The following is a 57,671-nucleotide window of genomic DNA, read 5'->3' as shown; positions in this document are numbered from 1 at the left end:
ATAGCTCAAGGCAGAGAGGTGGAAAAATTGAAAGCGGAGAGAATGGATGCCTGCACAGGCGCAGGCATCAGGAAAATGCGTCAGATCTTACAGCGACAAAAGCTGATCCAGAGAAGGCGCGAAGAAGTAGCTGCCGCTGACGGCACGCGTAAAGCGCAGCATGTCGTCACGTTTACCGTCACGATCGCCGAACATGCTTAGCAATTGCTGCTCAATGTTATGCAGACGTGCGCAGTAAGCGACAAAGTAGAGGCCGTTTTTCCCGCTCGCAGTGCCATAAGGCAGGCTCTGGCGCAGGATTTTCAGCCCTTTGCCGTCTTCCTTTAAATCCACACGACTCAGGTGTGAGGTCTCTGGGCGTTCATCGGAAGACAGCTCTTCGTTGTCCTGCTTGGTACGCCCAATCATCTGCTCCTGCTGTTCCACGCTAAAACGCTGCAACTGCTTCAGATTGTGTTCCCAACGCTGGGTAAATACATAGCTGCCGCCCGCATCCGGCTGGCCTTCAGGGATAATCGCCACGGCGTGACGGGCATCGCCCTGCGGGTTTTCCGTGCCGTCGACAAAGCCGCTTAAATCGCGATCTTCCACCCAGCGGAAACCGTGCGTTTCTTCTTCGATACGAATCGCGCTACCAAACGCCGCCAGCGCCGCCTGTGCCAGCGTAAAATTAACATCATGGCGCAGCGATTGAATGTGGATCAACACATCGCGCTGCGTAGCAGGAGCAAGCCCTTTACCCAGCGGCGTGAACGGCTTCAGCTCCGCCGCACCATGGTTACAGTCCAGATCGCGCCAGACATCGCTGCCAAACGCCAGCACCGCGCCTAATCCCGCATCGGGATACTGCTGCTGTAACTCTTGTAACGTCTGACAGAATTTTTTGCATCCCTGCCGGATAGCATCAAACTCTCCCTGAATCATCGCTTCCATAAAAATGGCAAAACGGCGGTGTTCCAATAAAATACCGCTTTGAATTGGTGTCATTTCTGCTTCCTCAAGCGTCAGTTTTTTCTTTGTTGTTATGGCTTTTACTACTGTAGTTATGGCTTATTACTGCGGTCATAGGAGATTGCGGCTGCCACCGCACATGCCAGACAGCGCCGCTATCATACCGGAAGCCGCCTGACTTTTACTTTGCGTAAAGACAAATTAGTCCTTTACGAGACACTCCTTTATAAAGCGGATGTGTTACGCCCCTGCGCGTGCCACACAATTTTGCTCACTTTCCAGGTTTTTAGGATATCGTCGGGCGGCATCAAGCCTTCCGGGCCGCTCCACTCGCCGGAATAGACGTAGCTGATATGCGTACTCTGCGGTGCGGCACATTCCACGCTCTGCGCATCATCACCTTGCCCCAACTGGCAGGATTCAAACGCTTTGCTGTAGGTATTGCTAAAAACATCACCCATTTTCACGCCACCAGCGCTGCCAATCGCCGGATCCATGACCTCAACTTTGCGCACGCTGCCCTTCGGCTGGCCGCTGATGATCATCTTCACGTCTTTGCCATCCAGCGCCTGATAAAACGCGACCAGCTGACCGTTGGACGTGCCCATTCCGCTACGCAGTTGATAACTGCCATCCAGCGCGCTCTGTAGCGCCCCTTCGGACAGCGGCGTACCGGCATTGATGCCACCGACCCCGCATCGGTCACCTCCAGCGAGCCGCCGAACCAGTTAAACGGCGACAGGCTGGACCAGGAGAAATTGGACAACGTGCTGCATCCGGTCAGCAACAGCGGTAAACCCAGCACCAGCGATAAACCCAGCGGGCGAAAATTCATGGCATGTACTCCTCAAGATTGAACGGCTTTCGTCATCAGCCACCCTAGTAAGATGGGGATTGGAGTCTGCGAGCGACGAAAAGTGCCGTAAAGACGGGATAATCCTGCTGAAGATTATAGGGGGCATATGGGAAGAAACCTACCAGAACGACAGACAAAGGCCACAGAGTGCGGGGGTAACGGATAGATCGTAAAGTCGCTGTAAACACGTCCATGTGCGCTCGGCTTGCGCCATCCATGGCGCAAACGCTTTACTCTTCTATTCCGTTACTCCCGTTTTCATTCGTCGAATAGGTTTATCAACAGTCTGAGACCTCCCGAGAGCCGGAAGGCCTGCGAACAACATCAACTGCGCTGTGAGGCAAAATCCGTTAAGTCATAACGGTGCGTGAACAGATCGTCCAGCTCCGTCTGGTGCGTAATCGCCACCACGGTACACGCCGGCAATGCCAGCTTGACCAGAGCCAGAAGCTGTCTGGCAGCGTCGTGATCTAGGTTGCTCGTTGCTTCATCCAGATAGAGCGTATCGGGTTTAGCAATCAGCGCGCGGGCAAAGGCAACACGCTGCCGCTCCCCGCCGGAGAACACGCGATCCCAGTTTAGCTGCGCATCCAGACGATCGCGCCATGCGCCCAGCCCGACGCTATCGAGCGTCTGACGCAGCATGTCGCTGTCAGCCAGCGGCGGATATGGATAGCAGAGGATCTCTGCCAGCGTACCCTGCCCCAAGTAGCTTTGCTGCGGTAGTAGCAGGCTACGGCCTTCAAGCGACTGCCAGCGGCCATCGTAATACGGCCATAAACCATTTAGCGTACGCAGCAGCGTGGATTTCCCCAGCCCGCTGCGGCCAGAAAACTTACTCCAGCTACCCGCTTCACAGCTCAGATCCACCTTTTGCAACAGCGGGGCGCCCTGCGGCGTAGTAAAGGAAAGTTGCTCAATGCGTAAATCCAGCCCTACTGCCGCATCAGACTGTTCAGACTGATGACGTTTGATTTCTTCCTTAAACTGGCTCAAACGCGCCATACTGGCGGACAGAATCACAAACTCCTTGTACTTATGGATAAACCAGCTCAGCGCACCGTGCACTTGCGCAAACGCCCCACGAATCTGCATCAATCCGCCCAGCGTTACCGTCTTGCTCAGGAAGGCAGGCAAAGCAGCAAAGACCGGCACAATCTGGCTCACACGCATATAGCCCGTGGTGAAAAAGCCCAGATTACGCTCAGCATTCATAAAACGTCCCCAGTTCGACACGATGGCAGAGAAATGACGCTGAAGGTGGTTTTTCTCCTGCGCTTCGCCGCCATATAGCGCAATTTGCTCGGCGTTATCATGCTTACGCAGCAACGCAGCACGGAAATCGGCCTCCGCCTTTTGCTTTTCATAATTAATATTATGTAGGCGCTTCCCGACCACATGCGTGATCAGGCTGCCGATCAGCGTATACAGAACAGCAATCCAGACCAGATAGCCTTTGATTACCCACTCTTCACCGAATAGGGTAAAACGTTGAACGCCCGACAATCCCCACAGGATAACGACGAAAGAAAACAAGCGTGCCGTGACGATCAAAAACTCCACCACCAAGCTAACGGCTTTGTCGACGAACAGGTTGATATCTTCGGCAATACGCTGATCGGGGTTATCAACCTTGCCCGCCACTGACATGCGATAAAATGCCCGCTTCGCCAGCCAGCTATCCACCATCTCTGCGGTTAACGCACTGCGCCAGCGGATAATTAGCAGTTTGGTAAACCATTCCTGATACACGATCGACCCAATATAGAGCAGGATGTAAATACCGTATTCTTTCATCAGAGAAAGCAACAAATTGCTGTCGAATGCACCTAACGCATCATAAAACGTCTTACTCCACTCGTTTAATAACACGTTGAGATAGACAATCATCCCGCCCATCCCGATGGCGATAAACAAAAGTAACCAAGCCTGCCAGCTCCGCTTACCGCCCCAAAAGGGACGGCAGAGATCGACAAACTGTGCCGCCATTTTTTTCACTCTTTCACCTCTTGCGGCAAGGTGATGTAAAGCACGCGGTTATCCGGGTTATACAGCTTCGCCGACATCGCCCGTACCTCTTCCAGCGTGATGCTGTCAGCCAGTTTGGATACGCTGCTCAGATAACGTGGATCGTTATAGTGGCGGTAGCTCAGAAGCAGACGGCGCTCTATCGTCATCAGATCGCCCTGACGCCCTTTTTCTGCACGGATGAACTGGGCTTTCTGCTCATCCACATCCTGCTGAGTGATCTTCGTCGGCAGTTCAACAAAGGCTTTCTCAGCCAGCGTCCACAACTCCTGCGCACGTTCAGGCGCGCTGGAGAAGCTCACTTCCGTTTCAATACGCTGTCTTTTATCTTCCAGTTCGCTATCGAGACGCATGCGGTAAATACCTAACGCATCATCACGCAGGCTGGTTTTGAGATACTTATTCGCCAGATTACGGGCAACGCTCACCTGTACGGCGGCCTGTGGCGTCCATGCATGCTGCGTAAAGCTCCAGGTGCGGATATCGGCACGCGGTTCGATGCTGATGGCCGATGTCGCTTCACGTTTACCTGGCAGAGCCAGATGTGATTTGACTTCACCAGCAGACTGACGCTGGATCGTCGCTAAATAGCGTTCAACCTGCGGCAAAATCTGTGCGGCTGGCATATCTGCCACCAGATAGTAGGTGACCGGAGCAAACACCGCTTTATGCCACTGTGAAAGCAGCGCTGGCGCTGAAATTTGTTTCAGCTCTGCAATTTCAGGCTGCTGCCAGGCTGGCTCACCAAAACGCAGTTTGGCGATGTCACTGGCCCGTGTTCCTGAAACCGATTGATCGTCATTGGCTTTTTGACGCGCCAGACCCATCATGCTCTCTTTCATCACTTCAGGATCGATACCAGGAGCCACATTCAGCTCACGGTATAACGCTAACAGGTTTGCTAACTCACCCGTTGGCGCACTCCCGCTTACCGTCAATTGATCCGCTTCCTGCTTGATGCCCAGCGACAGCGTTTTTTCCTTTTTCCAGTTACTAAGCGCTTCACCGCTCCATGTTGCCGGTCCGCTTTGGTTGACTAATTGGCTTGCCAGCTGTACCTGCCACGGATTGGTCGACGTCGACAAATATCCCGCGTCGCTCACTGCCGTGAGGTAGACTTTTTTACCCGCTTCTGGCGCACGCAGCCAGACCACGCGGTCACCATTGCTCAACTGCCACTGTTCTACCTTCTGCGCGGCAAAGGTCTTCACCGCCGTGCGTTTCCCCGTTTGCGTTACCGCAGGCAATTTAGGGATAACTTTCTCTTTTTCTACCTGTAGCGGTGCCAGCGTCGCGGCTGCCCACTGTGCCTGTAACTTACGAATCGCATCCGACGTCGGCAACGTGAAAGGCGTCGCACCCGGCACGCTAAACTGTGCCAACGTATCCGGTGAGGCTAACCAGCGTTGCCATTGGCGGTTCACGTCTTCTGCCGTGATCGTGTTCACGATGTCCAGTGCGTCTTTACCGCGCTGCTGGCTACCAACATAAGGGCGATCCTGCTGCCATGAGATGGTCAACAGTTGAACCCAGTCTGAAAACTCACGTTTTTCAGGCGCATCGCTCATACGCTGTGCCGCTTCACGAATGTTGGATTTGATCTCCGTGATGTCCTGCTCGTTTAACGGATAGCGTTTAAACCGCTCAATTTCTTTCAGCACGGCGGACATCGCAGCGTCATGACCACCCGGCATCACATTCGCGAAGAAGCCCAGCGCGGCGGTCGTTTTACCGATATCCGATTTACGCACCACCAGACTACTGGCGTCTTGCGGCAGCTCCGCTTGCTGACGGCGAACCTGACGCCCTACCGCAGACATCGTGATTTGCGTCAGCACACGGTGATAGTAATCTGACTGACCGAATGTGTCCTTGTCATTGAAACGGTAGACAAATGACACTTGGCTGCTGCCACTTTGGCTATCCTGCAAACGCGCAACGTTGAGTCTCGGTTTCAGTAACGGCTCGTAGTAATCACGGGCTGGCACAGCGACATTTTGCAGTGGTGCAAAATAGCGTTGAATTTCGCGTTCTGCATCCGCTGGCGTGATATCACCAATGATCATCAAACGCATATTCGACGGGTGATACCAACGTTGATAGAAATCTTGCAGTACGCTGGCTGGCGTTTCGTTAATCGACGCTTCCGTGCCAATCGTCGGGCGGGAAGGATAACGAGAGTCATGGCGAATCGCCTGTACGCGCTGCTGGTTCATGCGTTCCGCTACGCCCAGCTTGCCACGCCACTCTTCCAGAATAATTTTGCGCTCATCATCGAGATCGCTTTGCAGCAGTTTGGCATGGCTCGTCATCTGGCTCAGCGCCTGCAACGTCGTGCCCAGATCGCGATTCCCTTTCGGCGGGCTCATCATGTACATGGTGCGCTCGTAGTTGGTCACGGCGTTATAGCTCTGACCGCGTACCCACCCTTGCTTGTGCAATTCGGTACTTACGCCTTGAGGAAACGCCTCGCTGGCGCGGAACACCATATGTTCCACGATATGCGCCACACCGGATTCGTTGTCCTTCTCATCAATCGAACCGACATCAACAATCAGGCGAACATCTATCCGCGACTTTTGCCCTTCCAGCGGCACGAGGGTGTAACGAAGTCCATTCGCCAACGACCCTTCTTTAATGACCGGCAATGGGCTTTTCACTTCTTCAGCCTGACTCACAACACTTCCAGCTAACAGGCAAATAGCACCCGCCAGCCAGTACATGATTTTATTTTTCATCACTGACCTTTATTATTTTTCTCACTTACCATGAATACGTCACATCCAGCCAAAACTGACGACCTAATCCATAGTTAGATTCGTTCTTATTGGCTTTATTCAGGACATTGAGTACATCTACGCCCACTTTTAGATTCTGCTTACCTAATGGCTGGGTATAAGTCACACGCCAATCCAATAGCATATTGTTGCCATACTGCTCTTCTTCATAAACATCGGTAGCACCAACATATCCGGAACAACGGTCATCATCTGGACAGTTAATAGTTTCAGTTCGCGTCATCGCCTTATAGCCCCCCACATAGCTTAAGCGTTGCGTCCAATCTAAACGCCAGTTAGGAACTTCAGTATTCAATTCAATAAATGCTGTCCAAGGACGGTTGAAATTATCTGCCGGTTTATCAATCGCGCGGATCATTTTCCCGTTGTAGAGAATATAGCCATCGGTATCCGCTTCGGTGTCATAGTCTTTATTTGAGGAAGTACTTTTCTGTATATTTCCTCCCGCCGTCCAGCTAAACACCGCGGAATTCCATTCAATTGGAGAAACCGGTTTTACCACTAGACTAAACGTGTCGGATTCAGACTTACCATTATTAGTGAGCTCATAAGTTTTTGTGGTTTTATTTTGCTCAGCAGAAAATTGATCTTTTGCTTCACGATGAACCCACTTCAGTGCCCAAACGGTGTCATAAATACGCTGCTGCACACCGAGATTCAATTCATCACTGTAGGGTGTGTTTAATGAGGTGTATTTATAATTAACTGGCCGAAGGTTTGTCATAAATTGCCAGTCTTCTGTTGTATTACCCGAACTCCTTGACGTTGATGGGCATGAAGTGCCAACAATGTGATCAGTTCGGCATTCGTTATAACCCAATTTACGGGCTTCTCTCAGCTTATAAGCCAAGACATTGCCTGCATAGTAACGATTAATTCCACCGAAGACTTCAGTGGAACGATCTCCCCATATATCATAGCTTGAGCTAAAGCGCGGTGAGACATTCATGTTTTTCATATAGTCATCATAATCAACACGAATTCCGGGAACCATGGTTAAGCGGGAATAGGTCAATGTATCTTGTAAATAAACAGCATAAGTGCTTGCTGCGACTTTTACATCCGAAGCTTCATATACTGTTCGTTGACGGAAATACTGTTCACCGTCAATACATGCAGAATCACCATTACATACCACATTATTTTTTCTGACCGCATTAGCATAAGAATAGGAATTATTTTTACGCTGATACCTAGCTTCGGAAAAGTCGGTATCAAAACCAAAATCAAACTGGTGCTGTACACCCCATGCAGAAAAAGGATTTAGCTGCCAATCCTGTTTAAAGTTAATGCCAGATTGCTCGGTTCTTACCGTGCCATACCCACCCTGCTGGGCAGCAGTTCCTGAAAAACTCGACACCCAGTCAATACTGTTTGTTTTAGCCCAAGAATAAAAATTGTCTCCCTTATTCTTTATGGTATTCTCATTCTGCTTCCATATTAACTGTGTGGCAACTTTGCCCCACTTATTCTGGTTATCCCACTTAAGGTTGGCATTATACCCCCCTCCTTCGGCAGTAAAATCCCCATCTTTTATATTGGAACGTACATAGCTTGCACTATGAGGTGAATGCATGAATGATAAGCTAAATTGATTTCGCTCATTGGCATCCCACGCCCCCCGTAACATATAGGTTTCAGATTCGCGCGACTGATCTTCCCATCTTTGAAAAATCGTATGCCAGAACGGAATGTCAGATTCCTTACGGCTATACACAAACATCAGCGCAGCATTATCACTTAGTGGCTGACTCACATTCAGGTTATAAAAATTTTTGGTAAACTTAGGCTGCCTCTTAGCCGTAGTAGCGGCACTGAACGAGGCTTCATCTTTTTTCTCCAGATGATATTTCGTCCATGACGAACGCGTTGTACGGTAAGAGACAGAACCAGACGGCTCGGTAAACGAGGGTTTCTTAAGTTTGGCATCAATGACACCGCCAGTGAATTGGCCATACTTAGCCGACACGTTACTGTCATAAACCGACAGGCTTTCAATCAGGCTACTGTCTATCCAGAAGGATTCAGGATGACCAGAGGGGAAATCATTAGCGGCATTCCCATTGGCTGTAGAACCCACCTCACCGACATTCACACCGGGGTTCAGGCGATCGTTGTTCGACATCCCGTCGATCATGAAGTTGTTGTTATAGAACTTCTCACCGTGAAATGAGACAACATCCGGGGCCAGTTCTCCTGGAGTCTCACTATTGCGTGAGGTTTCAGAGAATTGCACATTTGGGTTAGTGCGCAGCAATTCAGTAATATTTCCATTAGCTGTCGGCTTTTTTGCGATTTCCTCAGCCACCAATTGTTGGCTACCGATCTCCATCGGCCCCGGCGTAATCTGCGCTTTTACCATGATCACATCGCCGCGCCCTTCATTTCCTGCGCGGCTATTCTCTGCACCCGTAGGTATGCTCTGTACATCATCCGCCGCAGGCACGCTAGCCATTGGGCGAATGATAAAAGCTTTACCGGTTTCTGTAGGCTCTGCATAAAGGTTATTACGGTTCAATAACCTGTCCAAAGCCTGTTCCACCGTGTAGTTTCCTTCCAACGCAGGAGCTTGCTTCCCTGCCACCAGTTGGCTATCAACACCAAAGTTGACGCCCGTCTGCCGTGCCAACTGTGTTAATGATTTTTCCAATGACTGTGCAGGAAGGTGTATTGATTGCGCTGGTGCCGTTGCGCCAAACGCCGAGCCGCCTCCGCTTAACGCCAGCGTTAGCATCGCAGTCGGCCAAATTGTGTTACGCATCCCCAAAAAATTACGCATGAATTTACCCTGAATTATTTTATGTTTTCAGGAGAGAAGACGTTGTTCAGCAAAAATCGGGCAGAAGAAAATAAAAATAATTATCATTTATATTTAAATCAATTCTTTACCATTGATTATTAAAGTTTTTTATTTTCACTAATCCAGACAATGTAGCCGAGAGACTGTCGGACGGAGATGGGAAGGGAATGTTTCAGTAGCTCGAGCGCCTGCTGACTGTCATTCAATGGCAGAACGCCGGTAAAGTGCAGACTATCTAATTCCTGGCGCTGACGCGGATCCAGATAAATGAGCCCTGGGTAATGACGGGAAAGTTCATCAACAACCTGAATGAACGGGGCATTTTCAAAAATCAATTGGTTGTGAATCCAACCCGCTTCCGTTGATGCCCCCACTGGCCGGGTAATATGGAGCCGATCGAGTCCAACCTGCTGACCAGCACCAATGTCGAGGCGGATATCCGAGTTCTCATTTGCAGTAACACGTACACGAGATTCGTCAACGCTCACCAGCGTATCCTCTCCTGTATCACGTACGCTATAGCGAGTACCCAGTGCCTGAGCCGCTGCCTGTGCACTGTCAATCACAAACGGTCTGCTACGCGGATCTTTGGCAACATGCGCGTAAACTTCACCACGTAGCAACGTGATTGTTCGTTTTTGTGATGTGAAGGAAATATTCACCGCCGAATTGCTGTTCAGCATCAATTCGCTGCCGTCATCCAGAACAATGCGCCGAACTTCACCAGCAACAGTGCGCTGATCGGCCAACCAATAAGCATAAGGCAGTTGGCTTAGTAACCAACCACCTGCGATGAAAATCGCCAGAGCAGCATAACGGGATGAGCGTGATTTTCGGGATGTCGCCGCTGGCGTGATGGCTGCACTTGCCCATAATTGCTGCATCTGATGATAAACCACAGAATGGCGAGCATCGATCTGGCACCACTGCTGCCACTCTTTGTGCAGTAATATCGCGTCGTCGCTATCCTGCTCGACCTCCGAGAAGCGTAGTACCCATTCAGCGGCTTGCTGCTGAATCGGCTCAAAGTCAGCGTTATGCTTCATCATGTTCCTGGAAAAAGATCCGGCTATGGAAATGCACCATCGCTTTCGCCAGATATTGCTTTACGCTACTTTCGCTAACGTGCAGCGCCTCAGCAATCGTCCGATAATCGTGTCCTTCCACACGCGCCATAATAAACGCACGTTGTACCTTTTCATCTAACTCATGGGTCAGAATATGTAGCGCTGTCGCCACAAGTTGACTTATCGCAACACGATATTCCGCAGAATGCTCTTCTTCCCCATCAACTAGTACTGCTAATGCAGATAACGCATCTTGTTCCAGCTTACGCTTACGGAACTGATCGATCATGACGTGATTCGCCGTCACCATCAGATATGCCTTAGGCTGTCGGATAGCGGCAGGGTCGGCAAGCGTCAGGAGTTTTAGGAAGGTGTCATGGGTAAGATCATCTGCCTGATGAATGCAGCCTATTTTTTTACAAAGCCATCCCCGCAGCCATCCTTGGTGGGTCTGGTAAAAATCACTCCAGAAAGAAATTAGCTGCGTCATAATGGTTTCAACAGGCAAAAAGTAGATAATATTAGTTTAATTGATACTCATTATCATCTAAGCCAGTGACACGATGCAACACTTTTTAGACAATTCGACTACAAGCACTTTATGGTATCTCTTCGTTCATCATCTACCTTCTTCCATAGCTGAAGTGGACATACCCAAAGTCAGCCGATGTACAATTTAAATTACGGTATCTAAACATTCGATTGATTCAATAAATATCAATTCTCTAATAAAAAACCGGAGCTGATTATCAAGCCAGCTCCATTTTCATACAGATATTAATACACTAAGGGATTATTTATCCTCACCAATAAACCAAGTCACACTGAAATTTTATTTCATAAAAACTCACCGTGGAAGAATAATAGTGTAAGGTTGACCATCAGCGAAAGCAAACAAAGAATTAATATGCTGATAATCAGCATAAGCCAAAGCTTCAATATCTAGGTAAATAAGTTCCGCCTCTCTTTTCCTTCTTGTTTTATGCCCATCACCAAAATCATTAAGCTCCTTGAAAAATAAATCCCATTCATTACGGGTAATATATCCCCAGGATTTTGGCGTTTCTGTTTTTAGATTATTATATTGAAATGCTAAATCTGCTATCGCCGTCCTTGTATTTGCCGGTAACTCATTAAATTTCAAACCAACTGATTCAGCATCAAAGGCCTTTTCTACCTTTCTTAGTGCTTTTTGTGTGTAAATAGAGGTTAAGAAATCAGCCTGATCTGCAGTCAAACTTAATGGTGATTGCCTTAATTTTTCAACAGCAACATGTTCTTTAATTACGGTATAAGGTGACAATATATCCACAAGATATTGCGGTACGCCATCACGTAGCAATTCATCTTTATCTCTTTGTCCTAAATCCACCCCCCCACCGATAGTAACACCTGAATTCTTATATACCTCCCCCTTTTCATTTCTAGGAACATACCCGTTTGTTTTAAACCCTTCAGATTCTAATAAAAAATCAATATTAATTCTCAACTTATCTGAAAGAATTTGCCGGCGTAATTTTACTCTTTCATGAAGCAGCCCTTCAGCACCGCTTCTAATAACACAGTTTTTAACAGGATAAGCTGAGCAAGTTAATAAAAAAATATCCTGATCTTCTGCTTCTAAGAAATTTCCATCACTCTGATCAACGTCTCCAGTAATTAATAATGCTACACAACTCGAACATGAGCCTGCACGGCATGAGTATGGTAAATTCCCCCCAACTTCCTCTAAGGCATCTAATATATACACATCATCAGGGCAATCAATTGTAATCTTAGTAGTTAAATCACTTACCTTGTATATCGCCATTTTCACTCTCCTTTTCCAAGATATATTTCATCGTGCACAAAAATACTTTTCCCGTTTACATCCAGGCCGCCGCTTTTTTATCTCTTCAGGTTTTATTTTTTCTTCAGTTTCGTTTCCATCATGAAAATTAACTTCCAATTTATTTTCACTTTTAACACTTTCATCTTTTTTCATTCACTGGCCTCATTTATAAAATAAATAGCTTCACCTGCCATCATGGCTATATAAATTCACGATTCACACCGTAAATTAGAGGGTATAATGCAAGATCCTAATCATTTTTTATTTTAAAGGAGTTTAATAACCAGAATTGTCCTATGAAATAAATAGAACCATTGAAATAATTACGATCAGTAACTCTACCATTGCAATAGGGTTCGTAAATTCCTCACCAAATGGCGAATTAAATAATTTAATCAGAATAAACCAGACACTAAACGGCACCTACACTGGCAAACACAGTCACGACAATGGGTTAGTGCATAAATAAGAAAAGGTGCACCATTAACGGCGCACCTTTTCTCAGCATTGTAAATATTCTAGAGAAGAAAAAATATTAACGGGTATCGCTTGAAGATCGGAATAAATCAATATTCCCGATCTTCAATCAGGCGTTTTCCCAGCGTGATGCAGTCAACGATCTCATAGTCGAGTTTTTCATACATGCCGATGACAGCATCGTTGTCTTCGCGCACCATCAGGTGAATCTTCGGACAGCCTCGAGCAATGAGCTTTTTCTCCAGACGGCTAATCAACGCATTCGCAATGCCGCGCCCGCGAAAATCAGGATGCACGCCCAGATAGTATGCCGATCCGCGGTGACCGTCGTAACCGCCCATCACCGATCCCACGAGTTCGCCGTTCACCTCTGCGACCAGAAACAGATCGGGATCGTGATTGAGCTTACGTTCGATGTCCATTTCAGGATCGTTCCACGGGCGCAGCAAATCACAGCGTTCCCAGAGGGTGATCACGGCTTCAAAGTCATCCTGCCTGAATATGCGGATTTCCATCACAGTCGCCATTTTGCAATAAGGTAAATCGTGATTATCGCGTGATTTCTATCAGACGCAATCTCAAATTGCGCGCCGCTATCAGGAATCACACAACAGGTGACCGGGGATTGATTTTATTGATGGTATACTGCCCGCCTTTATTATTGTGCCACCATCGCCAAAGAAACGAGATGCCCACTATGTCTGACGTCAATGCGGTAAAACATTTTTTGCTTAGCTTACAGGAAGATATCTGCCAGCAGCTTGCAGCGATCGATGGCGGAGCCGATTTCGCCAAAGATGAATGGCTACGTGCCGAGGGCGGCGGCGGGTGCAGTCGCGTGCTGTCCGGCGGACGCATCTTTGAACGCGCTGGCGTAAACTTTTCTCATATCATCGGTAAGTCGTTGCCGCCTTCAGCCAGTACACACCGTTCGGATCTGGCAGGCCGCAGCTTTCAGGCAATGGGCGTTTCGCTGGTGATTCATCCACTCAGCCCTTACCTCCCCACCAGCCATGCCAATGTGCGCTTGTTCATCGCCGAGAAACCGGGAGAAGAGCCGGTTTGGTGGTTTGGCGGCGGGTTCGATCTCACGCCTTATTATGGTTTCAAAGAGGACGCCGTGCACTGGCATCAGACCGCTCACGACCTGTGCCAGCCGTTCGGTGACGATGTGTACCCGCGTTATAAAAAGTGGTGCGACGATTATTTCTTCCTGAAGCACCGTAACGAAGCGCGCGGTATCGGCGGACTCTTCTTCGACGATCTCAACGAGCCAGATTTTGCTACCAGCTTTGCCTTCATTCGCGCCGTCGGTAATGGCTTCCTCGATGGCTATCTGCCCATCGTTGAACGGCGTAAAGATCTGCCGTGGGGAGAACGCGAGCGTGAATTCCAGCTCTATCGTCGTGGCCGCTATGTGGAATTTAACCTGATTTGGGATCGCGGTACGCTGTTTGGTCTGCAAAGCGGTGGACGCACCGAGTCAATTTTGATGTCTATGCCACCGCTGGCACGCTGGGAATACCAGCATCAGACTGAACCGGGTAGCCCGGAAGCCCTGCTATATCAAGATTTTTTACCGGCCAAAGACTGGCTGGCAGAAAGTCACACGCAAAACAAGGAAGCATAAGTCATGCAGATTTGGGTCGACGCCGACGCCTGTCCTAACGTCATCAAAGAAGTGCTATTTCGCGCGGCGGATCGCACACAAACGCAGGTCACGCTGGTTGCCAACCAGACCATAAAAGTACCGCCGTCGCGCTTTATTCGCACGCTGCGTGTCTCAGCGGGTTTTGACGTCGCCGACAATGAGATTGTGCAACGCGTTGAAGTCGGCGATCTGGTGATCACTGCGGATATTCCGCTGGCATCGGAAGTGATAGAAAAAGGCGGCATCGCGTTAAATCCACGCGGAGAGCGCTATACGCCAGATACCATTCGGGAACGGCTAAACATGCGGGACTTCATGGATACCATGCGCGCCAGCGGGATACAAACCGGTGGCCCCAGCGCATTAAATCAGCGGGACCGCCAGCAGTTCGCTAACGAGCTGGACAAGTGGTTGCAGCAGTTAAAAAAGCCATAATGACCTGAAAGACTCGCCATCCCACGTTTACTGCTGTTAACAGGCAAAGCAGGATGGCGATACTGACTTAGCGATACTTCCTTAGCGATAAACCGGCAGCAGATCGAGGCTGGCAAGGATGTGTATCAGCGCGGTGCTGATACCAAATAGCAGCACCAGCGCAATCATCGCATTGCCGCCCCGCACGCGGAACAGCGGGCTACCGAAGCGGCGACGCGATGCGTAAGCCAGCAATGCAGGCGTAATTACCGCCCATACGGCAGCGGCAAGCCCGGCAAAACCAATCGCATAAATAAAGCCATTCGGATACAACAGACCACCGATAACCGGCGGCAGAAACGTCACCAGCGCCGTTTTGGATCTTCCCATTCGGCTATCGTCAAACTTCAGTAAATCAGCCAGATAATCAAACAGCCCCAGCGTCACGCCGAGAAACGAACAGGCCACGGCAAAGTTGGAAAAGACGGTGAGCAACACATCCAGATAAGGGCTATTCAACACCCCACCCAACGCCTGCACCAACACATCGATATTCCCGCCCCGCTCCGCAATCCCGATAAAGTCAGGGCGAGCAATGTTTCCCATCGTGCCAATCAACCAGATGGAATACATTACCAGCGCCAGCAAACTGCCAATAAACAGACAGCGCTTGATGATCTGTGGTTCACGGCCGTAATGCTTCACCAGGCTGGGGACGTTGCCATGAAAACCAAAAGACGCCAGACAAAATGGCAATGTCATCAGCACATACGGAAGATAGCTGGGTGCCGATTCCGCCACATTCAACAATACCGTTGGCTTCACATTCCACAGCAGGCTGCCGAACGTCATGAAAAAGGTCAGTACTTTTGCCGCCAGAAAAAAAGCGGTCATGCGGCTCACTGCCGCAGTGCTCCACCACACGGTCAACGCGACAAACAGCGCAAACAGGCAACCGCCGATGCGTGCAGAGAAATCGATCGACATCTCAGCAAGCGTGTGATGGATGATTGAGCCACTCGCCGAAATGTAGGCGTAAGTCAGGATATAGAGGACAAAGGCAATCGATATTCCGTTAACGACATTCCAGCGCTTACCCAGCAGATCTTTGGTCAGCGTATCGAAGCTGGAGCCGGCCGGATAATTAAGGTTCGCCTCCAGTATCATTAGCCCCGAGTGATACATGCAAAACCAGGTAAACACCAGCACGGCAAATGACCAGAAAAACCAGGCCCCTGACATCACCACCGGCAGGGAAAACATCCCAGCGCCAATAATCGTCCCTGCAATAATCATCGACCCGCCAAACAGCGAAGGAAGACGCTTTCCTGCACCGCTTTTTTCTACTGTATTTTCGTTCACTGCGCGTGTTGCCATAACCGATATTCGCTCGTTGGATTTTTTTATCAAGTCCGGGGAATCTCCCCCTAAAGACGAGGCGGGATCATGGCATAAAACCAAAATTATTCCATTGATTCATCTTAGTCAGGCGACTATTTGGTCGATAAATTGCGATAAATAAAAAACCCAGCCGATTTCTGGCTGGGTTTGTCTGTATAACAGTAAATGACTTACAGCGGCTGGGTTTGTGCTTCTACCACCGCCAGCGCCACCATGTTCACGATCCGGCGTACCGAGGCAATCGGCGTCAGGATGTGTGCTGGTTTCGAGATACCCATCAGCACCGGGCCGACCGTCACGCCTTCTGAGGACGACACACGCAGCAGGTTATAGCTGATACGCGCAGACTCCATGTTCGGCATGATCAAGATGTTAGCCGAGCCTTTCAGCGGGCTGTCCGGCATTTGCTCGCGGCGGATCGCTTCCACCAGCGCGGCGTCGCCGTGCATCTCACCGTCGATCTCCAGCTCCGGTGCCAGCTTGTTGACCAGCGCCAGCGTTGCACGCATCTTCTGCGCCGTCGGAGAATCCGAGGTGCCGAAGCTGGAGTGCGACAGCAGCGCGACTTTCGGCTCGATACCGAAACGGCGTACGCTTTCTGCCGCCATCAGGGTGATTTCTGCCAGCTGTTCCGGCGTCGGATCGGCGTTAACATAGGTGTCGGCGATAAAGGTGTTGCCGCTTGGCAGCATCAGCGCGTTCATCGCGCCCGCAGCCTGCACACCTTCACGGTAGCCGAACACTTTCTCAACTACATCGAAATGCTCTTCATACGTGCCAATCGTGCCGCAAATCAGCGCATCTGCTTCGCCACGGTGAACCATGATGGCACCGATCAGCGTCGGGTTACCGATCACTGCACGCTGCGCTTTTTCCTGCGACACACCGCGACGCTTCATCAGATCGAAATACTCGCTCCAGTATTCTTTGAAGCGCGGATCCGATTCGTTGTTGACCACTTCGAAATCTTTACCGATGGTCAGTTGCAGCCCCAGCTTTTGCAGACGCATTTCGATGACGCTCGGACGACCAATCAGAATCGGGAACGCCAGACCCAGCGTCACCAGCTCCTGCGTGGCATGCAGCACACGCGCATCTTCACCTTCCGCGAATACCACGCGCTTCGGCTGCTGACGCGCCTGTGCGAAGATCGGCTTCATAAACAGGTTGGTTTTGTAGACGAACTGGGTCAGTTTTTCGATGTAGGCATCGAAATCTTCGATCGGACGCGTCGCCACGCCGGAATCCATCGCCGCCTTCGCCACCGCCGGTGCGATCTTGATGATCAGGCGCGGATCGAACGGTTTCGGGATCAGGTAATCCGGGCCGAATGACAGCTCCTGATCGCCGTAGGCAGATGCCACCACTTCACTCTGCTCCGCCAGCGCCAGATCGGCAATCGCATGCACGCAAGCCAGCTTCATCTCTTCGTTAATCGTGGTCGCGCCCACATCCAGCGCACCACGGAAGATGAACGGGAAGCACAGTACGTTGTTCACCTGATTCGGGTAGTCAGAACGGCCAGTACAGATGATCGCATCTGGGCGCACTTCCTTCGCCAGCGGCGGCAGAATTTCTGGTTCCGGGTTTGCCAGCGCCATGATCAACGGACGCGGTGCCATGGTTTTCACCATTTCCGGCGTCAACACGCCAGGACCGGAGCAGCCGAGGAAAATATCCGCATCAGGAATCACGTCTGCCAGCTTGCGAGCGCCATTATCGTCAATAGCGTAAGCGGCTTTGGTCTCTTCCATATTTTCGTCACGGCCATGGAAAATCACGCCGCGCGAATCACACACCACGATGTTGTGCTTCTGGAGACCCAGCGCCACCAGCAGGTTCAGACAGGCGATAGACGCTGCACCCGCACCGGACACTACCAGACGCACATCAGAGATATTTTTTTCTACTACGCGCAGGCCGTTCAGAACGGCGGCGGTACAGATGATCGCCGTGCCGTGCTGATCGTCATGGAAGACAGGAATCTTCATGCGCTCACGCAGTTTCTTCTCGATGTAGAAGCACTCCGGTGCCTTGATGTCTTCCAGATTGATACCGCCGAACGTCGGCTCCAGCGCGGCGATCACGTCGATCAGCTTGTCTGGATCCAGCTCGTCGACTTCGATATCGAAAACATCGATGCCAGAGAATTTTTTGAACAGAACGCCTTTGCCTTCCATCACCGGTTTACCGGCCAGTGCGCCGATATTGCCGAGGCCCAGAACGGCCGTTCCGTTAGAGATCACGGCGACCAGATTGCCGCGCGCAGTGTATTTGTAGGCAGCCAGCGGATCTGCTGCAATTTCCAGACAGGGAGCCGCGACGCCGGGAGAATACGCCAGCGCCAGATCGCGCTGCGTTGCCAGCGGCTTAGTCGGGGAAACCTGAATTTTGCCTGGAATCGGATACTGGTGGAAATCAAGGGCGCTTTGCTTTAGCTGTTCATCCATCTTATGTACCTTTTCGGTTTTGTTGTGTTGTGTCTGTAGGGTCAAGAGTACCCAGTATAGTGTTTGCGTATGGCTAAACTACCGAGGATGGCAAAAACTGAGGGGGAATGCTGGTTAATATAGTTATTTTATTTGACGGTTTTTCGTTCAGCAGCCGGATACGCTATAGCGGGAAATCGCGCGGTGCTGGCGCGGTTGAAGGACTATTATCTGCGAGCGAAACAGCGATATCGTGCGCAAAAGGATCGCAAGCTGCCACATTGTTTGTGATCCAGATCAATTAATTCATCTGACCACATTGCATGACTCCAGCACCGCATGCTGATATTGCGGCGCAACACCATAAGTTGCACCAGCCTATTTTTATCGCGGCGTGCTACTGCTACGGCAGGCAAGACCAAAGTAAAAATGCATTTCCTCTTTTTTAGAGGTGCATTTTTATTTTGGTCTTTTTTTTTTGGCCTAATTGGCGTCAACACAGGGTAAAACTATGGATTATCAAAAAATGAATTATCAAAAACTTGGGGTCGACATCCTCGCGTTAAGCGGCGGCAAACAGAACGTCAGCAAACTGACCCACTGCGCGACCCGCTTACGCTTTGAGTTTAACGACAGCGATGCTGTACAGGCAGAGGCGATTGCCAAACTCCCCGGCGTCATCAGCGTGGTGGATCGCGGCGGTCAGTTTCAGGTGGTCATCGGCAACGATGTCCAGATCGCCTATCGCGCGATTTTGAATGAAATTGGCGAGATGAACAGCCAGCGCACTGCCAGCGGTAAGGAACAACAGAAAAAAGGCGGCATTTTCACGCAAATCATCAGCGTAATCTCCACCACCTTCACGCCCGTTATCCCAGCGATTACTGGCGCAGGGATGATTAAAGCGCTGCTGGCGATCCTCAAGCTGACAGGGCTAATTTCCGCCGACAGCACGACCTATCGCCTGTTGGACACCATCTCCGATGCGGCCTTCTTCTTCCTGCCCGTCCTGCTGGCCTACGGTGCTTCCATCAAGTTCGCCTGCAACCCGATTCTGGCGATGACGATTGCTGGCGCACTGCTGCACCCGAATCTCGCTCAGCTACTGGCCTCCGGCGGCCCCATCAGCTTTATCGGTATTCCGGTGCGGCTGGCGGACTATGCCGGATCGGTATTGCCGATCATTCTCACCGTGTGGATCATGTCCTACATTGAGCGATTTGCTGAAAAAGTCTCACCGTCAATGATCACCTTCTTCACCAAACCGATGATCGTGCTGCTGTTTACCGCACCGCTCGCGCTGGTAGTGATTGGGCCTTTCGGGATTTTCCTCAACGATCTGGTCGCTAGCGGTGCGGCCATCATCGACGGAAAAGCGAGCTGGCTAATTCCGATGTTGATGGGCGGTCTGCAACCGTTTTTGGTGATCACCGGCACCGCCTGGGCGATGACGCCAATTGCCACCTCGCAGCTCACCCGCAACGGTTTCGAGATGATCAACGGGCCCGGCATGCTGGCCTCCAACATTGCGCAGGGTGCTGCCACGCTGTGCGTCGCGTTTAAAACCAAGAATAAGAATCTGAAACAGCTGGCTTCTTCCGCAGGCTTCACTGCTCTGCTGGGCATCACCGAGCCTTCCCTGTACGGGGTGACGCTGAAACTGAAGAAACCGCTGATTGCCGCCATGATCGGCGGGGGCTGTGCGGGGATCTATGCCGGACTGGCCGGGCTGGTTCGCTACGCCTTCGTCTCACCGGGTCTCGCGGCGCTGCCCGCTTTCATTGGTGAAAACCCGATGAACATCGTCCATGCGCTGATCACCTGCGCCATCGCAATTGTCGTCACGTTTGCGCTCACCTGGATCATGGGATTCGACGATCCGGTGGATGAAACCAACACCACACCAACCACCAATAGCCAGTCGACACAGGAAAAAGAGACCGTCAAAAAACCGCAGGCGGCGGAAGTCCATGCTGAACCGCAAGCGATTCTGAGTCCTCTGTCCGGCAAGCTGGTCGCGCTGAATGACATCAACGATGACGTGTTCTCACAGGGATTACTGGGACAAGGCGTGGCGATTATTCCTGACAAGGGCGAAGTGGTCGCGCCCGTCAGCGGCGAAATCATCACGTTCCTTGAGTCTAAACATGCCGTCGGTATCCGGACAGATAACGGTCTGGAGTTACTGATTCATGTCGGCCTAGACACAGTGAATCTCAACGGTAAGCACTTTACCGGCTATATCAAACCGGGTGACCGGGTTAGCGCGGGCGACAGGCTAATTAGCTTCGATCTGCATGAAATCACGCGTCTGGGCTACGACCCGATTACGCCAGTGGTGATCATCAACAGCGATGACTACGCCAGCGTCGTCTGTACCGCACCACAGCCGATCGCGCCACTGGATACGATCATTAAAGTGAACGCCTAATCCCCATAAAGGCATTGGGTGCACTGCCCGATGCCTCTTCCCGGATGTGAGAGAAAATATGCATTACCAACAGCAAAAACACTTCCCTGCGGGCTTTCTGTGGGGAGCCTCGACCTCGGCTTATCAGGTTGAAGGGGGCTGGCAGGCCGATGGAAAAAGCCCGTCGATCATTGATAAGTGCCAGCACCCGGAAAACACCGCCGACTTCACCGTCGCCAGCGATCACTACCACCGCTTTAAAGAAGACGTGCAGCTGTTTGCTGAACTGGGATTAAAGGCCTACCGCTTCTCTATCGCCTGGACGCGCATTCTTCCCGACGGCACGGGTGCCATCAATCCGCTGGGCATCGCGTTTTACAACAGCCTGATTGATGAGTTGAACGCGCACAATATCGAACCGGTCGTCACGCTCTACCATTTCGATTTGCCTTATTGTCTGGAAGCACAGGGGGGCTGGCAGAATCGCGCCACGATTGATGCCTTTGTTCACTACGCCCGCACGCTGTTTACCCATTTCGGCGACAAGGTGAAATACTGGCTGACGATTAATGAGCAGAACACCATGATTCTGCATCCCGGCGCAATTGGCCTGCCGGAAGGTGGCGTTTTGCCATCTAAAAAGGTGCTATATCAGCAGAACCATCACATGATGCTGGCGCAGGCGCAGGTCATGGCGTTGTGCCACGAACTCGCGCCCAATGGCCTGATTGGCCCGGCGATCAACACCACCTCCATGTATCAGGCCACCAGCAAGCCGGAAGATGCCATCGCCGCTCATAACTGGGAAACGCTGCGCTGCTGGAGCTTTCTGGATGTCGCGGTGCACGGCCGCTACAACGCGCTGGCCTGGCGTTATCTGGAAGATCGCGGTCTCGCACCGGAGACATTGCCCGGCGATGACGACATCCTACTGTCAGGCAAGCCCGACTACGTGGCGATTAACTACTACTCCACCGCGACCATTGCCGCCAGTAAAGGCGATGCATCGGATGTCAGCGCACGTGCGGGCGATCAGCAAATCATGCTGGGCGAACCCGGCGTCTATCGCGCAGCGGAAAACCCGCACGTGGATAAAACGCCTTATGGCTGGGTGATCGACCCCGTTGGCTTGCGCTTAACGCTGCGTAAAACCTACGAGCGCTATCACCTGCCAATCCTGATTACGGAAAATGGCATGGGCGCGCCGGATAAACTTGAGGCCGACGGCACGATCGACGATCAATATCGCATCGATTTTATTGCCCGCCACATTGAACAGATGCAGCTCGCTATCAGCGATGGCGTTGATCTTATTGGCTATTGTCCGTGGTCGGCGATCGACGTGGTCAGCACCCATCAGGGCTACGGTAAACGCTACGGATTTATTTATGTGAACCGTGATGAATTCGATCTGAAAGATCTGCGGCGCATCAAAAAGAAAAGTTTTTACTGGTATAAAGGTGTCATAGAATCAAATGGAGCGCGCTTATTTCCCCGCGCGCCCGTGATACCGCCGATACCCGGAACACCGTGTTAAAACGGGGATAAGCACGACGTCGGATATTTCACGTTGCAGGAAGCCGATTTCCCGCAACGTGACAAATTAGGTGCAGGCTTATCTCACTGACTTTTCTACCGAATCACTCAAGAAACGCATGATGGCTGAACCGATAAAAGCAATAAAAATACTGAACAATAGCCTGGTGTTATCTTCTGATGCAGATAACAACGAAATCATTGTTATGGGGAAAGGGATCGGTTTTAACAGCAAAACCGGCGATATTCTCGATCCAGCAAAAATTGAGAAGACCTTTATTCTCAAGGATGGCACATCGCCGCGCGAATTTGCTCGTCTGATTGAGCACGTCGGGGAGGAATATGTTCACATCGTGAATAAGATTATTGATGATGCGAACCGACAGCTTCATGGTCGCCTGAGCGAACAGGTCTTTTTTACGCTGATCGACCATATCAGCTTTGCGATTGAGCGTTATCGCAAAGGTATCAGCATACAAAACCGTCTGCTTTATGAAGTAAAACGGTTTTATCCGCAGGAGTTTGCGATTGCCTCGCGGGCGCTCAACGACATTAACCAGCAAATGAATCTGGAATTACCCGAAGAAGAAGCGGGCAATATCGCGTTCCATTTGGTCAATGCCCAAACCGACGTCCAGAATATGGAAAACACGCTCCAGTCGGTCAAGATGCTGAAAGATATATTTAATATTATTCAGTACAACTTCCATATCGTGATTGATAAAGAGTCGATTAACTACTCTCGTTTCCTGACGCATATGCAATTCTTTATTCAGCGTCTGTTGGAAAATAGCCTGATTCATTCAAACGATGACTTTATTTTTGAGCAGGTCACCAAAGAATATCCTGATGCGTATAAGTGCAGCAGACTGATCAAAGACTATATTCACAACCTGCTCAACATCGACATTTCTAACGATGAAATGCTGTACCTGATTATTCATATCGTCCGTATCACCCCAGAACAATAAAGTACTCCTAATAGGCGTGCGCAGTGCCGCTATTGGGTTGGATTCCCGCTCAGCAGGATCATGGGTATATCGTCTAATTGCCTTTGCTTTGCAATATTTATCCTTTAGCCTTCTCGCGAGTAGCATGAATAACAAAATGGACGCTATCACATTGTTTATCATAATGAAAAACACATCACTTTGTTCCTGTCAGCAATAACTAAAGTAACAAAACAGCCCGCTTATAACTTATAACCTTTTTTTATTTGTCTTGTTTTACCGTGACGATTAAAAGAGAAAAGGTGTCAAAAAATGCCGTTTGGCAAATCACATACCGCACAAGCCCCTTTCTTTTAATAAGAAAAACGCATTTATTTTTCCATGTCTGATGAAGAAAGGCATGTTAGCTAACCTGGGTAAAGACAATGAAAAAACATCGGTTTGCCTTTCCATTACTTATGCTTGGCGTATTGCCGCCGGCCTTTTCTGCCGATCAAAATGTCCCGACCACTCGCACCTTTCAGGTTCAGTCCGATGCGGCCTTAAAAGCCAAAGTGCCAGAGGCTGTGCTGCAAAAAGGATTTATCGTGGCGGGAACCAACCCCAATACGCCGCCAACCACCTTTTATCAGGAAGATAATAAAACGCTGGCGGGCCGAGAAATCGATGTCATGAATGCAATTGGTGACCGGCTGGGCGTACCGGTGAACTGGCACGATACCGGAGGGTTCGACAACATCATCCCTGGTCTCAAATCAGGCCGTTACGATGTTGCACTATCGAATATCAATGCAACGCCTAAGCGTCTTGAACAGATCGATTTCATCGGCTATTTCAATGCGTCAAAATTGGCCATCATTTCCCTTAAAGATGCTAACGTCGCTCCCTTTACTTCCCTCAGCGTGCTGTGCGGTAAAGAAGTTGGCGCGGGAGCGGGTACCACTCAGCTACTGCGCTTGCAGGAAGCCGACAAGCAGTGTGTAGCAGAACAGAAAGACGCGATAAAAATCGCGATCTTCCCAGATCGCCCGTCTGGCGTACAGGCGGTAATCAGTGGGCGCGTACCGCTATTCTTCGGCCCTTATGAAGGATTACGCTATCAGGTGAGTCAGGTGAAACGGCTAGCTATTAGTGGTGATATCGCCGTCAATGATGCGCCCGTCTCCATTGCGTTTCCTAAAGATTCCGCTCTGGAAGAAGCCGTTCAGGCCGCATTGAACTCACTGATTAAAGATGGCACATACCAGAAAATTTTAGATAAGTGGGATATCGGCTACGGCGCCGTCCCTGAGGCGAAACGTAACGCAGAGATCTTCGGATGAGTACGCCCTCGCCGCAGCAGGAACTACACATTGTTGCCAACCGACACTACGGGCGCTGGATCAGCGCCCTGCTGGTTCTGCTGCTGTTAGGCGCTATCGCCCATTCCGTACTGAACAACCCACGCTTTGAATGGCGGGTCGTTGTGGACAGTTTTACGGAAGACTCTATTCTTCAGGGCGTCATCATGACGCTGAAACTGACCGCCATTTCGGTAGTATTCGGCTTTGCCGGCGGCACAATACTGGCGCTGATGCGATTATCCAGCAACCCCGTGCTGGTCGCGGTCAGTTGGGGTTACACCTGGTTTTTCCGTGGCGTCCCGACGCTGGTGCAGCTGTTTCTCTGGTATAACATCGCAGCACTTTACCCGACGATTTCGCTCTCTCTGCCGTTTGTCGGCGAGCTTTTCAGCGTTTCCGGCAATACGCTCATCAGCCCGTTTAATGCTGCCGTACTGGCGCTGGTGATGCACCAGTCTGCCTATGCGGCGGAAATCGTTCGCGCAGGCATTCAAAGCGTCAATCCCGGTCAGTTAGAAGCGGCCCGAGCGCTGGGATATCGTAAACCGCAGATATTCTTCTACACCGTTCTGCCACAGGCGATGCGCGCCATCCTGCCTCCGGCGGGCAATGAGGTCATCGGCCAACTGAAAACCACAGCGGTGGTTTCCGTCATTTCGCTTCAGGATGTGCTGTATTCGGCACAGATTATTTATCAGCGAACCTATGAAGTCATCCCACTGCTGCTGGTTGCCACCATCTGGTATCTGCTGCTGACTTCCGTGCTATCTGTCGGCCAATACTATGTTGAGCGCTATTTCAGCCGTTCCACGCTCAAACGCAACAAGCCAGGTAAAAGCCGTAAACCGCGCGCCGCAAGGTTTACCCAGCATGCTCAGCCAGCGAACAGACCACAGCCCAGCGAATCGCCCAGCACCTGAATCGACAGATAGTGACACATCGGCAGCTGACGAGCGGTGCCGCGATCTCAATGAATCATGAAGGAAATCTCACTATGGGCGAAGCCATCACACTGCGGAACGTGCGTAAATCCCTGTCGGGAAACCTGATTTTAGATGATATCGATTTGCAGATGGAGCCCGGATCGGTGACCGCGATACTGGGGCCGTCCGGCGCGGGTAAATCAACGCTGCTACGCTGTATTAACCATCTGGAAAAACTCGATGGCGGCACCATTTGCGTTGGCGACACGCTGGTCGGGTATCGGCAGAAAGGCCTGCGACTCTATGAATTGAGTGATAAACAGATCGCTGCCCAGCGCAGCAAAATGGGGATGGTATTTCAGCACTTTAACCTGTTCCCTCACCGCACTGTGCTGCAAAACGTGAGTGATGCCCCGCTGCGCGTCAAAAAACGCCCTCGGCAGGAGGTGATCGATCAGGCATATTCGCTGCTGCGACAGGTTGGGCTGGTGGAAAAAGCCGAAGATTGGCCGCATCAGCTTTCCGGCGGCCAACAGCAGCGCGTGGCGATTGCCCGCGCCCTCGCCATGAACCCGCAGGTGATGCTCTTTGATGAACCCACTTCCGCGCTAGACCCTGAGCTGGTGGGAGAAGTACTTCAGGTGATCAAAAAGTTGGCACATTCAGGTATCACGATGGTCATCGTCACACACGAGATCGGCTTCGCTCGTGAGATCGCCGATAACATCGTATTTATGGAAAACGGTAGAATTATCGAAACCGGCCCAGCCAGACAGGTTCTGGACGCACCGCAAAACCGCCGCACGCAGGCCTTTTTCTCAACGGTGTTGTGATCGAGCGTAGGTGCCGTCAGTTATATCGCGTCGGGTTAGTGAACCCGTCGCATTTCTGAAGGCTTCATCGTATTTTTGAATAGTGTGTATTTTAAATGAATTAATCATTAGCTAATATCAGTCTCATAGAAAAGTTTTGGAAAATTTTTTGTGGCCACGATTACAGATATCGCTCAAAAAGCCGGTGTGGCAGCCTCAACCGTTTCTCGCGTACTTAATAACGACCCCAGTCTGTCCATAACCAAAGAAAAGCGCCAACTCATCAAGAAAATTGCCCATGAGCTGGCATATTTATCGCCGACACAACGTAAGCAGCAGAAAAAAAAGTTAGAGAACTCGCTCGTTGTCCGCTCTCATTTCAAAATGGATAATGACAATTTATTAAATCTCGCCGTCGTCCACTTTCTTACGCCCTCAGAAGAACTCAACGACCCTTATTTCACCGCAATGCGTATTGGCATTGAAAACCGCTGCCACCATTTTAATATTTCGTTACGCAATCTATTCACCACAAATTTATCATCCAATAGCCATACTTTATCTCAGGCGCAGGCGATCATTTGCGTAGGTCACTTTAGCGATAACGATATCGCCTTAATCTCTTCATTAAATAAAAACCTGATTTTTATCGATTCTGCCCCCCTCGATAAACAATGTGACGCCGTGCTTTTTGATCGGGAAGCGGCTGCGCGCGAAGTATTACATTACATTGTGAATAGCGGTGCTCAGCGCCCCGCATTTATAGGAAACAATGAGAGCCGATTGCATGTCTTTCAGGAGATAACGCAAAAACACGGTATCTATGACGAGTCGCGATGCAAGGTCAGTCAGTTATTCTGTATTGAGTCCGGCTATCAGGCGATGAATGAGTTGCTGCAACAAAAAGAGTGGCCTGATGTGGTGTTCGCGGCGACAGACATTATCGCTATTGGCGTGTACCGGGCGATTCAAGAGAAAGGTATTTCCATTCCGAGGCAAATAAAAGTGATTGGGATGAATGACATCCCCACAGCACAACATCTCAATCCCAGTTTGACCACAATGCGACTTTACCCCACTGAAATGGGCGAAGCCGCCGTCGATCTGTTTTTAGAGCTGGTGGCAGGACGCTATTATAAGAAACACGTACAGATTGGTTATGAGATGGTGTGGCGCGAAAGCTTCACGCTCAACGATGCCCTTCTATAATACGTTCCCTTATCTTCCCTACCCTTACAAATATACCCTAAATAATTCGAGTTGCGTGAAGGCGGCAACCGAGCGAATCCCCAGGAGCTTACACAAGTAAGTGACTGGGGTGAGTAAGGGCAGCCAACGCACAAGCAGCTTGAAGTATGACGGGTATAAAGCGGCCACGTAAGCAAGCTACGCGGCCAGAGAGCATCAATTAGCGGTTATTTTCCACAGCTGATTCCATCCCCCATTATCATGCCATTGAATACCGGATGCCCCGTTCTCTATTGAACGGCTGTTAACATCCAAGAGCTTCCCACTGTTCCTATTCATGATTTTATAATAGCCATCGCCAGCATCCAAAATCAGCCATTGCTGGCTAAAATGGCCGGTGTTATACATTTGGAGAATTTGCGCACCATCCTCATTGGCACTGAAATTAACATCAATGTATTTTCCGCTATTCACATTCACCAGATTGAAGTAACCATTGCCAATCGCGTTAAAATAAAAACGCTGACTGTCCCAGTTGCCGTCAGTGTATTGTTCAATCCATGCGCCATCTTCGCGTGAACCGCTCACGACATTCAGTGACTTACCACTCTGTCGATTAGCGATCTTATAGCGGGTTCCGTTAATAAAATTGATTTGTGATTCGGCAAACGCGTCCAGTGCTCGGGTAAATTGCAATACATTGGTTGAAACTTGCGTTGTCGCGCCTAACGCGTAGCCATCCGGTAACACCTTTGCATTACCCGCAGGTTCCCAATAAAAAACCCCGATCCCTTTATTTCCCGGCACTGCTTTAACAAGATTAATCGTATCCCTAATCGTCCAGTAACTGTCTGTTGGGTTAGTTTCCAAACCGCCGACTTCAACGACCATGACTTCCTTACCATATCGGCTCGCCATATCATTGAGGTTGCTCGCCAGTGCGCCAGTGAGCTCCCAATAGTTTTTTCCTTCCCAGTAGGGATAGAATGAAAAGCCAATCACATCGGTTTTCCCACCGTGCGTGGTGAGGAAATTGTCAAAAAACCAGCGAGCGTTTGAATTATTATTCCCATGCGCCAGATGGCTGATCACCTTAGAAGAAGGGCTGACCGCTTTAACCGCATCATAACCCGCATTCAGTAGCTGCGTTAAATTGGCAAACCGGCTGGTACTGCCTTCCGGGAGTAAAATTCCCGGGTTCATTTCGTTACCAACCTGCACCCATTCCGGCGTCACGCCTGCGGATATCAACGCAGTCATCACCTCATGAGTGTGATTATAAACGGCCGTCGTTAATTGGCTCAGATTGTAGTTCGCCCACGCAGCTGGCTTTATTTGATGACCCGGATCCGCGAAAACATCACTGTAGTGGAAATCCACCATGACGCGCATTCCCATCGCTTTGGCGCGCTGCGCGGCATCCACCACGCGGGTTTTATCCGTATAGCCAAGCATCGTCCAGGTCGTATTATCTTTATGCCATAGCGCACTGGGGTCGGGATTAACGAAAATGCGTAACCGTACAGCGTTTATGCCGTGATCGCGCAATATCTGTAATACATCGCGCGGCGTTCCTGCATCATCACGCCAGGTTACCCCTCGATCTTCCAATTGCTTTACCCAGCCAATATCCGCGCCATAAGCAAACGGCTGCGCCGCTTTCGCCAGATTGGCTGACATAAACCCTATAAACAGCATTAACAATACAGAGATGATTCCTGAATAATTATTCTTTTTCATTCATTTCTCCTTGAGGCGATGCTCTTAAATGGTATTTATCACGTAACGATCTGGGACAGAATAAAAAACAAGGCACTATTTATAAAAGTGAATATCGTTTAATAGAATAAGCAGCCAACATGAATATGACAGGCTGCTCAATTAACTCTCTTACTTTTTCTATTTTATTCGTTGTTAATCAATCCGCTTTCCATTTTCATCAAAAAAATGCAGATGTTCACTACGGCACGTCAGCGGAATCGTGGAGTAAGGCACAATACTATTGTCACCCGATAAGTGAACCTTAAAATTATTAACGCCAGAATACGCACCAAAAATATAGGTCGCATTACCCAACCTTTCAGTGACCTCACTATTGATCGACAAGCTGACGTCCCCGCCATTCGGGTCAATACTCAGGTGTTCAGGGCGAATACCCACGGTAATTTTCTGATCGGTGTGCAATCCGTGGTTAGCAAGATTAACGGAAAGTGTATTGAGCTTATTGATCAGGATACTCACGTTATTCCCTTCAACCTGTAGCACTTCGCCAGGTAAAAAGTTCATATTCGGCGAACCGATAAAACCAGCGACAAAAAGATTTTCTGGCTTATGGTAGAGCGCCATCGGTGTCCCAACCTGTTCAATATATCCCTTGTTTAACACCACAATTTTATCCGCCAGCGTCATCGCTTCTACTTGATCGTGCGTCACATAAACCATGGTGTTACGCATTTCCTGATGAAGCCGGGCAATCTGTAAACGCATTTCCACGCGTAATTCGGCATCGAGGTTCGATAAGGGCTCATCGAATAAGAACACTTTAGGATCGCGCACAATTGCCCGCCCAATCGCAACGCGCTGCCGCTGACCGCCAGACAGCTGTTTCGGTGTGCGGTCTAACAAGGCTTCTAGCTGGAGCGTCATCGCGGCCTTGCGCACCATTTTTTCGACTTCAGCTTTGGGGTGCCCGTTCATTCTCAACCCAAATCCCATATTTTCAGCCACCGTCATATGCGGGTACAGCGCGTAAGACTGGAACACCATCGCAATCCCCCGCTCTGCGGGATCAAAATGGTTAACTAAACGGTTATCAATATGAATTTCGCCATCCGTGATCTCTTCCAATCCAGCGATCATTCTCAGCAACGTCGATTTACCACACCCCGACGGGCCGACAAAGACAACAAATTCGCCTGAATTAATCTCAAGATTAATACGATGGATTGTTTCAGTCTTATCGTAACGCTTCACTATATTTTTTAATAAAATATCAGCCATGTTGAACCTCAAACTTAATTTGCCATTGCGCGCGCATTACTTCACTGCGCCCGTCATACTTGCGATAAATTGCTTTTGCATGGCGAAGAAGATAAGTAAGCTAGGAAGAGTAGAGATGACTGTTCCTACCATAATAAGCCCGAAGTCTGGAGAATAGGCAGAAGCAAAGCTGGATAACACCAGATTAATCGTCTTTAATTCATTAGACTGAAGGACAATAAGCGGCCAGAGAAAAGCATTCCATGACGTCATAAACACAATGATAAACGCAGCGGAATAGCTGGCTCGCATAATCGGCACGTAGACATATAGAAAAATTTTCCACTCCGCGACGCTTTCCACGCGCGCAGCGTCGATCAACTCTCTCGGAAACGTTTTCGTACATTGCCTAAAGTAGAAAATAATAAATGCGCCTGCCACCGTCGGCATGACAACGGCAAAATGCGTATCCAGTAAGCCAGCCTTACCAAACATGGTGAAAAGCGGGATCATTAATGCCGCAAACGGGATCATCATCGTCGTTAATAGCGCAACATAGACACGCTCACGATTCTTACTGGAATAAATCTCAAAGGCATAACCCGCGATAGAGCACACCACCAGCGTCGATACCGTGCTGATCAACGCAATTTTTGAGGTATTCCAAAATACCAATGCCAGATCCACCTGACTCGTCAGATTGGTAAAGTTGACCAATAGCTGATCGCCAAACGTGAATTTACCCATGTTGATTTGGCTGGTGCTATTCGTGCTCGATACCACCATCCAATAGAATGGGAAAAGCGAGAAAATGCTCATCAGCACAAGAAAAATATGCATCAGTATGCTGTTAATTTTACTTTTTCTCATATTATCCCTTCCGTGCTGCTTTAAACTGAATCAGCGCAAGTATTGCTGAAAAAACAACAATCACGTATGAAACCGTTGCCGCATAGCCAAAGTTCGGCACAAACTTGAATGACAAATTATAAATATAAAGCGATAACGTCAGCGTCGCATTTGCCGGACCACCATTCGTGATATTCATGACTTCATCAAACAGCTGTAATGTGCCAATAGTTGATGTCACACTGGTAAAAAGAATAACCGGTTTCAATAAGGGTATTGTGATGAAGAAAAACTGCTTAATTGGGCTGACGCCATCAACTCGGGCCGCCTCATAAATTGATTTATCAATATTCTGCATAGCAGAAAGATAAAATATCATGTTATATCCCGTCCAACGCCAGGTGATTGCAATAATAACCGTCACCTTGGCCCAGAAAGGATCGGATAGCCACGGAATGGGATCGTCAATGACATGAATAAACATCAAGAATGAGTTAATGACACCATCCAGTTCAAACATACTCTTAAAGAGAATAGAGTAGGCCACCAGTGAGGTCACACAAGGCAAAAAGATGGCAATTCTGAACCATTGGCGATATTTAAGCTGAGATGAATTCAGGCAAGAAGAAATCGCTAATGAGAGAAAAATCATAATAGGCACCTGGATAACCAAAAAGGTTAATGTGTTCCAAAGCGCCGTTTTGAACATAGGATCGCTGAATAAACGAATGATATTTCCCAGGCCAACAAATTGTGTCACCACACCACGGCCAGACTGAAAAGAGAGCCAAAGTGATTTGAAAATAGGGTATATCGTCATTAAGGCAATCAACCCAACAGCCGTAGCGACAAAAGCCCAGCCGTTGATGTTATAAAGCCTATTCATTTTAGGTTTATACATCATTATCACACCATCGATTTCTGGAGAGAAGTGCTTGAGGACTTACCGCCCTCAAGCTCACACTCGCTACTGCATAATCTGATTTTTTAATGTGGCTTCGGCGCGTTTTAAAACGTCATCAACAGAATCGCCTTTCAGTAATGCAGGTATTTCAGCAGCAATGGCGTTATCAACTTCCTGGGTATACATACCGTAGGAAACCTGTGGAATTTCAGTCACCCATTTAGAGAAATCAGCAAACACGGGCTGACCACCAAAGAACGGATCCTTTACTGCATAAGCAGGGCCGGACGTGGCGGGAAGGAAGGTCGCAAGCGCACCGCGATCAACCAAAAGGGTTTGATACATATTGCTATCTGCCGCAAAGGTTTTCTGCAAAAATTCAATCGCCTGTTTAGTATTTTTGCCACCTTTTAAGACATACCAGCTCGATCCTCCCTGATTGGAAGCATGTACCGCTTTATCGAGGTTCAGCCGTGGGATCGGCGCAACACGCCATTTTCCTTTCTGATCTTCAGCACTTTTAATTGAGCCAATCACCCATACACCAGAAACTACACTCGCCGATTTTCCGGCATTAAAACTCCCCACAAAACTCGACCAGCCAGAGATAGGTCGCACAATTTTCGCGTCGTTAATCGCTTTAATCGTTTTTAACGTTTCTTTCAGCGCATCGTTTTTAGTGAGATTAAGTTGTCCTTGATTATCGAAGAACCATTCTCCGCCGGACTGCATCATAATATGGGGAAGAACCACATCGTTCATATCGTAGGTCAGCATATCAACACCGGTTTTCGCTTTTACCTGCTTGCCGATCTCAATATATTTATCCCAGGTAATATTCACCATATCGCTCTCTTTATATCCGGCAGCTTCCAGATAATCGAGTCGATAGAACATTCCTGCCACGCCGGAATCAAAAGGAACGCCGTATACCTTATCCCCTACCGTCATCACTTTCGTTTTATAAGGTGCAAACTGGCTATAATCGATGGCGTCTTGTAACGGGATAAACGAATCAGGATAAGCCTGAAGATATTTCTGAGCGTTATAATCTTCAATAAGCACAATATCAGGAAGCGAGTTTTTAACCCCTGAAGCCAACATGGTATTTAATTTCTGCTCAATATCTTCTTTACCTGAGTCGATCACTTTCAGACTAAAACTTGGATCGGCTTTTTTATATATCGACGATGCCTCATGCATTGCCGCGACATTGAAGTTAGGATCCCAGGCCCACACGGTGACTTCAGCAGCCAGGCTGTGACTCGATAAGCCCAGCGTGAGGAATGAAACTGCAAATAGGGTAGATACTTTATTCTTGATCTTCATCAGAGCAGTCCTTCTTTACTTTTTGTAAAGAGAGAATATGAGTTACTGCATAATGAAGCAACGAGTTACACCGCTTACATTCTTTCATCCGGTGATACGGGTCACACAACAGGGAGAAAAATGACGAAATATTCGATCTAAATACAAAAAATTTAGGAAAATTTTCCTCCCATAAAGCCCATTCCAGCCAATAAAAATGATAAAAACAAAAACAAAAATCATCATAATTTATTGAAAATAAAACAAAAAATGACACTTCAAAAAGGTTAATCAGCTCATATTAACCATAATCACACCTTCACCGTGGAATTACGCAAAAATGAAAGCGTTACCACACAAAATCAAGCGGCACATGGGGATACCCGTGTGCCGCAAAACCTGTCTATGCCTTGGCAAACCAGCCGCGGATGATTGCGTGCTGTAGCAGCATAATGGTCTTACCGTCTTTAATCCGGCCATCGTTCATCATCGCAACGGCTTCGCTGAACGGCAGCTCCAGCACCTCGATATCTTCATCGTCCACACCGCCGCCCTCATTATCCCGCAGCGACTCATCGTATTCAGCGGCGAAAAAGTACACGCGTTCCGTCACGCTGCCCGGCGACATGTAGGCATAGAACAGCTTTTCCACATCGCCGATCGCATAGCCGGTTTCTTCGATTGCTTCGTTACGGATACATTCTTCGGGCGAATGGTCGTCCAGCAAACCCGCGCAGGTTTCCAGCAGCATGCCGCTTTCGTTGCCGTTGACGTAGGTGGGAATACGAAATTGTCGTGTCAGAATCACCGTGCCTTTCGCCCGGTTGTACAGCAGAATCGTCGCGCCATCACCACGGTCATAAACCTCACGAACCTGGCGAACGACGCCGCCATTATTTCTTTTTAAATCAAATGTATATTTGTTCAGAATATACCAATTATCAGATAGCAGCTTCTTTTCGACGATATCAATGGGAGACGACATGCAAACACCTCGATGCTCGATGACTGAAGGGATTTTTCGGTGACAACGCTTCGTTACAATCGTTTTCATTATAACGGTGCAGATTCATCATATCCCCTTTTAGCCCCTGCATAAACGGGCAGTGCAACGTAAGCCAAACGGAAACATCTCGTTCAATAAACGCTAACCACATGATTTATATAACGTGAAATCCTCGGCAATCCGACCGCCCCTTTCATCCGGCATGCGTGCATCGTCTATACTGAATCTTCAGTAACTCACGTTCCGGGAAGTCGCTGCGTTTTCGTCGCCCTATAACCACCGTCAATTCGTCATAACGCGCTTATCGCAACCGCCTTCCATGATTCACGCGGATTCAATACCGCATCATTTCTCCAACAACATCATCGAGGTAGATAACATGAGTCATTTCATTTTCTCTTCACCTAGAAAATATGTTCAGGGTCGCGGCGTGCTGGATGAGCTAGGCGAGCAACTTAAACCGCTGGGGACGAAAGCCTTTCTGATGGCGGACAGCACGGTGTGGGACATCATCGGCCAGCGCGTCGATGCCTCACTCAAACAGGCGAGCATCGGCCACCATTACGAGCGTTTTAACGGTGAGGCTTCCAGCAACGAAATCACCCGTCTTGCCAAGCTGGCGCGTGACGCAGGAACGAATATCGTCGTCGGATTAGGTGGCGGTAAAACACTGGATACGGCAAAAGCCGTTGCCGATGAGCTAAAACACAACGTCGCTATCGTCCCGACCGTGGCCTCAACGGATGCACCGTGCAGCGCGCTGTCCGTCATCTATACCGATGACGGCGTGTTTGAATCCTACCGTTTTTACAATAAGAACCCCGATCTGGTGCTAGTCGATACCGCCGTGTGTGCGCAGGCACCCGCGCGTCTGTTCGCCTCCGGCATTGCCGATGGACTGGCCACGTTTGTCGAAGCACAGGCCGTTCAGCGCTCTCACGCTCTCTCCATGGTGGGCGGTAAACCTACGCTGGCGGGCATGGCGATTGCCGAAACCTGCGAAACAACGCTGCTAACCTACGGCTACAGCGCCTATAAAGCTGTGGAAAAAGGCGTGGTCACACCGGCGGTAGAATCCGTGGTTGAAGCCAACACGCTGCTTTCCGGTCTGGGCTTTGAGAACGGCGGGCTGGCGGGCGCTCACGCCATCCACAACGGCTTTACCGCGATCAAAGGCGATATCCACCACCTCACGCACGGGGAAAAAGTTGCCTACGGCACGTTAACGCATATGGTGCTGGAGCAGCGGCCTGATGAGGAAATCGCCCACTACATCCGCTTCTACCGCGCCATCAACATGCCGACTCTGCTAAAAGATCTGCATCTGGAAAATGAGCCGTTCGAGAATCTGATCAAAGTGGGTGAGCTGGCGTGCAGCGACGCCGATACGTTGAAAAACCTGGACAGTAAGTTAACGGCCGAAGACGTCGCCCACGCGATCGTTGCCGTCGACGCGTTCAGTAAAACCATCGCTTAACCGCAGTCGCGGTAAAAAGCCCGACTCCCGCAAGATCGGTCCAGTGGAGTCGGGTTCGATATATCCGATGCGCGCATCTCCTCCGTCGTTTTCCTGCCAAAAGCGTTCTCTCTGCGTCACCAACCTACTCATTACTATTCACTTTCATTTGACGAGAAAATGGGCAGGATAACGACATATTCTCTCAACTCTGAGCCATCGAATGACGGAACATCCTCGCCTCATCGCCCTATCGGATACGCTGATTCTTGCTCTTTTCGGGACGATCGTGCTGGCGTTAGGAATGGGGCTTGGGCGCTTTTTGTATACGCCGATGCTGCCTGTGATGCTGGAGGAAGGTCGCTTCACCTTCGGCCAACTGTCCTATATTGCCAGCGCGAACTACGCCGGTTATCTGTTCGGTAGCCTGTTTTTCTCTTTCAGCCGTCGCGCCTCAACCGCTCAACCGGTGTTCTTGCTGTTTGCCGCAGCAGCCGCAACCGGCGTTTTGCTCTTCGCAATGGCTCTGACCACCGATACGACGCTGGTCATGATCGTTCGCTTCCTCGCCGGGATCGCCAGCGCGGCGATGATGATCTTCGGCTCTTTGACTATTTTGCACTACACAAAGCATGCTCGCGTTATCGCCTCGCTCTATGCCGGGGTTGGCGTGGGAATCGTGTTGGGCAATGAATACATCATCATCGGGCGGCATTACGCCCTCACCGCCGAGCCATTGTGGTGGGGTGCGGCTTTGATCGCCGTGCTACTCCTGCTCGCCTTACTCATTCTTTCACCACATAAATCCACCGTCGCACAGCAGCCGATGGTCAATGCTGATGAACCGCCTCAGCTTGGCTGGCGACGGCTTGCGCTGCTGTACGGCCTCGCGGGCTTCGGATACATCATCATCGCCACCTATCTGCCGTTGATGGTAACTGCACTGGACATGCCGAGTTTATCCCTGCATTTATGGTCGCTGGTTGGGCTGGCGGTGATTCCTGGCTGTTTTTTCTGGCTATGGGCTGCCAACTGCTGGGGAACGTTACCCTGCCTGACGGCAAACCTGCTCATTCAGGGAAGCTGCGTCCTGATGACGCTATTCAGCCACTCTCCCACGGCATTGATATTCAGCTGTATCGGCTTTGGTGCTACTTTTATGGGAACGACCTCGCTGGTGATGCCATTAGCCAAGCGGCTACGCGCGCCACATGGCATCAACCTGCTTGGGCTGGTGACGCTCACTTACGGCATCGGTCAGATTCTCGGCCCACTGCTCACCAGCGCCCTAACGAATACCAACGCTGTCGCGCCAGCAATCCTGTGTAGCGCAGCAGCACTTTTCATCGCGGCAGGGCTCTGTTTTCCCTACCGTCGTTCATTACCCTAATCCCGGAGAACCCATGCCATACGTCAACATCAAAATCACCAATGAAGGCGTCACCGCTGAACAGAAGCGTCAGTTGATTGAGGGCGTGACCCAGCTACTGGTCGATGTGCTAAACAAAAACCCCAAAACCACCGTGGTGGTAATTGATGAGGTCGAAACGGACAACTGGGGAATCGGCGGCGTGCCGGTGACGGAGTTGAGGAAGGTCGCAGGGAAACCTTCCGAGAAATCTGATACAGATTAACTATGTTTAACCGCGGTGCGTTTATGCTGGTATCCGTATTTGCCGAATATGAACAGGAATACCTGCACTTCTTCTGGGAGTCCGCAGCTTAAAGGATAAAAATATGGATATTGAGCAGCTAGCCGATGCGCTATACGACGATTTAAACGGCTATATTTCCAGCGTACAGTATACCAACGCAAACACGCTAACGATTCATTTTTGCTGCGATAACTGGCGTTATGACGAGCAACACAATTACTCCGTATACTGCGAGCCACATGAATCTTATCTGCGCCATTTCACTATTTGCTGTTATGGCGTTGTCGAACATGACATTCAACCTGCTAGTTCAGGCGAGCTGACCTTTACCGATCAGCATCCACTATTGTGGGACTACAACGCGCCGAGAGGTGGCTTGTACTATTCCACCGCAGCAACAGCATCAAGCTACGAACTACTTGGGCGAGTCTGGAGTGTTCACACACGTATTCTCAACGACTGGCGCCCGATGAGCCGCTATATCAACGCTTATCGGCATCAGGACGAGCCGACATTCGGCAATAATGGCAATGGATTACTCGCGCAGGGGCCTAAACCCTTACTGGATGCTTATCAAGAAGCGTTATCCAGCGTACTTACAACCCGCTTCGTTCCATCCGTTGAAATGAAAAGTGACGTTAAAGCATTGCTGTTTGATTCTGGATTTGTCATCTGCAAGCGGGTGGAATTACAAGAAACCTTTCCCGATGCTGAAACACCAGCAAACAATGAAGAAACCCCATATTGAATACTCATGAGACAATCATTAATGAACGAGTTACAGGAGATTCACGGTGGTATCAGACGTGATGAACAAACATGAAACTGCTGTGTTTCAGGTACGGCTATGTTTAAGCGCTGAATCAGCGAGACGTACACCCTGCCGCTCTGGCTATCGGCCTAACCATAAAGATCCGGTTAGCGGAGCATTTTTTATGGGGCAATTCCATTTTGACGATGAGATCGCCCCGGGAGAAACGATCTCAGCCAGCGTTACCGTTATCTCATCCCCAGAACAACTTGAAACACTCTCTCGCATTGGCGAATGGACGCTATGGGAAGGGCCACACTACGTTGGTAAAGTCACAATAGTTCAATAACATGACGCAGCCACAGATAGTGAGTAGTGCGCACCCGTTTTATATCCCCAACATCGTATCAATCAGCAGATACATATTGAGAGAAACCACCAGCACGACAATCAGTTGTCCGATGCGCTGAACCCATTTTCCGTTGACCATCGTCCCCATCAGTTCACGGTTTCCGGTGAAAGACAGCAAGGGAACCAGCGCCAGCGCAATCCCGAAGCTCAGCACCACCTGACTCAGCACCAGCACCCGCGTCGGATCCATACCGGACAGAATCACGATAAACGACGGCAGCATCGTCACAGTGCGGCGCACCCAAAGTGGGATATGGAAGCGCACGAACCCCTGCATCACCACTTGGCCCGCCAGCGTGCCAACGACGGTAGAAGACAAGCCAGCAGCCACCAAACTCAGACCGAAAATGACCGCAGCGGCTTTACCTAATAACGGCTCCAGCGTGAGGTAGGCTTTATCCAGATCGGCAATATCCTGATTACCACTGAAATGGAACGCCGCCGCTGCCGTCGCCATCATGGCCAGATTGACGAATCCAGCGATGGTCATCGCAATCGCGACATCGACTTTCGTCGCCGAATAACGCTCGGCACGGGTATGGCTACCTTCATGCTGTGTCAGGGAAGAGTGCAGGTAAATCACATGCGGCATAATGGTCGCCCCCAACACACCGGCTGCCAGCAGCACGGCATCGGAGGTTGGCAGACTCGGAATCGCCATGCCTTTGGCTAACGCGGACAGCTCAGGCTGAGAGAAGACCAACTCGACAATATATGCCGCTGCAACAAACAGCAGCAGACCGCCGATGACCATCTCCAGTGGCTTCTGCCCGCGTTGTTGCAGCATTAAAATCAGGAAGGTTGCAATGGCGGTGAGGATCGCGCCTTCCAACAGCGACACGCCCAGAAGCAGTTTGAAACCAATCGCCGCGCCGATAAACTCGGCCAGATCGGTCGCCATCGCAATAATTTCGGCCTGTACCCAATACGCCCAAACGGCCGGACGCGGAAAGCGATCGCGGATGTGTTCAGCTAGATTCTTACCCGTTGCGATCCCCAATTTGGCGGACAGCAATTGAATCAGCATCGCCATCAGGTTCGCCCACACCACCACCCACAGCAGCGTATAACCATAGGCCGCGCCGGACTGGATGTTAGTGGCAAAGTTACCCGGATCGATATAACCAATCGCCGCGATAAACGCCGGCCCCATCAGAGAAAGTTTGACCTTTCTTGATGTGCGGCTTGTTGACTCAATAGCACGGCTACCCGGCATAGTATGACCCTTCTAACACTGGTGTTATATTACTCTCACAAAAACGATAATGATTATCAAGTGCATTTAGAGTGGTAATACCAATTCTTTTGATAGCTAATGATGATGAGTCATTCAAAACCTAAAAAACATCTTTTTTATCAAACAAATCTTAACAAGATATAAACAAAAAACCCCATGCGGTAGGCACGGGGTTTGGAATGAAGATACGTTGCACATGATGGTGCGTAGAAAGCAAATAGTGCGTAAAAGCAGAAAGAATCAGTCTTGTGCTTTTGATACCGCGACCATCGCCGGACGTAGCAAACGACCGTTCAGCGTATAGCCTTTTTGCATGACCATCATGACATGGTTCGGCTGGTGATCGGCCGAAGGTAGCATCGTCATTGCCTGATGCACTTCTGGGTTAAACGGTACGCCTACATCACCCACAACTTCGATGCCAAACTTGCGTACAGCATCCAGCAACGATTTCAGCGTCAGTTCAACACCTTCAATCATCGCGGCCAGCGATTCGTTGGATTTGTCCGCCGTATCCAGCGCACGTTCCAGGTTATCGATCACTGGCAGCATTTCGCTGGCAAATTTCTCCACCGCAAATTTGTGCGCTTTCTCAACATCCATTTCCGCACGGCGGCGAATGTTATCGGCTTCAGCACGGACGCGAAGCATATTGTCACGTTCACGCTGTTGCAGTTCGCTCAACTGGGCTTCCAGCTCGGCGATGCGCGCATCACGCGGGTCAGCTACGTCTGCCGTCTCTGGCGCGGCATCCGCTTGCTGCCCTTTTGCTGCTTCCTTTTGATCCAGGACTTGCTCGTCAGGCGTTTTCTGTTCTTTACTACTCATGAAATTCTCCGCGGTTTAGCATTAATCTCGCTAGTTGCTTATTATGGGGATCAAAATCGGGGATTCAAGTGAACCAGTCATATATTGGTTCCAGCCGCTGCCGATACACCACGCTGAGGACAAAAACAGCAATGAACACACCGCTTACAATGAACAGGCCGTTTAATTGTATTGGCATTGTCGGCCATCCGCGCCACCCAACGGCGCTAGCCACGCATGAGATGCTTTATCACTGGCTCACCGACAAAGGTTACTCGGTTCTGATCGAGCAACAGATCGCCCGCGAACTGAATCTGAAAGACGCACCGACAGCGAGCCTTGCCGACATCGGCCAGCAGGCAGATTTAGCTGTTGTTGTTGGCGGTGACGGCAACATGCTCGGCGCGGCGCGCGTGCTGTCGCGCTATGACATCAAGGTGATCGGTGTGAACCGTGGCAACCTCGGTTTCCTGACCGATCTCGATCCTGATCAGGCGCAGCAGCAGCTTTCTGACGTTCTCGACGGCCATTATTTGAGCGAACAGCGCTTCATGCTGGAAGCGCACGTTTGCCGCGCAAACCAGCAGGACAGCATCAGTACCGCCATTAACGAAGTGGTGCTGCACCCCGGGAAAGTCGCACATATGATTGAATTTGAAGTTTATATTGACGACAAATTCGCCTTTTCCCAGCGTTCAGACGGCCTGATTATCGCCACGCCTACCGGCTCAACCGCCTATTCACTTTCCGCTGGTGGCCCGATTCTGACACCGTCGCTGGATGCGATTGCGCTGGTGCCCATGTTCCCACACACGCTGTCTGCCCGCCCGCTGGTCATCAACAGCAGCAGCACGATTCGGCTGAAATTTTCCTGCATTACCAATGACCTGGAAATCAGCTGCGACAGCCAGATTGCGTTACCGGTACAGGAAGGTGAAGAAGTCCTCATTCGCCGCAGCGAACATTACCTGAATCTGATTCATCCGAAAAATTACAGCTATTTCAACACACTAAGCTCAAAGCTCGGTTGGTCAAAAAAATTATTCTAAAATTTTATCCAGCTACTTTACTGTATATAAAACCAGTTTATACTGTATGCAATCACATGTGATTACATACAGGGGTTTATCATGCTGGCGCAACTCACTATCAGTAACTTCGCCATCGTGCGCGAATTAGAAATCGATTTTCAGTCAGGAATGAGCGTAATCACCGGAGAAACCGGTGCGGGGAAATCGATTGCGATTGATGCCCTCGGTTTATGTCTGGGAAATCGTTCTGACGCCAGCATGGTCAGACCGGGCGCTGCCCGCGCCGACATTTGCGCCCGCTTTGCGCTGGCAGATACCCCGACGGCACGTCAGTGGCTGGAAGAAAACCAACTGGATGACAGCAACGAGTGTCTGCTACGCCGCGTCATTAGCGCAGATGGTCGCTCACGCGGCTTTATTAACGGCACCGCCGTGCCGCTGTCTCAGCTGCGTGAACTCGGCCAACACCTGATTCAGGTACATGGTCAGCATGCTCATCAGCTCCTGCTGCGCCCCGACCATCAAAAACACCTGCTGGATGCCTATGCCGATGAACCGAAGCTGCTGGTTGCTATGCAGCAGGTTTGGCATCAGTGGCATCAAAGCTGTCGCGCGCTGGCGCAGCTGCAACAGGCGGCCATTGAGCGCGAGGCTCGCCGGGAACTGCTGCAATACCAATTAAAAGAGCTAAACGAATTCGCCCCACAGCCCGGCGAATACGAACAGATTGACGTTGAATATAAGCGTCTGGCGAATAGCGGCCAACTACTGACAATGAGCCAACAGGCTATGCAACTGCTGAGCGAAGACGAAGAGCAAAACATCATCAGCATGCTGCACAGCGTAAAACATCAGCTTGGCGAACTTATCAGCATGGATGACAAACTGTCCGGCGTGCTGTCCATGCTCGAAGAAGCAGGCATTCAACTTAGTGAAGCCAGCGATGAACTGCGCCACTACAGCGAACAAATGGATCTCGACCCGATTCGTCTGTATGAACTGGAACAACGTCTGTCGCGTCAGCTCGCGATGGCACGCAAACACCATGTTGCTCCAGAAGCGCTCCCAGCGTTCCATCAGCAGCTATTGGAAGAACAGCAACAGCTAGAGCAGCAGGAAAGCGATCATGACGCGCTTAGCGCTTCCGTCGGTGAATATCATCAGCAGGCGTTGCACCTTGCAGAACAGCTGCACGTGCGCCGTCAGCACCACGCCAGCGAACTGGCACTGCTCATCACCACTAATATGCGTGAGCTGGCAATGCCACACGGTCACTTCACCATTGATGTGAAATTTACGCCAGACAACCTGACAGCCACCGGTGCCGACAGTATCGAATTCCGCGTGACCACGAACCCGGGCCAGCCGCATCAGACGCTGGCAAAAGTGGCCTCGGGCGGTGAGCTATCACGTATCGCACTGATTATTCAGGTGATCACTGCACAGAAAATGGATACGCCAGCGATGATCTTCGATGAGGTCGATGTGGGTATCAGCGGAGCAACCGCCGCCATCGTCGGCAGAATGCTGCGCCAGCTCGGCGAATCTACGCAGGTGATGTGCGTGACGCACCTGCCGCAGGTCGCGGGCTGCGGTCACCAGCACTTCTTCGTGAGCAAACAAACGGACGGTGCAGAAACGGAAACGCTGATGCAGCCGTTGGATAAACGTGCTCGGCTACAAGAATTGGCACGTCTCTTGGGCGGCAGCGCCGTCACCAAAAATACGCTGGCAAATGCCAAAGAACTGTTGGCAGCCTAAAATCCACAGCCGACAAGGGCGAGAAAGGTGCATCACGGGTAAAAAAGCTCAACTTTTTTACCTTCCTGAGGTCATACAATCGCCTTGCAGGTTTCCAAGTCCTGCAAGGTCTATTATCATCGGCAACCTATGCCCTTAAGGAATGTAATCACTATGCGCTGTAAAACGCTGACTGTCGTCGCCGCGGTGGTTGTTATGCTGACTGCCGGTTGTTCCACACTGGAAAAGGTGGTCTATCGGCCGGACATCAATCAGGGAAACTATCTGGCACCGGCTGACGTTGCGAAAATTCACACCGGCATGACCAAACAACAGGTCGCTTATACGCTGGGTACTCCTATGATGCAGGATCCGTTTGGCAGCGATACCTGGTTTTACGTCTTCCGCCAGCAGCCTGGCCATGAATCGGTAAAACAGCAGACATTGACGCTGACCTTTAGCGGCAGTGGCGTGTTAACCAACATCAACAACAAACCTGCACTGAATTAATGCTTTCGATGCCGTTCGGCTGAATCAGGATGAACACTTCTGGCAGCCAGAGGCGGCACGTTAAGACGAAGCCCACAATGGGCAGAGTACTTGAAGGAAGCCAACGCACACGCGGTTTGATGTATGACGGGTATAACAGCAGGCAAATCTGAACGCTTCAGGTTTGCCTGTGTTTTTTTGTAAGGGCATTTCGATAAGGATGCTCAGTAAAACGTCATGTGTCGCTTAATAACATCGATCAGGATTTGCTCTTAGCACGCTCTGCGCGCTGACGACGTAGTTCTTTCGGATCGGCAATCAGCGGACGATAAATTTCCACACGGTCACCATCCTGCAACACATCGGCCAGCTTCGCTGCACGGCTGTAAATACCGACTTTATTCACCTGTAAATCGATATCATGGCGCAGTTCCAGCAGGCCCGATGCCACAATCGCCTGCTCAACCGTACTGCCCTCTTCCAGCTTCACCGTGCGTAGATACTGGCGTTCCGGCAACGCGTAGACCACATCAACCTGCATTGCGGACACTGTAGACCTCTTTTGCTCGCTGCGTGAAAGCCTGCACCATATTTCCTGCCAGCTCCTTGAATACTTTGCCAAAAGCGAGTTCAATCAAGGCATTGGTGAATTCAAATTCCAGATGCAGCTCGACTTTACAGGCATCAGCGCTCAGCGGCGTAAAATGCCAGTCGCCACCCAACTGACGGAACGGGCCATCGACCAGTTGCATATTGATATTCTGGTTGTGTGTCAGCGTATTATGTGTGGTAAAGGTCTTGCTGATACCAGCTTTGGAAACGTCCACTGCGGCGGTCATCTCCCCTTCTGAGGAAGAGAGCACACGGCTCCCCGTACAGCCCGGTAAAAACGCGGAGTAGGAAGCGACATCATTCACCAGCTTGTACATCTGTTCAGCGCTGAACGGCACCAGTGCGGAACGACTTATCTTTGGCATACTATTTTCCGTGATTCATAAAACGCGCAAAATAATAGCACTGATAGCCCGACAGACAAAAATTCTGCGAAGCTTATCGCACGATATCATTAACCACGACACGGACGCACGGCGGGGATTTCATTCCCAATGACATCCAGTATAATGACGGCACTATGACAAAGAAAAAAGCATACAAACCCGGTTCCGCCACCATTGCGCAGAACAAGCGCGCCCGTCACGAATACTCCATTGAGGAAGAATTTGAGGCTGGCCTTGCGCTGCAAGGATGGGAAGTCAAATCACTGCGCGCAGGTAAAGCAAACCTCAGCGATAGCTATGTCACCTTCATGAACGGTGAAGCTTACCTGTTTGGCGCAACGATCACGCCGCTGAATGTGGCTTCATCACACGTCGTGTGCGATCCCATACGCACGCGCAAACTCCTGCTCAACAAACGCGAGCTAGATTCACTGTTCGGCCGCGTCAGTCGTGAAGGCTACACGGTCGTCGCGCTGTCCATGTATTGGAAAAATGCCTGGAGCAAAGTCAAAATCGGCGTGGCGAAAGGTAAAAAAGATCACGACAAGCGTGATGACATCAAAGAACGTGAATGGAAGTTAGACAAAGCCCGTATCATGAAGAACGCCAATCGCTAAGCCACTGGCTTAACAACGGTAAGTTCTGGTATACTGGCGACAGTTTCTTGGGGGCTGATTCTGGATTCGACGGGATTTGCAAAGCCCAAGGTGCATGCCGAGGGGCGGTTTGCCTCGTAAAAAGCCGCAAAAAAATAGTCGCAAACGACGAAAACTACGCTTTAGCAGCTTAATAACCTGCTTATAGCCCTCTCTCCCTAGCCTCCGCTCTTAGGACGGGGATCAAGAGAGGTCAAACCCAAAAGAGATCGTGTGGATGCCTTGCCTGGGGTTGAAGCACTAAATCTAATCAGGCTAGTTTGTTAGTGGCGTGTCTATTCGCAGCTGGCAAGCGAATGTAAAGATAGACTAAGCATGTAGTACCGACGGTAGAGTAGTTCCGGACGGGGGTTCAAATCCCCCCAGCTCCACCAATTTAGACATCGGTTATTACCAGATAAGTCCGATGAAGTACGAAAAGCCCGCATGGCGCAAGCCCTGCGGGCTTTTTTGTGTCCGTCATTGTCCGACAATATTCGCCTGAATCCAGAGATTATTGGCATACGTTTAGGTATACGCAAACTGAGAATACAGGCTAATCTTGAGCTGAAAGATGAATCAGATGCTGACTGGCTGCCAAAATGTGAGCCGGTGAGGTAGACACCAGAAACTACCCCAGCAGGTTTTTTACGTCACACAAACACATCAATACGGCATCAATAATTAGATGCCTCTAATCGTATAACCATTTCCCTGCTTTAGCTGACTCAATAATCATCCCGACAGTGAGCGGTTGTAACGCTTTCGATAGTGGTTTCTTTTGCCAGATTGGATACTCATATTCAAAATAATTTCTTCCTTCGAAGTTTGAATAATCAATATTAAAATGTCCGAATACATCGAGAAGAAAATCGTGAGCATCTTCCGGCAGAAACTGGTAATCATCCTGTAACGTCCAGTCTTTAGTGACTTGCCTAATACCGGATTTAAACCAATGTTTCCTAATCGGGTAACGTTCCATGAGGTATTGAATAACCTCATTTTCGATATCTCTTTTGCTCATCAGAAATACGTCCATTCAATACGGTCTTTTGGCCTAGCGATCAGGTTATACTGTCGACGGGTGTCCCTTGCTACCGATTGCATTATAGCTATCAATTGGACGTAGCCTATCCATGGAATATAACGACCAACAAAAGAGGCAATCTTATTCGTAGGAACCATCTTCAATGTCGCGAGGTTTTTTCCCATAGGCGTGAGCGGCCTTAACCCATAAGGGAAGCGTAAATCTCTTAGCAAAGCTCGTGATACTCTGGAAGCAACACTGGTTCCGGGCGTCGCAGTGGCGGCGGATAGTTTCCCTGATACCTTCAGATAGGGTTGCCCTGAGAGGATCAGCACCGCCGCTGTAATCTCTAAACCGGTGCGAGAAGAAAAATTTTCAAGAAAGATCAGGTTAAATAACTCACCAGCAGTTAAATTTCCATGCCCATGATAATAATATGTATTATTGAGTTCCTCAGTAGTATCCATTAAACCTCCCTGTTTTTAATGTATTTTCAATATTATTTTATTTGGTGTCACATTTATACCGTGATTGTGCTGCTTTCTTGATTGAGTGCTAAATTCAGTATCAAATATCATACTTAAAAGAGGCTGATTATGTCCGTACAACCAATCCTTGCCAATGCAGCCGTGAGTATCAGCGACTTTAAAAAATCGCCCAATGCCGCGCTGAAAGAAGCTAACGGCGAGCCTGTAGCTGTGTTAACCAATGGCCGCATCTCTGGCTACTATGTTTCCCCAGAAACATGGGAAGCGCTGGCTGACTATCAGGAAGATATCGAACTTGCCAAAATCGCCCGTTCCCGGATGAAAGGGAAACGCGTTAGGGTCGATCTGGATGAGTTATAAATTAAAATGTGAAGAAAAGCGTTCGCCAAAAAACGAAGAGGCAATGTTGCTTAAGCTAGAGATTGAAGAACAACATCAATTCGCAACTACCCTACTATCCGAAGTGCCAATTTCACCAGCATTACTCTCTGCGATCAAAAGGCGTAAAGAATTGAGTGAAAATTGACCTCATTTTTATCTCACATACTCATCGTCACTTTTCGTAGGCTCACGTTTAGGCCTATGAATAAAGTCTGAATTTACACTTAAAACATAAATATCATCACGTTACGTTGAATATTCAGATTCCCCCAGCCATTATGATCCGGGTACGTCGGGTGAAATCCAGAAAGCTCGCACAGCACAAACCCTATGGTTTTTTGTGTCCGTATCGGTCTGACAATGTTCGCCTGAATCCAGAGAGTATTGGTATAAAGGCTGCTAACGCCGACCTGCTCGGTGAAAACCATAAACATGCTCTTCTCACCTTTCACCTTCCTAGAAAAAGTCTATGAACAACTAAAACGCAAATACACCTTTATAGTGGAAAGCTGGGGAAACATGGTCTACGCTCAATAACCAGCGTTGCCATGAATGAAGCTAGATTAAACCCTGATGTCATTCATAGTTTCCGCCTTGGTTCACTCAGAAAAAAATGATGTCCGTAGAGTATATAATCGCTCACTTTATCTTACGCAACGGATCTATTTTATGGGTTGGTTGGAAAATTATATGTCTCGTACCTTTAATTGAAAATTAATGGAAAATCTATGATTGCATCTATTCACAACCCCGATACGTATATGTTTGATTTTAGACAAATAGTAACAAATGGAAGAAAAAAAATAGGAATATTAATTGGAGCTGGCGCCCCAGTGAGCATTAATGTAGGGCATAATGGTGATTATGAACCATTAATCCCAAACATTGATGGACTTACTAGCCATGTTAAAAAATCTTTGAGTGATGATCTTCTTAAAATATTTGAAAATCTTGAAGGTAATATAAAAAATAACTTAGAAAAAATATTATCTGATGTGAGGACATTAGCTGACATCATTGGAGACCATGAAGTTCATGGTGCAAATGCCAATAAATATAGAGAACTAGAATTAGCCATTTGCTCTAAAATAAAAGATGTAGTTAGCAAATCTTTACCAGAAAAGGATAATCCGTACAGCGAGTTAATTTCTTGGGTAAATGGAATTAACCGAAGTCACGGTGTGGAGATATTCACCACAAATTACGATTTATTATGTGAGGATGCATTAGAACGTTCTCAAACACCTTTCTTTGATGGGTTTACTGGTTCAAGATTCGCTTTTTTTGATCCTGCCAGTATTTCAACAAATGATCTACCTCCTAGATGGGTAAGGCTATGGAAGTTACATGGTTCAATAGGTTGGATGATGCGAGATAATGGACAGGTAACAAGGCTCCCCGAATGTGAAGTATCTAATATGGTTTATCCTTCGCATATAAAATATTCTCAAACACAAGCAGCTCCCTTTTCTGCATTATTTGAGCGTTTAAAAAATTTTTTGATGGAACCTGACTCCTTACTAATTACAACCGGTTTTTCTTTTGCAGATGCACACATTTCATCAAAAATTAGCGAATGCTTATCGGCGAATCCAACAAGTGCAGTAATAGCTTTTCAATACAAAAAATTAGAAGAAGAATCGTACGCCGTCGATTTAGCCAAAAGAAATCCTAACCTTAGCATTTACTGCAAAGATGGTGCAGTTATAAACACAATTAATGCAATTTGGAAAACTGGAGAACTTCCAAGTAAAAATTGGGAGTTAGTTCGAAAAGAGTATTTAAACGAAGATAAAGAATTTACTTTAGGTGATTTTAAATTACTAGCAAGATTTCTAGCGATTGCTGGTGGTGAGGTTGCAACTTCATCAGAGCCGCATGAATTACCTCTTGAGGTTGAAAAAAATGAACAATAAATTGAAATCGACCTCTATTGGAATCATATCTTCAATATCTAGTTCTTCCGTCACAATTAAACTTTCGCCGAAAGTAATTTCAGGTTTACTTGTTGTTGAAGGTAGGACTCATAAAGTAGGACAAGTTGGAAGTTTTGTTAGGATACCACAAGGTTATAATGATCTTTATGGTGTAGTTGCCTCAAGTAATGAAAGCTCAATCATTGATAAAGACGATAACGTGTCCTCCGATAACAGAGTTATGATTGTTGAACTCATCGGTGAAAGTTCTTGTGGATTTTTCGATAGAGGAATAAGTCAATATCCATCAGTTGGTGATGATGTTCACATGGTACTGGATTCAGATTTGAAACTTGTATATGGTTCAGAAAGTGAAAATCTGATCAATGTCGGAAAATTAGCTAGTTCAGAAAGCATAGATGTTAATTTAGATATTGATAAATTAGTAACAAGGCATTCTGCAATCGTAGGCTCTACAGGATCGGGAAAATCAACCAGCGTATCTGGCTTGCTTCGCTCAATTTGTATATTTAGTGATAAGGAAGAAAGTTCTTCAAGAATCCTATTAGTTGATATACATGGCGAGTATTCAACAGCCCTCAAAGATATAGCTAAAGTTTTCTCTGTTGACCCATCTCAAGATGAGAGTAAACTAAATATTCCCTATTGGGCTCTTCCTACGGATAAATTGATTGATTTTCTTTGCGGAAATATTAACGAACTAAGCAAAAATTCTATGATTGAGTTCATAACTGAAGAGAAAAAGAAATCAATCAGTGAAAACAAAATAAATTACATTGATGAAAGCAAAGTAACTTCATTTACTCCACTACCATTCGACCTTAAAAAATTATGGTATAGCTCTATATTTGATGATACAGCAACATATTTAGAAAAAGACTTCACAACTCCTGCTTTCAAAGATGAAATTTCTGGTGATGCTAAATCACTAACCCCTCCTAAATTTAGACCTCCTGGAACATCTAGTACACCGCCCTTCAAGAAAGGAAACAATGTATTAACAAAACAATTAAATTTAATGAAATCGAGATTACTTGATAGTCAGTATTCTTTTTTTCTTTCACCTGAGAGCTACACTCCTGATGAAAACGGAGTGATAGAAAAAGACTTAGATGACCTTCTAAGTGAATGGTTGAATCATGACAAACCTATTTCTATACTAGATTTATCCGGTATGCCATCTACTCAATTAGATATGCTCCTGAGTTCAATAATGAGCATTATATTTGAAGCCTCTCTATGGGGTAGAAATTTAAAATCAGGACTAAAGAAAAACCCTGTTTTATTCGTTCTAGAAGAAGCTCATAGATATCTTTCTAGCAGAGATGATGGTTTAACTAATAATTTAGTTCAACGAATAGCTAAAGAAGGCAGGAAATTTGGTGTAGGTCTTATGATTATCAGCCAAAGACCATCTGAAATTGATGATACCATTTTATCTCAATGTGGGACTCTCTTTGCACTGAGACTGACGAATGCAAATGATCGCTCTAAAGTCAAAGCAGCTATGTCAGATGGACTCAGTTCGCTAATCGATTCATTGCCTATCCTAAGAACAGGAGAAGCAATTATTATTGGAGAAGCTGTTAAGCTCCCCTCAAGGTGCAAGTTTAAACTACCACCTCAAGGATTCTATCCAGATAGTCAAGACCCTGAAGTTAGTAAAGCTTGGGCTAAACCTAGAGACCCCGATAGAGATTACTCCAAGTTAATAGAAGCATGGCGTTTAAGTAAACCAATAAAAGAGGATAAGTGAAATGGAAAGAATAGCTGTTAGCTCTTCAAATATAGCATCAGTTGGCTATGATAGTGATTCTTTAACTCTTGAAATAGAGTTTAATAATGGAGGAATCTATCAGTATTATAGTGTTCCAGAAAATATTTATACTGATTTGTTAAATGCAGGCTCTGTTGGTTCTTATTTTAGCCATAATATTAGAAACAGCTATCCTACGCAAAAAATTTAATATCAGAGCTCTTACGCAATACTATCCCCCTCGCCTGCATGCTTTATGCATCGCTTTTCATACCGGTGCATAAAGCCCCAGAACAGTGCCTCATATGGCTTGGGGGATCCTATAAGCGCATAGCTTTGCATGCAGTTTCATACACCTATGCATACGCTATGCTTTGCAAACAGACTTGCCAAAAAGAAAAACTTTCAAATGGCATAATGTGGACACAAAAAAGCTGTAGTGATGCCAGCGGCGATGAGAATCAGCGAAGATTGAGGAATGCCGATCCTTAGCGCCCTATTGCCTGTATATTTACCACTCTGAAAGATACAAGATCCGCTTTACGACGTAGTCGAGCACGGAAATCCTGACCCAGTAATGTACTAGAGTTCCTGCCAAAATGTGAGTCGGCAAAATAGAAAACCAGAAACGACAAAACAGGCTCCAATCGTTTATGCAACAGCAGCAAGCTCACCAATATGACATTATCGATTAGGTGTAATTGATACAAACGTAGAGGATAATTCGATTATTTTATTATCTGATGTGATGCAGATAAAACCTTCATAATTTGCTTGCGAAATAAGTATTTTATCAAAAACCCCTTTGCCTTAGTGTATCAGGGTCAATATTAAAATCAGGTTTATTTAAAGAAAATTGATAGAAACTTCTCAAATACTAGTAGAACTGAATTGAAGCTCATTATCGGTGTTTTTAATAATGTTTTTACCTATTCCGTTAGGTATTTTGAACGATAGCGAAGAAAGATAAAAATATTAGCATCGAGTCAATAAATTATTCATACCCCCCTTCAAACATACCCTGAATTTCTGTGCTGTTAAACTCATCAACGTTATCCGGAACCGTTCCTTTAGCCTTTATAAAATTCAGTTTACGCTTTGGCTTCTCTTCTGTGTAGGCCACAACCTTTATCAACGTATTACCATTACGCGTAATCAGGAATGGCTCTCCCGTTTTCATCACACCATTAAGTCGTTTGGAAAGATTCGTTTTTGCTTCGTAGATGTTGACCTTTTCCATAACGTCCTCCCATTTATTTCTTGTATATATTTCAACCATAATTAGCCACCAAAAAATTGGTCAAGTCAATCTAACCAGTCCAAATCCCCGGACCATAACAAGCAACAGAGTTGATTCTTTAAGCCATCAAGTCAGGTAAAATACCAACAAAACACGCTGTTGATGCAGGTCATGGATAGATGCGCCGTCTTTATAAAAAAGCGATAACTTATTTATTGTCGAAGAGTTTTCTCGTTACTCTTCTCGTCTTATCCATCATGCTATCTATTTTCTGGTACATGCTTTGGGCCTCGCAGCTGTCGCGCCGCACGATACTGATCGAGACACTCCCTGACTTTACTATCTACCTTACCTTTGGGATCGTTTTGGGGTTTATCTTTGCTGGCCGTGGGCTCTACTCTCGAGCGGTAAAGAAGAAACTCAAGCATATGCTCGAAATGTTCCTGTATGGCTTTGTGTTGGGATTTCTTTCCATCGTGAATATTTTTGACGTGTACGTTTATCTGTTTCCCGATGACGTGATTAATTACACATCCGATTATGAGATTGTTTTTCCTGGGCCATCCACAGGGAAAAGTAGTCGTTGCGAAGCTGGCATATGGGTTAAAGATGTCCATACTGGGCAATTTAAACAGTTATGTACCAACAGAGAAATGCTTTTTAAAAAAAGAAGGCAAGGAATGGATGCGTTATGGATCACCGCGCGAGTCAATGAACTCGGCACGTATATTGTCGATTATCACTTTACCTACAAGTAGCGCTCACCTTCAAAGTCGCCAATTCCACCGTATTATTGGCACATTTAGTAAGGTTAATAGATTAAAATACCGGAAACTCGCTCAGGTCGGTTTTCGGTATGCAATGAACATCAGCACCCCCGCCAAGATGAAATCATCCACTGGGATGTATTTCCTGTTTACACGTTTAGACATCACCGATAGCGCAATTTTACATCACGAAAGCAAATAATAACAATTTGTTATAATTTCAAGTGTAAATTAACGTCAGTTTTTCAAACGTGGGCTGGATGATGATTCGCGATCCAATTTACGTCCTATCACTGGTGATAATACGAATACCGGAATGTTGATATTCATTTTATACGACTAAAAAGAGGTGTTACTGCTATGTTCAGAAAATTATCTCTCATGAAGATCGTTGTCATTTTTGCTATTTCTCCCTTTGCATTTGCCAAATCGGACATACTGCGTATCGGCGTCGATTTAACATATCCCCCTTTTCAGAGCATGGATAAAAATGGTAATCCATCGGGATTTGAAATCGAGGTAACTGATGCTATCTGTAAATCGGTAAATGCAAAGTGTGACTATATCGTGAATACGTTCGATTCCCAGATTCCCGCCCTTCTCGCAAAAAAAATAGACGTCATTGCGCCGCTTGGCGTGACACGTAAGCGAAAGGAATCGATAGATTTCAGTGACTATGTTTTCCACGTTCCCACCAAACTTGTCGCAAGGAAAGACTCCAATCTTCTTCCCCAAGCTGAGCTACTGCGCGGGAAAAATATCGCGGTACAGCAAGGCACCATTCAGGAAGCCTACGCCAATAAATATTGGCTACCCGCCGGGGTGATGGTTAAAAGCTATCCCGATCAGGAAGCCATTTATGAGGATTTACAGTCAGGAAGAGTGGAAGGCGCACTGTGTCCGTCGGTTGCCGTCGCGTTTGGATTTTTAAAAACCTCACAGGGTAAAGATTTTGAGCTAAAAGGCCCGGAAGTGACCGATGCGGATTTATTTAGCCTCGGCTCTGCATACGGTATACGCAAAGACGATACGGAAACAAAACAGCTCATCAATCAGGGGCTGAAAGATATCGTTCAAAAAGGCATATATGCAAAAATACAGAAACGCTATTTTGGTGATATCGATTTAAGCGTGAAGGAATAATATCAGGCGCAGTTTACTGATTATTTTCATGCTCAACAGTTCTCCCTGACCTATCAGAAGGCCGGGGAGATTTCGTAGAAATGCCCCGTTTATCATTGTGCTCCGCACCAGCGTCAGCAACAGAATCTTGATAAAGAGGGCGAGCGCTATCGGCCCCTTTTCTGTTACTATCGCGCGTTGGAAAATAGCGATAGGTATGTGAATATATATCGCTTCACATCACCGCTCTCAATGTCGCTATTACAGTGAACTACACGCAGGAGAAATCATGAGCCTTCACCTCTGGCTGGCTTATACAGGCATCATCATCGCCCTGATTGCCATTCCGGGCCCATCCGCCTTAATCAGCATGTCGCACGGTTTACGCTACGGCGCTTCACGCGCGACCGCAACCGTACTCGGTGGCGTCAGCGCGGCAATGATATTGATGTCCTGTTCAGCATTAGGATTAGGTGCCATCCTCGCTGCGTCAACCACCGCGTTTATCGTATTAAAAATTATTGGTGCGGTTTATCTCATCTGGTTGGGCATCGCATCATGGCGTTCCAAGGATATGAGCACCACAGAGCAGGACGTGCAGGAAGCCTCGGCTCCGGGCTGGTTCCCACTATTCCGCAAAGGCTTTCTGGTCGGGATCAGTAATCCGAAAGATCTGCTATTTTTCGCCGCGCTCTTCCCCAATTTTATCGATACCAGCGCCCCGCACGCCCTACAGCTCATCATTCTCGCTGTGACCTGGGCAGTCTTCGATTTCAGCATCATGTTCATCTATGCCTGCACCGGCCGTCGTTTATCGGGCCTTTTCTCCAACCCGCGCCGCATCAAGCTGTTTAACCGCTCGACGGGCGGGATCTTTATTCTCGCAGGCACCACGTTGGCGGCGTCAACGCGTTAATTGACTGGCTCCTGCTGCCTTCAGGCTGGCAGGAGCGACACCGTTACGATGCCGTGACAAAATCAGCGATGCCCTTCTCGTCCATCCGATAGCGAACCCACTCATCCTGCGGCTTCGCACCAATGCTCTTATAGAAATCGATCGCGGGTTGGTTCCAGTCCAGCACGCTCCATTCCAGCCGTCCGCACTGCCTTTCTTGTGCAAGACGCGCAACCTGTTTCAGCAGCGCTTTGCCCGCACCCGCATTACGATACGCCTGCGCGATGTAGAGATCTTCCAGATAGATGCCATATTTCCCCAACCAGGTTGAATAGCTCATGAAGAAAATCGCATAGCCGACGGGCTTGCCATCAATCTCGCAAATCAGCGTTTCAGCCGTCGCTCCTTCGCCAAATAGCGAGCGCTCAATATCCTCAAGCGAGGCCAGCACTTCGTGGCGTGCCTTCTCATACACGGCAAGCTCGATAATTAAATCCAGAATCACGCTCGCATCTGATTTCTGCGCGGGGCGGATGGCTATATCCATAAAGGCTGGCTCCATAGGGGCTGGGTTCATAACGTCTCTCTTCTCCGGTGCTAATTTTGCCAATGCTAACCATGACCAAGGCTTGCCATGCTACCGGATTAAAAATACTGTATGAACTGCATTCTCTACAGCGACTGATGAACATCATGCATCTGGATTTACGGCGCATCGATTTAAATTTACTGGTGGTATTTAACAGCGTGTACCAGCATCGATCCGTCGCCGCAGCGGCAAAAGAGCTGGCGATGAGCGCATCGGCGGTCAGCCACGCGCTGACGCGCTTGCGCAATACGTTTTCCGATGAGCTATTTTTTCGGGTTGGCAACACCATGCATCCGACCGTAGTGGCAGACGATATTGCAGAGCCGATCGCGGAAAGTCTGGCGCTGTTGACGCAAGGTCTGACGCCGCGCCCACGCTTTAATCCCGCCCGCAGCACGGAAAGTTTCACCTTTTCCATCACCGATTACACCGCGTTCTCGGTGTTTCCAACCCTGATGGCGCACATGGAAAAGCTGGCACCCCATATCAAATTCAATCTGGTTTATTCACCGCAGAAGGTCGCGCTTACGGATTTGCTGGCAGGGAAAATCGACTTTGCTTTAGGGTTCACCGATATGACGCAATCGGAGAACAGGGAAATTGAGGAGATAGACTGGATTGAAGACAGCTATGTCATCATCACCGCCGCTGATTATCCGTCAGGCGAGGCGCTTACGCTGGATGATTACCTCGCCGCCCGCCACCTTGTCGTGACGCCCTGGAATGAATCACGCGGGGTGATTGACTACGAGCTGGATAAGCTCAACAAGAAACGTCATATCGCACTAAAAACGCCATCCATGATGAGTGCGCCGTTTATCATTGCCGATTCAACGCTGATCATGGCATTACCACGCAACGTCGCGACAATCTTTGAGCAATTCCTGCCGTTACGGATTCACGCCTTGCCTTTCAGCGTGCCACCTTATCGCGTGAAGATATACAGCCATCGCCGCAATAGCCGTTCGGAAGCCAGCCAGTGGATTAAAAACCTGTTACACAGGCTGGTGACACATCCCATAACGAACGGATAGCGGCGATAGGAAAATCACAAGCCTGGCTGTCTGATTGTCGGTTCTGTTCCGGTAGCAATCCGGTAGCAAAGTGTTCTGATATTAAATGCCGAGAGCGTCAGCAACCTGCTCACTTTCCGCTTTGGAAAAGTTGGCGTAGGTCAGCGCATCAAGCAATGCGGCGCGATCGATCGTCGGATAAATTTCCGGACTCTGCAAAAGCTGGCCGATTTCATGGGCGGTGAGTTGGGGATAAATGGCGTGTAATGCAGTGGCAATGTCACGGGCGGCGTAACACAGTTTGCGTAAAATAACCGCAATCTGCTGGTGTGTGA

53 protein-coding genes, 1 other RNA gene and 1 pseudogene (1 of these 55 running past the window's edge) are annotated in these 57,671 nt (G+C 48.6%); 28 read left to right on the top strand and 27 right to left on the bottom strand.

The window, feature by feature from the left end; genetic code table 11:
- Positions 1 to 87: 87 nt before the first annotated feature.
- The 10 genes and pseudogenes from BJJ97_RS09400 to BJJ97_RS09360 form a co-directional block, all read right to left on the bottom strand.
- Positions 88 to 987 carry a Dyp-type peroxidase gene (locus tag BJJ97_RS09400; RefSeq protein ID WP_095993764.1) on the bottom strand — a complete coding sequence of 300 codons (900 nt, stop codon included), beginning with the start codon at positions 985 to 987 and terminating at the stop codon, positions 88 to 90.
- A 188-nt stretch (positions 988 to 1,175) separates the two neighbouring features.
- Positions 1,176 to 1,786 (bottom strand): annotated as a pseudogene (locus BJJ97_RS09395) (RpoE-regulated lipoprotein).
- Positions 1,787 to 2,131: 345 nt separating this feature from the next.
- Positions 2,132 to 3,805, bottom strand: a complete 1,674-nt coding sequence (locus BJJ97_RS09390; RefSeq protein WP_095993763.1) for an ABC transporter ATP-binding protein/permease — start codon at positions 3,803 to 3,805, stop codon at positions 2,132 to 2,134.
- Positions 3,802 to 6,573 carry a M16 family metallopeptidase gene (locus BJJ97_RS09385; protein ID WP_095993762.1) on the bottom strand — a complete coding sequence of 924 codons (2,772 nt, stop codon included), beginning with the start codon at positions 6,571 to 6,573 and terminating at the stop codon, positions 3,802 to 3,804. The genes BJJ97_RS09390 and BJJ97_RS09385 overlap by 4 nt, the downstream gene beginning before the upstream one ends.
- 25 nt (positions 6,574 to 6,598) lie before the next feature.
- A complete protein-coding gene (locus tag BJJ97_RS09380) occupies positions 6,599 to 9,412 on the bottom strand; it encodes a secretin and TonB N-terminal domain-containing protein (RefSeq protein ID WP_095993761.1) in 2,814 nt (937 codons plus the stop codon).
- A 119-nt stretch (positions 9,413 to 9,531) separates the two neighbouring features.
- Positions 9,532 to 10,482 carry a FecR family protein gene (locus BJJ97_RS09375; protein WP_227003582.1) on the bottom strand — a complete coding sequence of 317 codons (951 nt, stop codon included), beginning with the start codon at positions 10,480 to 10,482 and terminating at the stop codon, positions 9,532 to 9,534.
- Positions 10,469 to 10,990: a sigma-70 family RNA polymerase sigma factor gene (locus BJJ97_RS09370; protein ID WP_095993759.1), complete on the bottom strand. Its 522-nt coding sequence runs from the start codon at positions 10,988 to 10,990 to the stop codon at positions 10,469 to 10,471. Before BJJ97_RS09370 ends, BJJ97_RS09375 begins: the two co-directional genes overlap by 14 nt.
- A gap of 357 nt (positions 10,991 to 11,347) precedes the next feature.
- Positions 11,348 to 12,310, bottom strand: coding sequence for a pesticin C-terminus-like muramidase (locus tag BJJ97_RS22075; protein WP_157910776.1), 963 nt, complete (start codon positions 12,308 to 12,310; stop codon positions 11,348 to 11,350).
- Positions 12,311 to 12,337: 27 nt separating this feature from the next.
- Entirely contained in the window at positions 12,338 to 12,484 is a 147-nt protein-coding gene (locus tag BJJ97_RS22070; protein ID WP_157910775.1) for a hypothetical protein, read from the bottom strand.
- A 413-nt stretch (positions 12,485 to 12,897) separates the two neighbouring features.
- Positions 12,898 to 13,323 (bottom strand): GNAT family acetyltransferase, encoded by a 426-nt coding sequence (locus tag BJJ97_RS09360; RefSeq protein WP_039274944.1) that lies wholly within the window; start codon positions 13,321 to 13,323, stop codon positions 12,898 to 12,900.
- 182 nt (positions 13,324 to 13,505) lie between these two features.
- Here BJJ97_RS09360 and hemF point away from each other — a divergent pair, with 182 nt between their 5' ends.
- Both hemF and BJJ97_RS09350 read left to right on the top strand, forming a co-directional pair.
- Positions 13,506 to 14,438, top strand: a complete 933-nt coding sequence (gene hemF / locus BJJ97_RS09355; protein ID WP_095993758.1) for an oxygen-dependent coproporphyrinogen oxidase — start codon at positions 13,506 to 13,508, stop codon at positions 14,436 to 14,438.
- Between the two features lie 3 nt (positions 14,439 to 14,441).
- Positions 14,442 to 14,894, top strand: coding sequence for a YaiI/YqxD family protein (locus tag BJJ97_RS09350; RefSeq protein WP_095701698.1), 453 nt, complete (start codon positions 14,442 to 14,444; stop codon positions 14,892 to 14,894).
- 81 nt (positions 14,895 to 14,975) lie between these two features.
- Here the strand turns inward: BJJ97_RS09350 and mtr are convergent, their stop codons facing one another.
- Together mtr and maeB are read right to left on the bottom strand one after the other, a co-directional pair.
- Positions 14,976 to 16,250: a tryptophan permease gene (mtr, locus tag BJJ97_RS09345; protein ID WP_095993757.1), complete on the bottom strand. Its 1,275-nt coding sequence runs from the start codon at positions 16,248 to 16,250 to the stop codon at positions 14,976 to 14,978.
- Between the two features lie 194 nt (positions 16,251 to 16,444).
- Complete coding sequence (maeB, locus tag BJJ97_RS09340; RefSeq protein WP_095701696.1) at positions 16,445 to 18,724, bottom strand: NADP-dependent oxaloacetate-decarboxylating malate dehydrogenase; 2,280 nt, start codon at positions 18,722 to 18,724, stop codon at positions 16,445 to 16,447.
- A 505-nt stretch (positions 18,725 to 19,229) separates the two neighbouring features.
- On the opposite strand from maeB, the gene BJJ97_RS09335 reads away from it, so the two are divergent.
- From BJJ97_RS09335 to BJJ97_RS09305, 7 genes are all read left to right on the top strand, one after another.
- Positions 19,230 to 21,134, top strand: a complete 1,905-nt coding sequence (locus BJJ97_RS09335) for a beta-glucoside-specific PTS transporter subunit IIABC (protein ID WP_095995345.1) — start codon at positions 19,230 to 19,232, stop codon at positions 21,132 to 21,134.
- Between the two features lie 58 nt (positions 21,135 to 21,192).
- The gene (locus BJJ97_RS09330) at positions 21,193 to 22,650 is read left to right on the top strand and encodes a glycoside hydrolase family 1 protein (protein ID WP_095993756.1); all 1,458 of its coding nucleotides are present in this window, start codon (positions 21,193 to 21,195) and stop codon (positions 22,648 to 22,650) included.
- 121 nt (positions 22,651 to 22,771) lie between these two features.
- The gene (gene licT, locus BJJ97_RS09325; protein ID WP_095993755.1) at positions 22,772 to 23,620 is read left to right on the top strand and encodes a BglG family transcription antiterminator LicT; all 849 of its coding nucleotides are present in this window, start codon (positions 22,772 to 22,774) and stop codon (positions 23,618 to 23,620) included.
- 404 nt (positions 23,621 to 24,024) lie between these two features.
- Positions 24,025 to 24,921, top strand: a complete 897-nt coding sequence (locus tag BJJ97_RS09320) for an ABC transporter substrate-binding protein (RefSeq protein ID WP_095701693.1) — start codon at positions 24,025 to 24,027, stop codon at positions 24,919 to 24,921.
- Positions 24,918 to 25,862, top strand: coding sequence for an amino acid ABC transporter permease (locus BJJ97_RS09315; RefSeq protein ID WP_095993754.1), 945 nt, complete (start codon positions 24,918 to 24,920; stop codon positions 25,860 to 25,862). Before BJJ97_RS09320 ends, BJJ97_RS09315 begins: the two co-directional genes overlap by 4 nt.
- A gap of 74 nt (positions 25,863 to 25,936) precedes the next feature.
- Positions 25,937 to 26,698 carry an amino acid ABC transporter ATP-binding protein gene (locus BJJ97_RS09310; RefSeq protein ID WP_095993753.1) on the top strand — a complete coding sequence of 254 codons (762 nt, stop codon included), beginning with the start codon at positions 25,937 to 25,939 and terminating at the stop codon, positions 26,696 to 26,698.
- Between the two features lie 150 nt (positions 26,699 to 26,848).
- Positions 26,849 to 27,886: a LacI family DNA-binding transcriptional regulator gene (locus tag BJJ97_RS09305; protein ID WP_095993752.1), complete on the top strand. Its 1,038-nt coding sequence runs from the start codon at positions 26,849 to 26,851 to the stop codon at positions 27,884 to 27,886.
- A gap of 195 nt (positions 27,887 to 28,081) precedes the next feature.
- Here the strand turns inward: BJJ97_RS09305 and BJJ97_RS09295 are convergent, their stop codons facing one another.
- From BJJ97_RS09295 to nudK, 6 genes are all read right to left on the bottom strand, one after another.
- A complete protein-coding gene (locus tag BJJ97_RS09295) occupies positions 28,082 to 29,605 on the bottom strand; it encodes a glycosyl hydrolase 53 family protein (protein ID WP_095993750.1) in 1,524 nt (507 codons plus the stop codon).
- 174 nt (positions 29,606 to 29,779) lie between these two features.
- Positions 29,780 to 30,865, bottom strand: coding sequence for an ABC transporter ATP-binding protein (locus BJJ97_RS09290; protein WP_095993749.1), 1,086 nt, complete (start codon positions 30,863 to 30,865; stop codon positions 29,780 to 29,782).
- Between the two features lie 36 nt (positions 30,866 to 30,901).
- Positions 30,902 to 31,714: a carbohydrate ABC transporter permease gene (locus BJJ97_RS09285; protein ID WP_014914251.1), complete on the bottom strand. Its 813-nt coding sequence runs from the start codon at positions 31,712 to 31,714 to the stop codon at positions 30,902 to 30,904.
- A 1-nt stretch (position 31,715) separates the two neighbouring features.
- Entirely contained in the window at positions 31,716 to 32,597 is an 882-nt protein-coding gene (locus BJJ97_RS09280; RefSeq protein WP_095993748.1) for a carbohydrate ABC transporter permease, read from the bottom strand.
- 63 nt (positions 32,598 to 32,660) lie between these two features.
- Positions 32,661 to 33,926: an ABC transporter substrate-binding protein gene (locus BJJ97_RS09275; protein ID WP_095993747.1), complete on the bottom strand. Its 1,266-nt coding sequence runs from the start codon at positions 33,924 to 33,926 to the stop codon at positions 32,661 to 32,663.
- A gap of 382 nt (positions 33,927 to 34,308) precedes the next feature.
- Positions 34,309 to 34,890, bottom strand: coding sequence for a GDP-mannose pyrophosphatase NudK (nudK, locus tag BJJ97_RS09270; RefSeq protein WP_095993746.1), 582 nt, complete (start codon positions 34,888 to 34,890; stop codon positions 34,309 to 34,311).
- A gap of 400 nt (positions 34,891 to 35,290) precedes the next feature.
- Between nudK and BJJ97_RS09265 the strand changes: the two genes are divergently transcribed.
- The 5 genes from BJJ97_RS09265 (at position 35,291) to BJJ97_RS22065 (ending at position 39,122) form a co-directional block, all read left to right on the top strand.
- Complete coding sequence (locus BJJ97_RS09265) at positions 35,291 to 36,388, top strand: glycerol dehydrogenase (RefSeq protein WP_095993745.1); 1,098 nt, start codon at positions 35,291 to 35,293, stop codon at positions 36,386 to 36,388.
- Between the two features lie 202 nt (positions 36,389 to 36,590).
- A complete protein-coding gene (locus BJJ97_RS09260; protein WP_095993744.1) occupies positions 36,591 to 37,757 on the top strand; it encodes an MFS transporter in 1,167 nt (388 codons plus the stop codon).
- A 13-nt stretch (positions 37,758 to 37,770) separates the two neighbouring features.
- Complete coding sequence (locus tag BJJ97_RS09255) at positions 37,771 to 38,001, top strand: 2-hydroxymuconate tautomerase family protein (protein ID WP_095993743.1); 231 nt, start codon at positions 37,771 to 37,773, stop codon at positions 37,999 to 38,001.
- A gap of 103 nt (positions 38,002 to 38,104) precedes the next feature.
- Positions 38,105 to 38,770 (top strand): hypothetical protein, encoded by a 666-nt coding sequence (locus BJJ97_RS09250; RefSeq protein WP_095993742.1) that lies wholly within the window; start codon positions 38,105 to 38,107, stop codon positions 38,768 to 38,770.
- A 187-nt stretch (positions 38,771 to 38,957) separates the two neighbouring features.
- The gene (locus BJJ97_RS22065; protein ID WP_157910774.1) at positions 38,958 to 39,122 is read left to right on the top strand and encodes a hypothetical protein; all 165 of its coding nucleotides are present in this window, start codon (positions 38,958 to 38,960) and stop codon (positions 39,120 to 39,122) included.
- Between the two features lie 39 nt (positions 39,123 to 39,161).
- Here BJJ97_RS22065 and BJJ97_RS09245 read toward each other — a convergent pair whose 3' ends face one another.
- Together BJJ97_RS09245 and grpE are read right to left on the bottom strand one after the other, a co-directional pair.
- Positions 39,162 to 40,400 carry an Nramp family divalent metal transporter gene (locus BJJ97_RS09245; protein WP_039485071.1) on the bottom strand — a complete coding sequence of 413 codons (1,239 nt, stop codon included), beginning with the start codon at positions 40,398 to 40,400 and terminating at the stop codon, positions 39,162 to 39,164.
- A 261-nt stretch (positions 40,401 to 40,661) separates the two neighbouring features.
- Positions 40,662 to 41,249: a nucleotide exchange factor GrpE gene (gene grpE, locus BJJ97_RS09240; protein ID WP_095993741.1), complete on the bottom strand. Its 588-nt coding sequence runs from the start codon at positions 41,247 to 41,249 to the stop codon at positions 40,662 to 40,664.
- A 149-nt stretch (positions 41,250 to 41,398) separates the two neighbouring features.
- Here grpE and nadK point away from each other — a divergent pair, with 149 nt between their 5' ends.
- The 3 genes from nadK to bamE all read left to right on the top strand — a co-directional run bounded on the left by nadK (position 41,399) and on the right by bamE (position 44,509).
- Positions 41,399 to 42,277, top strand: a complete 879-nt coding sequence (gene nadK, locus BJJ97_RS09235) for an NAD(+) kinase (protein WP_010282445.1) — start codon at positions 41,399 to 41,401, stop codon at positions 42,275 to 42,277.
- 81 nt (positions 42,278 to 42,358) lie between these two features.
- Positions 42,359 to 44,020, top strand: coding sequence for a DNA repair protein RecN (gene recN, locus BJJ97_RS09230; protein WP_095993740.1), 1,662 nt, complete (start codon positions 42,359 to 42,361; stop codon positions 44,018 to 44,020).
- 153 nt (positions 44,021 to 44,173) lie between these two features.
- Positions 44,174 to 44,509 (top strand): outer membrane protein assembly factor BamE, encoded by a 336-nt coding sequence (gene bamE, locus BJJ97_RS09225; protein WP_039355545.1) that lies wholly within the window; start codon positions 44,174 to 44,176, stop codon positions 44,507 to 44,509.
- A gap of 238 nt (positions 44,510 to 44,747) precedes the next feature.
- Here the strand turns inward: bamE and BJJ97_RS09220 are convergent, their stop codons facing one another.
- Entirely contained in the window at positions 44,748 to 45,029 is a 282-nt protein-coding gene (locus tag BJJ97_RS09220; RefSeq protein ID WP_264084350.1) for an RnfH family protein, read from the bottom strand.
- The gene (locus BJJ97_RS09215) at positions 45,019 to 45,465 is read right to left on the bottom strand and encodes a type II toxin-antitoxin system RatA family toxin (RefSeq protein WP_095993739.1); all 447 of its coding nucleotides are present in this window, start codon (positions 45,463 to 45,465) and stop codon (positions 45,019 to 45,021) included. Before BJJ97_RS09215 ends, BJJ97_RS09220 begins: the two co-directional genes overlap by 11 nt.
- Before the next feature lie 155 nt (positions 45,466 to 45,620).
- On the opposite strand from BJJ97_RS09215, the gene smpB reads away from it, so the two are divergent.
- Complete coding sequence (smpB, locus tag BJJ97_RS09210) at positions 45,621 to 46,103, top strand: SsrA-binding protein SmpB (protein ID WP_095701677.1); 483 nt, start codon at positions 45,621 to 45,623, stop codon at positions 46,101 to 46,103.
- Between the two features lie 50 nt (positions 46,104 to 46,153).
- Positions 46,154 to 46,516, top strand: a transfer-messenger RNA (tmRNA) gene (gene ssrA, locus BJJ97_RS09205).
- 299 nt (positions 46,517 to 46,815) lie between these two features.
- Here ssrA and BJJ97_RS09200 read toward each other — a convergent pair.
- Together BJJ97_RS09200 and BJJ97_RS09195 are read right to left on the bottom strand one after the other, a co-directional pair.
- Entirely contained in the window at positions 46,816 to 47,145 is a 330-nt protein-coding gene (locus BJJ97_RS09200) for a DUF1493 family protein (protein WP_227003581.1), read from the bottom strand.
- Entirely contained in the window at positions 47,145 to 47,615 is a 471-nt protein-coding gene (locus BJJ97_RS09195) for an STM2901 family protein (RefSeq protein WP_095993737.1), read from the bottom strand. Before BJJ97_RS09195 ends, BJJ97_RS09200 begins: the two co-directional genes overlap by 1 nt.
- Before the next feature lie 129 nt (positions 47,616 to 47,744).
- Here BJJ97_RS09195 and BJJ97_RS09190 point away from each other — a divergent pair, with 129 nt between their 5' ends.
- The 5 genes from BJJ97_RS09190 to BJJ97_RS09165 all read left to right on the top strand — a co-directional run bounded on the left by BJJ97_RS09190 (position 47,745) and on the right by BJJ97_RS09165 (position 51,921).
- The gene (locus tag BJJ97_RS09190) at positions 47,745 to 47,996 is read left to right on the top strand and encodes a type II toxin-antitoxin system Phd/YefM family antitoxin (protein ID WP_095993736.1); all 252 of its coding nucleotides are present in this window, start codon (positions 47,745 to 47,747) and stop codon (positions 47,994 to 47,996) included.
- Entirely contained in the window at positions 47,986 to 48,162 is a 177-nt protein-coding gene (locus BJJ97_RS22060) for a hypothetical protein (RefSeq protein WP_157910773.1), read from the top strand. Before BJJ97_RS09190 ends, BJJ97_RS22060 begins: the two co-directional genes overlap by 11 nt.
- A gap of 583 nt (positions 48,163 to 48,745) precedes the next feature.
- Positions 48,746 to 49,933, top strand: coding sequence for an SIR2 family protein (locus tag BJJ97_RS09175; RefSeq protein ID WP_095993734.1), 1,188 nt, complete (start codon positions 48,746 to 48,748; stop codon positions 49,931 to 49,933).
- Complete coding sequence (locus tag BJJ97_RS09170; RefSeq protein ID WP_095993733.1) at positions 49,923 to 51,710, top strand: ATP-binding protein; 1,788 nt, start codon at positions 49,923 to 49,925, stop codon at positions 51,708 to 51,710. The genes BJJ97_RS09175 and BJJ97_RS09170 overlap by 11 nt, the downstream gene beginning before the upstream one ends.
- 1 nt (position 51,711) lies before the next feature.
- On the top strand, positions 51,712 to 51,921 hold the full coding sequence (locus tag BJJ97_RS09165) for a KTSC domain-containing protein (RefSeq protein ID WP_095993732.1): 210 nt from the start codon (positions 51,712 to 51,714) through the stop codon (positions 51,919 to 51,921).
- 783 nt (positions 51,922 to 52,704) lie between these two features.
- Here the strand turns inward: BJJ97_RS09165 and BJJ97_RS09160 are convergent.
- A complete protein-coding gene (locus BJJ97_RS09160; protein ID WP_095993731.1) occupies positions 52,705 to 52,950 on the bottom strand; it encodes a type II toxin-antitoxin system Phd/YefM family antitoxin in 246 nt (81 codons plus the stop codon).
- A 179-nt stretch (positions 52,951 to 53,129) separates the two neighbouring features.
- Here BJJ97_RS09160 and BJJ97_RS09155 point away from each other — a divergent pair, with 179 nt between their 5' ends.
- The 3 genes from BJJ97_RS09155 to BJJ97_RS09145 all read left to right on the top strand — a co-directional run bounded on the left by BJJ97_RS09155 (position 53,130) and on the right by BJJ97_RS09145 (position 55,755).
- Complete coding sequence (locus BJJ97_RS09155) at positions 53,130 to 53,708, top strand: hypothetical protein (protein ID WP_095993730.1); 579 nt, start codon at positions 53,130 to 53,132, stop codon at positions 53,706 to 53,708.
- A gap of 369 nt (positions 53,709 to 54,077) precedes the next feature.
- A complete protein-coding gene (locus tag BJJ97_RS09150; protein WP_095993729.1) occupies positions 54,078 to 54,860 on the top strand; it encodes a transporter substrate-binding domain-containing protein in 783 nt (260 codons plus the stop codon).
- Positions 54,861 to 55,128: 268 nt separating this feature from the next.
- A complete protein-coding gene (locus tag BJJ97_RS09145; protein WP_095993728.1) occupies positions 55,129 to 55,755 on the top strand; it encodes a LysE family translocator in 627 nt (208 codons plus the stop codon).
- Between the two features lie 43 nt (positions 55,756 to 55,798).
- On the opposite strand, the gene BJJ97_RS09140 is transcribed toward BJJ97_RS09145, so the two are convergent.
- Positions 55,799 to 56,281: a GNAT family N-acetyltransferase gene (locus tag BJJ97_RS09140; RefSeq protein WP_095993727.1), complete on the bottom strand. Its 483-nt coding sequence runs from the start codon at positions 56,279 to 56,281 to the stop codon at positions 55,799 to 55,801.
- Positions 56,282 to 56,418: 137 nt separating this feature from the next.
- On the opposite strand from BJJ97_RS09140, the gene BJJ97_RS09135 reads away from it, so the two are divergent.
- A complete protein-coding gene (locus BJJ97_RS09135; RefSeq protein ID WP_095995344.1) occupies positions 56,419 to 57,357 on the top strand; it encodes a LysR substrate-binding domain-containing protein in 939 nt (312 codons plus the stop codon).
- A gap of 81 nt (positions 57,358 to 57,438) precedes the next feature.
- Here BJJ97_RS09135 and BJJ97_RS09130 read toward each other — a convergent pair whose 3' ends face one another.
- Positions 57,439 to 57,671, bottom strand: the 3' portion of a protein-coding gene (locus BJJ97_RS09130) for a hypothetical protein (protein ID WP_095993726.1). The gene runs 193 nt beyond the window's last position; the window shows 233 of its 426 coding nt (coding positions 194–426); the start codon falls outside the window, past its right edge — the gene reads right to left on this strand; its stop codon occupies positions 57,439 to 57,441.

Source organism: Pectobacterium polaris, from assembly GCF_002307355.1.
Classification (GTDB): Bacteria; Pseudomonadota; Gammaproteobacteria; order Enterobacterales; family Enterobacteriaceae; genus Pectobacterium; species Pectobacterium polare.
The sequence above is the reverse complement of the archived record's forward strand: the minus strand, read 5'-3'. Positions and strand labels throughout refer to the sequence as shown.

What these genes read in the sequence shown, in the direction of transcription:
- BJJ97_RS09195 (WP_095993737.1), bottom strand. Translation starts at nt 47,615, where the DNA reads ATGGATACTACTGAGGAACTCAATAATACATATTATTATCATGGGCAT.
- grpE (WP_095993741.1), bottom strand. Translation starts at nt 41,249, where the DNA reads ATGAGTAGTAAAGAACAGAAAACGCCTGACGAGCAAGTCCTGGATCAA.
- BJJ97_RS09250 (WP_095993742.1), top strand. Translation starts at nt 38,105, where the DNA reads ATGGATATTGAGCAGCTAGCCGATGCGCTATACGACGATTTAAACGGC.
- BJJ97_RS09310 (WP_095993753.1), top strand. Translation starts at nt 25,937, where the DNA reads ATGGGCGAAGCCATCACACTGCGGAACGTGCGTAAATCCCTGTCGGGA.
- BJJ97_RS09245 (WP_039485071.1), bottom strand. Translation starts at nt 40,400, where the DNA reads ATGCCGGGTAGCCGTGCTATTGAGTCAACAAGCCGCACATCAAGAAAG.
- BJJ97_RS09190 (WP_095993736.1), top strand. Translation starts at nt 47,745, where the DNA reads ATGTCCGTACAACCAATCCTTGCCAATGCAGCCGTGAGTATCAGCGAC.
- BJJ97_RS09295 (WP_095993750.1), bottom strand. Translation starts at nt 29,605, where the DNA reads ATGAAAAAGAATAATTATTCAGGAATCATCTCTGTATTGTTAATGCTG.
- hemF (WP_095993758.1), top strand. Translation starts at nt 13,506, where the DNA reads ATGTCTGACGTCAATGCGGTAAAACATTTTTTGCTTAGCTTACAGGAA.
- BJJ97_RS09375 (WP_227003582.1), bottom strand. Translation starts at nt 10,482, where the DNA reads ATGATGAAGCATAACGCTGACTTTGAGCCGATTCAGCAGCAAGCCGCT.
- BJJ97_RS09155 (WP_095993730.1), top strand. Translation starts at nt 53,130, where the DNA reads ATGCGCCGTCTTTATAAAAAAGCGATAACTTATTTATTGTCGAAGAGT.
- nadK (WP_010282445.1), top strand. Translation starts at nt 41,399, where the DNA reads ATGAACAGGCCGTTTAATTGTATTGGCATTGTCGGCCATCCGCGCCAC.
- BJJ97_RS09215 (WP_095993739.1), bottom strand. Translation starts at nt 45,465, where the DNA reads ATGCCAAAGATAAGTCGTTCCGCACTGGTGCCGTTCAGCGCTGAACAG.
- BJJ97_RS22065 (WP_157910774.1), top strand. Translation starts at nt 38,958, where the DNA reads ATGGGGCAATTCCATTTTGACGATGAGATCGCCCCGGGAGAAACGATC.
- BJJ97_RS09265 (WP_095993745.1), top strand. Translation starts at nt 35,291, where the DNA reads ATGAGTCATTTCATTTTCTCTTCACCTAGAAAATATGTTCAGGGTCGC.
- BJJ97_RS22060 (WP_157910773.1), top strand. Translation starts at nt 47,986, where the DNA reads ATGAGTTATAAATTAAAATGTGAAGAAAAGCGTTCGCCAAAAAACGAA.
- licT (WP_095993755.1), top strand. Translation starts at nt 22,772, where the DNA reads ATGGCTGAACCGATAAAAGCAATAAAAATACTGAACAATAGCCTGGTG.
- BJJ97_RS09335 (WP_095995345.1), top strand. Translation starts at nt 19,230, where the DNA reads ATGAATTATCAAAAACTTGGGGTCGACATCCTCGCGTTAAGCGGCGGC.
- BJJ97_RS09380 (WP_095993761.1), bottom strand. Translation starts at nt 9,412, where the DNA reads ATGCGTAATTTTTTGGGGATGCGTAACACAATTTGGCCGACTGCGATG.
- BJJ97_RS09175 (WP_095993734.1), top strand. Translation starts at nt 48,746, where the DNA reads ATGATTGCATCTATTCACAACCCCGATACGTATATGTTTGATTTTAGA.
- BJJ97_RS09220 (WP_264084350.1), bottom strand. Translation starts at nt 45,029, where the DNA reads ATGCAGGTTGATGTGGTCTACGCGTTGCCGGAACGCCAGTATCTACGC.
- BJJ97_RS22070 (WP_157910775.1), bottom strand. Translation starts at nt 12,484, where the DNA reads ATGAAAAAAGATGAAAGTGTTAAAAGTGAAAATAAATTGGAAGTTAAT.
- BJJ97_RS22075 (WP_157910776.1), bottom strand. Translation starts at nt 12,310, where the DNA reads ATGGCGATATACAAGGTAAGTGATTTAACTACTAAGATTACAATTGAT.
- bamE (WP_039355545.1), top strand. Translation starts at nt 44,174, where the DNA reads ATGCGCTGTAAAACGCTGACTGTCGTCGCCGCGGTGGTTGTTATGCTG.
- BJJ97_RS09200 (WP_227003581.1), bottom strand. Translation starts at nt 47,145, where the DNA reads ATGAGCAAAAGAGATATCGAAAATGAGGTTATTCAATACCTCATGGAA.
- BJJ97_RS09370 (WP_095993759.1), bottom strand. Translation starts at nt 10,990, where the DNA reads ATGACGCAGCTAATTTCTTTCTGGAGTGATTTTTACCAGACCCACCAA.
- mtr (WP_095993757.1), bottom strand. Translation starts at nt 16,250, where the DNA reads ATGGCAACACGCGCAGTGAACGAAAATACAGTAGAAAAAAGCGGTGCA.
- BJJ97_RS09290 (WP_095993749.1), bottom strand. Translation starts at nt 30,865, where the DNA reads ATGGCTGATATTTTATTAAAAAATATAGTGAAGCGTTACGATAAGACT.
- nudK (WP_095993746.1), bottom strand. Translation starts at nt 34,890, where the DNA reads ATGTCGTCTCCCATTGATATCGTCGAAAAGAAGCTGCTATCTGATAAT.
- BJJ97_RS09170 (WP_095993733.1), top strand. Translation starts at nt 49,923, where the DNA reads ATGAACAATAAATTGAAATCGACCTCTATTGGAATCATATCTTCAATA.
- BJJ97_RS09140 (WP_095993727.1), bottom strand. Translation starts at nt 56,281, where the DNA reads ATGGATATAGCCATCCGCCCCGCGCAGAAATCAGATGCGAGCGTGATT.
- BJJ97_RS09385 (WP_095993762.1), bottom strand. Translation starts at nt 6,573, where the DNA reads ATGAAAAATAAAATCATGTACTGGCTGGCGGGTGCTATTTGCCTGTTA.
- BJJ97_RS09350 (WP_095701698.1), top strand. Translation starts at nt 14,442, where the DNA reads ATGCAGATTTGGGTCGACGCCGACGCCTGTCCTAACGTCATCAAAGAA.
- BJJ97_RS09280 (WP_095993748.1), bottom strand. Translation starts at nt 32,597, where the DNA reads ATGATGTATAAACCTAAAATGAATAGGCTTTATAACATCAACGGCTGG.
- BJJ97_RS09330 (WP_095993756.1), top strand. Translation starts at nt 21,193, where the DNA reads ATGCATTACCAACAGCAAAAACACTTCCCTGCGGGCTTTCTGTGGGGA.
- smpB (WP_095701677.1), top strand. Translation starts at nt 45,621, where the DNA reads ATGACAAAGAAAAAAGCATACAAACCCGGTTCCGCCACCATTGCGCAG.
- BJJ97_RS09160 (WP_095993731.1), bottom strand. Translation starts at nt 52,950, where the DNA reads ATGGAAAAGGTCAACATCTACGAAGCAAAAACGAATCTTTCCAAACGA.
- BJJ97_RS09145 (WP_095993728.1), top strand. Translation starts at nt 55,129, where the DNA reads ATGAGCCTTCACCTCTGGCTGGCTTATACAGGCATCATCATCGCCCTG.
- BJJ97_RS09320 (WP_095701693.1), top strand. Translation starts at nt 24,025, where the DNA reads ATGAAAAAACATCGGTTTGCCTTTCCATTACTTATGCTTGGCGTATTG.
- maeB (WP_095701696.1), bottom strand. Translation starts at nt 18,724, where the DNA reads ATGGATGAACAGCTAAAGCAAAGCGCCCTTGATTTCCACCAGTATCCG.
- recN (WP_095993740.1), top strand. Translation starts at nt 42,359, where the DNA reads ATGCTGGCGCAACTCACTATCAGTAACTTCGCCATCGTGCGCGAATTA.
- BJJ97_RS09255 (WP_095993743.1), top strand. Translation starts at nt 37,771, where the DNA reads ATGCCATACGTCAACATCAAAATCACCAATGAAGGCGTCACCGCTGAA.
- BJJ97_RS09135 (WP_095995344.1), top strand. Translation starts at nt 56,419, where the DNA reads ATGAACATCATGCATCTGGATTTACGGCGCATCGATTTAAATTTACTG.
- BJJ97_RS09275 (WP_095993747.1), bottom strand. Translation starts at nt 33,926, where the DNA reads ATGAAGATCAAGAATAAAGTATCTACCCTATTTGCAGTTTCATTCCTC.
- BJJ97_RS09260 (WP_095993744.1), top strand. Translation starts at nt 36,591, where the DNA reads ATGACGGAACATCCTCGCCTCATCGCCCTATCGGATACGCTGATTCTT.
- BJJ97_RS09165 (WP_095993732.1), top strand. Translation starts at nt 51,712, where the DNA reads ATGGAAAGAATAGCTGTTAGCTCTTCAAATATAGCATCAGTTGGCTAT.
- BJJ97_RS09360 (WP_039274944.1), bottom strand. Translation starts at nt 13,323, where the DNA reads ATGGAAATCCGCATATTCAGGCAGGATGACTTTGAAGCCGTGATCACC.
- BJJ97_RS09400 (WP_095993764.1), bottom strand. Translation starts at nt 987, where the DNA reads ATGACACCAATTCAAAGCGGTATTTTATTGGAACACCGCCGTTTTGCC.
- BJJ97_RS09150 (WP_095993729.1), top strand. Translation starts at nt 54,078, where the DNA reads ATGTTCAGAAAATTATCTCTCATGAAGATCGTTGTCATTTTTGCTATT.
- BJJ97_RS09315 (WP_095993754.1), top strand. Translation starts at nt 24,918, where the DNA reads ATGAGTACGCCCTCGCCGCAGCAGGAACTACACATTGTTGCCAACCGA.
- BJJ97_RS09285 (WP_014914251.1), bottom strand. Translation starts at nt 31,714, where the DNA reads ATGAGAAAAAGTAAAATTAACAGCATACTGATGCATATTTTTCTTGTG.